The 41606-nt window shown below is 34.1% G+C and carries 49 protein-coding genes, 3 tRNA genes and 1 riboswitch; of the genes, 4 read left to right on the top strand and 48 right to left on the bottom strand.

All coding sequences use genetic code 11. The features are described from left to right. The 7 genes from prfB to CAAU_RS01980 form a co-directional block, all read right to left on the bottom strand. Positions 1 to 1097 (bottom strand): peptide chain release factor 2 gene (gene prfB / locus CAAU_RS02010; RefSeq protein WP_242822552.1). Its coding sequence is split into 2 segments (ribosomal slippage), with 1096 coding nucleotides annotated over them: positions 1 to 1018 and positions 1020 to 1097; the frame shifts between segments, so codons are not numbered across the junction. This gene is flagged as partial in the annotation. A 12-nt stretch (positions 1098 to 1109) separates the two neighbouring features. Continuing rightward, entirely contained in the window at positions 1110 to 3608 is a 2499-nt protein-coding gene (gene secA, locus CAAU_RS02005) for a preprotein translocase subunit SecA (RefSeq protein ID WP_008907765.1), read from the bottom strand. 90 nt (positions 3609 to 3698) lie between these two features. Further along, the gene (gene hpf / locus CAAU_RS02000) at positions 3699 to 4232 is read right to left on the bottom strand and encodes a ribosome hibernation-promoting factor, HPF/YfiA family (RefSeq protein ID WP_008907764.1); all 534 of its coding nucleotides are present in this window, start codon (positions 4230 to 4232) and stop codon (positions 3699 to 3701) included. Positions 4233 to 4688: 456 nt separating this feature from the next. Beyond that, the gene (locus CAAU_RS01995; protein WP_008907763.1) at positions 4689 to 5309 is read right to left on the bottom strand and encodes a ComF family protein; all 621 of its coding nucleotides are present in this window, start codon (positions 5307 to 5309) and stop codon (positions 4689 to 4691) included. A gap of 17 nt (positions 5310 to 5326) precedes the next feature. Continuing rightward, complete coding sequence (locus CAAU_RS01990; RefSeq protein ID WP_008907762.1) at positions 5327 to 6919, bottom strand: DEAD/DEAH box helicase family protein; 1593 nt, start codon at positions 6917 to 6919, stop codon at positions 5327 to 5329. Between the two features lie 10 nt (positions 6920 to 6929). After that, positions 6930 to 9146 carry an SF1B family DNA helicase RecD2 gene (gene recD2, locus CAAU_RS01985; RefSeq protein WP_008907761.1) on the bottom strand — a complete coding sequence of 739 codons (2217 nt, stop codon included), beginning with the start codon at positions 9144 to 9146 and terminating at the stop codon, positions 6930 to 6932. 9 nt (positions 9147 to 9155) lie between these two features. Further along, entirely contained in the window at positions 9156 to 9674 is a 519-nt protein-coding gene (locus CAAU_RS01980; RefSeq protein ID WP_008907760.1) for a hypothetical protein, read from the bottom strand. Between the two features lie 128 nt (positions 9675 to 9802). On the opposite strand from CAAU_RS01980, the gene CAAU_RS01975 reads away from it, so the two are divergent. Then, entirely contained in the window at positions 9803 to 11032 is a 1230-nt protein-coding gene (locus CAAU_RS01975; protein ID WP_040305667.1) for an MFS transporter, read from the top strand. A gap of 207 nt (positions 11033 to 11239) precedes the next feature. Further along, a complete protein-coding gene (locus tag CAAU_RS01970) occupies positions 11240 to 11791 on the top strand; it encodes a hypothetical protein (protein WP_008907757.1) in 552 nt (183 codons plus the stop codon). Positions 11792 to 11824: 33 nt separating this feature from the next. Here the strand turns inward: CAAU_RS01970 and CAAU_RS01965 are convergent, their stop codons facing one another. The 8 genes from CAAU_RS01965 to CAAU_RS01930 all read right to left on the bottom strand — a co-directional run bounded on the left by CAAU_RS01965 (position 11825) and on the right by CAAU_RS01930 (position 15030). After that, the gene (locus CAAU_RS01965; protein ID WP_008907756.1) at positions 11825 to 12202 is read right to left on the bottom strand and encodes a hypothetical protein; all 378 of its coding nucleotides are present in this window, start codon (positions 12200 to 12202) and stop codon (positions 11825 to 11827) included. A gap of 128 nt (positions 12203 to 12330) precedes the next feature. Beyond that, positions 12331 to 12477, bottom strand: coding sequence for a YvrJ family protein (locus CAAU_RS14125; protein WP_008907755.1), 147 nt, complete (start codon positions 12475 to 12477; stop codon positions 12331 to 12333). A 10-nt stretch (positions 12478 to 12487) separates the two neighbouring features. Continuing rightward, positions 12488 to 12703, bottom strand: a complete 216-nt coding sequence (locus CAAU_RS01960; RefSeq protein WP_008907754.1) for a DUF2922 domain-containing protein — start codon at positions 12701 to 12703, stop codon at positions 12488 to 12490. Positions 12704 to 12744: 41 nt separating this feature from the next. Further along, positions 12745 to 12969, bottom strand: a complete 225-nt coding sequence (locus CAAU_RS01955) for a DUF1659 domain-containing protein (protein ID WP_008907753.1) — start codon at positions 12967 to 12969, stop codon at positions 12745 to 12747. Positions 12970 to 13083: 114 nt separating this feature from the next. Continuing rightward, positions 13084 to 14274: a methionine adenosyltransferase gene (metK, locus tag CAAU_RS01950; RefSeq protein WP_008907752.1), complete on the bottom strand. Its 1191-nt coding sequence runs from the start codon at positions 14272 to 14274 to the stop codon at positions 13084 to 13086. Positions 14275 to 14397: 123 nt separating this feature from the next. Beyond that, positions 14398 to 14500: riboswitch (SAM riboswitch) on the bottom strand. A 285-nt stretch (positions 14501 to 14785) separates the two neighbouring features. Then, a tRNA-Tyr gene (locus CAAU_RS01940) sits at positions 14786 to 14871 on the bottom strand. Positions 14872 to 14874: 3 nt separating this feature from the next. Further along, positions 14875 to 14949 (bottom strand) — tRNA-Thr (locus tag CAAU_RS01935). A gap of 5 nt (positions 14950 to 14954) precedes the next feature. Continuing rightward, a tRNA-Val gene (locus CAAU_RS01930) sits at positions 14955 to 15030 on the bottom strand. Between the two features lie 248 nt (positions 15031 to 15278). Between CAAU_RS01930 and CAAU_RS01925 the strand changes: the two genes are divergently transcribed. Beyond that, on the top strand, positions 15279 to 16019 hold the full coding sequence (locus tag CAAU_RS01925) for a tRNA lysidine(34) synthetase (RefSeq protein ID WP_008907751.1): 741 nt from the start codon (positions 15279 to 15281) through the stop codon (positions 16017 to 16019). A gap of 10 nt (positions 16020 to 16029) precedes the next feature. On the opposite strand, the gene CAAU_RS01920 is transcribed toward CAAU_RS01925, so the two are convergent. Beyond that, entirely contained in the window at positions 16030 to 16209 is a 180-nt protein-coding gene (locus tag CAAU_RS01920) for a hypothetical protein (RefSeq protein WP_008907750.1), read from the bottom strand. Between the two features lie 117 nt (positions 16210 to 16326). On the opposite strand from CAAU_RS01920, the gene yyaC reads away from it, so the two are divergent. Continuing rightward, a complete protein-coding gene (yyaC, locus tag CAAU_RS01915; protein WP_008907749.1) occupies positions 16327 to 16872 on the top strand; it encodes a spore protease YyaC in 546 nt (181 codons plus the stop codon). Between the two features lies 1 nt (position 16873). On the opposite strand, the gene mreB is transcribed toward yyaC, so the two are convergent. The 32 genes from mreB to CAAU_RS01755 all read right to left on the bottom strand — a co-directional run. Beyond that, complete coding sequence (gene mreB, locus CAAU_RS01910; RefSeq protein WP_008907748.1) at positions 16874 to 17902, bottom strand: rod shape-determining protein; 1029 nt, start codon at positions 17900 to 17902, stop codon at positions 16874 to 16876. 78 nt (positions 17903 to 17980) lie between these two features. Then, positions 17981 to 18235: a sporulation transcriptional regulator SpoIIID gene (spoIIID, locus tag CAAU_RS01905; RefSeq protein ID WP_008907747.1), complete on the bottom strand. Its 255-nt coding sequence runs from the start codon at positions 18233 to 18235 to the stop codon at positions 17981 to 17983. Positions 18236 to 18349: 114 nt separating this feature from the next. Further along, positions 18350 to 19147, bottom strand: a complete 798-nt coding sequence (locus CAAU_RS01900) for a M23 family metallopeptidase (protein ID WP_008907746.1) — start codon at positions 19145 to 19147, stop codon at positions 18350 to 18352. Between the two features lie 66 nt (positions 19148 to 19213). Further along, positions 19214 to 20266, bottom strand: coding sequence for a stage II sporulation protein D (gene spoIID / locus CAAU_RS01895; protein ID WP_008907745.1), 1053 nt, complete (start codon positions 20264 to 20266; stop codon positions 19214 to 19216). An 82-nt stretch (positions 20267 to 20348) separates the two neighbouring features. Next, on the bottom strand, positions 20349 to 21602 hold the full coding sequence (gene murA / locus CAAU_RS01890) for a UDP-N-acetylglucosamine 1-carboxyvinyltransferase (protein ID WP_008907744.1): 1254 nt from the start codon (positions 21600 to 21602) through the stop codon (positions 20349 to 20351). Positions 21603 to 21618: 16 nt separating this feature from the next. After that, positions 21619 to 22296, bottom strand: coding sequence for a YwmB family TATA-box binding protein (locus tag CAAU_RS01885; RefSeq protein WP_008907743.1), 678 nt, complete (start codon positions 22294 to 22296; stop codon positions 21619 to 21621). A 149-nt stretch (positions 22297 to 22445) separates the two neighbouring features. After that, positions 22446 to 22706 (bottom strand): FoF1 ATP synthase subunit delta/epsilon, encoded by a 261-nt coding sequence (locus CAAU_RS01880; RefSeq protein WP_008907742.1) that lies wholly within the window; start codon positions 22704 to 22706, stop codon positions 22446 to 22448. 17 nt (positions 22707 to 22723) lie between these two features. Next, a complete protein-coding gene (gene atpD / locus CAAU_RS01875) occupies positions 22724 to 24106 on the bottom strand; it encodes a F0F1 ATP synthase subunit beta (RefSeq protein ID WP_008907741.1) in 1383 nt (460 codons plus the stop codon). A gap of 14 nt (positions 24107 to 24120) precedes the next feature. Further along, positions 24121 to 24960, bottom strand: a complete 840-nt coding sequence (gene atpG, locus CAAU_RS01870) for an ATP synthase F1 subunit gamma (RefSeq protein WP_008907740.1) — start codon at positions 24958 to 24960, stop codon at positions 24121 to 24123. A gap of 5 nt (positions 24961 to 24965) precedes the next feature. After that, entirely contained in the window at positions 24966 to 26477 is a 1512-nt protein-coding gene (atpA, locus tag CAAU_RS01865) for a F0F1 ATP synthase subunit alpha (RefSeq protein ID WP_008907739.1), read from the bottom strand. Positions 26478 to 26490: 13 nt separating this feature from the next. Next, the gene (locus CAAU_RS01860) at positions 26491 to 27024 is read right to left on the bottom strand and encodes a F0F1 ATP synthase subunit delta (RefSeq protein WP_008907738.1); all 534 of its coding nucleotides are present in this window, start codon (positions 27022 to 27024) and stop codon (positions 26491 to 26493) included. A gap of 1 nt (position 27025) precedes the next feature. Next, complete coding sequence (locus tag CAAU_RS01855) at positions 27026 to 27505, bottom strand: F0F1 ATP synthase subunit B (protein WP_008907737.1); 480 nt, start codon at positions 27503 to 27505, stop codon at positions 27026 to 27028. A 50-nt stretch (positions 27506 to 27555) separates the two neighbouring features. Beyond that, complete coding sequence (gene atpE / locus CAAU_RS01850; protein ID WP_008907736.1) at positions 27556 to 27792, bottom strand: ATP synthase F0 subunit C; 237 nt, start codon at positions 27790 to 27792, stop codon at positions 27556 to 27558. A gap of 14 nt (positions 27793 to 27806) precedes the next feature. Then, positions 27807 to 28508 (bottom strand): F0F1 ATP synthase subunit A, encoded by a 702-nt coding sequence (locus CAAU_RS01845; protein ID WP_008907735.1) that lies wholly within the window; start codon positions 28506 to 28508, stop codon positions 27807 to 27809. A 45-nt stretch (positions 28509 to 28553) separates the two neighbouring features. Then, a complete protein-coding gene (locus CAAU_RS01840) occupies positions 28554 to 28922 on the bottom strand; it encodes a hypothetical protein (RefSeq protein ID WP_008907734.1) in 369 nt (122 codons plus the stop codon). A 196-nt stretch (positions 28923 to 29118) separates the two neighbouring features. Further along, on the bottom strand, positions 29119 to 30273 hold the full coding sequence (gene wecB / locus CAAU_RS01835) for a non-hydrolyzing UDP-N-acetylglucosamine 2-epimerase (RefSeq protein ID WP_008907733.1): 1155 nt from the start codon (positions 30271 to 30273) through the stop codon (positions 29119 to 29121). 9 nt (positions 30274 to 30282) lie between these two features. Further along, the gene (locus CAAU_RS01830) at positions 30283 to 31305 is read right to left on the bottom strand and encodes a glycosyltransferase family 4 protein (protein ID WP_040305660.1); all 1023 of its coding nucleotides are present in this window, start codon (positions 31303 to 31305) and stop codon (positions 30283 to 30285) included. Positions 31306 to 31376: 71 nt separating this feature from the next. Then, positions 31377 to 31823, bottom strand: a complete 447-nt coding sequence (locus CAAU_RS01825) for a deoxycytidylate deaminase (RefSeq protein WP_008907730.1) — start codon at positions 31821 to 31823, stop codon at positions 31377 to 31379. 8 nt (positions 31824 to 31831) lie between these two features. After that, positions 31832 to 32461, bottom strand: a complete 630-nt coding sequence (gene upp / locus CAAU_RS01820) for a uracil phosphoribosyltransferase (RefSeq protein ID WP_008907729.1) — start codon at positions 32459 to 32461, stop codon at positions 31832 to 31834. An 11-nt stretch (positions 32462 to 32472) separates the two neighbouring features. Further along, positions 32473 to 32922 carry a ribose 5-phosphate isomerase B gene (gene rpiB / locus CAAU_RS01815; protein ID WP_008907728.1) on the bottom strand — a complete coding sequence of 150 codons (450 nt, stop codon included), beginning with the start codon at positions 32920 to 32922 and terminating at the stop codon, positions 32473 to 32475. A gap of 53 nt (positions 32923 to 32975) precedes the next feature. Continuing rightward, on the bottom strand, positions 32976 to 33422 hold the full coding sequence (locus CAAU_RS01810) for a low molecular weight protein arginine phosphatase (protein WP_008907727.1): 447 nt from the start codon (positions 33420 to 33422) through the stop codon (positions 32976 to 32978). Between the two features lie 10 nt (positions 33423 to 33432). Then, positions 33433 to 34467 (bottom strand): L-threonylcarbamoyladenylate synthase, encoded by a 1035-nt coding sequence (locus CAAU_RS01805; RefSeq protein ID WP_008907726.1) that lies wholly within the window; start codon positions 34465 to 34467, stop codon positions 33433 to 33435. 10 nt (positions 34468 to 34477) lie between these two features. Beyond that, positions 34478 to 35209 (bottom strand): ZIP family metal transporter, encoded by a 732-nt coding sequence (locus tag CAAU_RS01800; protein ID WP_008907725.1) that lies wholly within the window; start codon positions 35207 to 35209, stop codon positions 34478 to 34480. Positions 35210 to 35268: 59 nt separating this feature from the next. Beyond that, positions 35269 to 35862, bottom strand: coding sequence for a hypothetical protein (locus tag CAAU_RS01795; protein ID WP_008907724.1), 594 nt, complete (start codon positions 35860 to 35862; stop codon positions 35269 to 35271). A gap of 9 nt (positions 35863 to 35871) precedes the next feature. Beyond that, positions 35872 to 36942, bottom strand: a complete 1071-nt coding sequence (gene prfA / locus CAAU_RS01790; protein WP_008907723.1) for a peptide chain release factor 1 — start codon at positions 36940 to 36942, stop codon at positions 35872 to 35874. A 48-nt stretch (positions 36943 to 36990) separates the two neighbouring features. After that, on the bottom strand, positions 36991 to 37848 hold the full coding sequence (prmC, locus tag CAAU_RS01785) for a peptide chain release factor N(5)-glutamine methyltransferase (protein WP_008907722.1): 858 nt from the start codon (positions 37846 to 37848) through the stop codon (positions 36991 to 36993). Positions 37849 to 37861: 13 nt separating this feature from the next. Then, a complete protein-coding gene (locus CAAU_RS01780) occupies positions 37862 to 38749 on the bottom strand; it encodes a DUF1385 domain-containing protein (RefSeq protein ID WP_008907721.1) in 888 nt (295 codons plus the stop codon). Between the two features lie 209 nt (positions 38750 to 38958). Beyond that, positions 38959 to 39888, bottom strand: a complete 930-nt coding sequence (locus CAAU_RS01775) for a transposase (RefSeq protein ID WP_008907720.1) — start codon at positions 39886 to 39888, stop codon at positions 38959 to 38961. Between the two features lie 79 nt (positions 39889 to 39967). Beyond that, positions 39968 to 40177: a DUF3006 domain-containing protein gene (locus CAAU_RS01770; protein ID WP_008907719.1), complete on the bottom strand. Its 210-nt coding sequence runs from the start codon at positions 40175 to 40177 to the stop codon at positions 39968 to 39970. Positions 40178 to 40235: 58 nt separating this feature from the next. Beyond that, on the bottom strand, positions 40236 to 40811 hold the full coding sequence (locus CAAU_RS01765; protein ID WP_008907718.1) for a thymidine kinase: 576 nt from the start codon (positions 40809 to 40811) through the stop codon (positions 40236 to 40238). Positions 40812 to 40857: 46 nt separating this feature from the next. Then, positions 40858 to 41073, bottom strand: coding sequence for a 50S ribosomal protein L31 (gene rpmE, locus CAAU_RS01760; RefSeq protein ID WP_008907717.1), 216 nt, complete (start codon positions 41071 to 41073; stop codon positions 40858 to 40860). Positions 41074 to 41267: 194 nt separating this feature from the next. Continuing rightward, positions 41268 to 41606 (bottom strand): UPF0236 family transposase-like protein (locus CAAU_RS01755; RefSeq protein WP_192811164.1); only part of this gene is annotated, 339 nt, incomplete at its 5' end.

Genomic DNA, 41606 nt, shown 5'->3' with positions numbered 1-41606 from the left:
CCATCTTTAAATATGCATTTATAAAATCGTCGATTTCTCCATCCATAACAGCTTGAATATTTCCAATTTCAACTCCAGTCCTATGATCCTTAACAAGGGTATAGGGCTGGAATACGTAACTTCTTATCTGGCTTCCCCAGCCTATTTCCTTTTGCTCTCCAGTAAGATCCTCTATCTTTTCCTTTCTTTCCCTTTCTTTAAGCTCAATTAGCTTTGCTTTTAGCATCTTCATTGCCATTTCTCTATTGGAGTGTTGACTCCTTTCGCTCTGGCAGGAAACTACTATTCCAGTTGGAAGGTGGGTTATTCTAACGGCAGACTCAGTCTTGTTAACATACTGCCCGCCTGCCCCGCCGGAGCGGAAGGTATCTATCTTTATATCCTCATCCCTTATTTCTATATCCTGATCATCGGTAATTTCAGGTAAAACTTCAACAGAAGCAAAGGATGTATGCCTCTTTCCTGCAGCATCGAAGGGTGAAATTCTTACAAGTCTATGAACACCCTTTTCAGCTTTTAAATAACCATAGGCGTATTCCCCTTTTATCTCTAATGTTACGCTCTTTACTCCTGCCTCATCACCTGGTAAAAAGTCTACGGTCTCTACTTTATAACCTTTGCCTTCCGCCCATCTTGTATACATTCTTAAAAGCATAGAAGCCCAATCACAGGCCTCTGTTCCACCTGCACCAGCATGGATAGTTAATATAGCATCATTTTTATCGTATTCTCCAGAAAGCATCGTCTCTATCCTAAAGGCTTCTATATTTTTTTCAAGGTCGTGCCTTTCTTCTGCGATTTCATCAAGATGAGAGTAGTCCTCCTCTTCATCACAAAGCTCAATTAAAACCTCAAGATCCTCCACTCTTTTTAAAAGGCTCTCATATCTTTCTACTTTATCCTTTAGGGATTTTGCCCTTTGAACTATCTTTTGAGCCTCCTCAATGTTGTTCCAAAAATTAGCATCCTGCATCTTGGTTTCTAATTCTTCAACTTCCTTTTTGAGCCTTGGGATGTCAAAGAGAAGCCCCCACTTCTTCTAGGATTCTTTTCATTGGTTCAATTGCTGAATAATGTTCTTCAAATTGAATGTGCATCCTATCGCCTCCTTATACGTTTCTTCCACAACAATTTTTATATTTTTTACCGCTTCCACATGGGCATGGATCGTTTCTTCCTATTTTTTCTGATTTTCTAACAGGCTGCTTTTTAACAGAATCATCATAGTTCGTTGAAGTAGGCTCTGCTACCCTTTCCCTTTCAACCTTTCTTTCAGGTTTTACTCTAAACAGGAATCTTAATGTATCTTCTTTGATGCTATAGATCATCTCATCAAACATATTCATACCTTCAATTTGATATTCTTGAACAGGGTCTCTATGCCTATACGCTCTGAGGCCTATTCCCTGCTTTAGATGTTCCATAGCATCTATGTGGTCAATCCACTTTGTATCAACAGTCCTTAGAAGAACAACCCTTTCGATTTCTCTAAAAATATTTTCTTCAAATTCCTTTTCCTTTTCCTCATAAGCTTTATTAATTGTATCTGTAATTTTTTCTAGGATTTCATCCTTTGAAAGAGGATCTAACTGCTGTTCGCTAATTTTTACCATAAATACGTCTTCAATATATCTTGAAAGTCCCTTAAGATCCCATTCTTCCCTATGCCTGTCATCAGTTACATGGGCATTGACTATAGATGTAACAACATCTATGATCATACCCTGTATGCTGTCCTTTAAGTTTTCTCCCTCTAAAACCTTTTTCCTTTGGGAATATATTATTTCTCTTTGTCTGTTTAAAACATCGTCAAACTGCAATAGGGATTTTCTTATTTCAAAGTTGTTTGCCTCAACCCTCTTTTGGGCCTGTTCTATTGCATTTGTAACCATCTTACTTTCAATAGGCTCATCATCAGGAAGACCAAGCTTTGATACTATATCCTTTATCCTATCAGAACCAAAGAGCCTCATCAAATCATCTTCTAAGGAAACATAAAATCTTGAACATCCTGGATCCCCTTGACGGCCAGCACGTCCTCTTAGCTGGTTGTCTATTCTCCTTGATTCGTGCCTTTCAGTTCCTATTATTTTAAGTCCTCCAAGTTCAGCAACACCCTCACCAAGTTTTATGTCGGTTCCACGACCAGCCATGTTTGTTGCAATGGTTACCATACCTCTTTCTCCAGCATGGGCAACTATTTCTGCTTCCTTTTCATGGTATTTTGCGTTGAGAACCTGATGATGAATACCCCTTTTCTTTAACATGGTTGATAGCATTTCTGATTTTTCTATGCTTATCGTTCCAACTAGAACAGGCTGCCCGGTTTTATGGGTTTCAACTATTTCTTCAACGATGGCATCAAATTTTGCCTTTTCTGTCTTATATACAACATCCGGATGGTCTACTCTAATCATAGGCCTATTTGTTGGAATTACTATAACATCAAGTCCGTATATTTCTCTAAATTCTGCCTCTTCGGTTTGGGCAGTTCCTGTCATACCGGCAATTTTTTCATATAGTCTAAAGTAGTTTTGGAAGGTAATAGTCGCAAGGGTCTTTGACTCCCTTTCTATTTTAACTCCTTCCTTTGCTTCAATTGCCTGATGAAGACCATCTGAATATCTTCTTCCATACATTAATCTTCCGGTAAACTCATCAACTATAATAACTTCACCATCTTTTACTACATAATCGATATCCCTTTTCATAAGGGCATGAGCCTTTAGGGCTTGAATTACATGGTGCTGTATCTCCATGTTCTCTGGATCTGCATAGTTTTCAAGATTAAAGAATTTTTCTGCTTTATCTATACCGCTTTGGGTTAATGTAACTGCATGTTGTTTTTCGTCAACTTCATAATCTTCATCCTTTTTTAATGTCCTAACAAACATGTCAGCAACTTCATATAGCCTTGTTGATTTTTCACCAGCGCCAGAGATAATAAGAGGAGTTCTAGCTTCATCTATAAGGATTGAGTCAACTTCGTCGATTATGGCATAATGAAGATCCCTTTGAACCATCTCTTCTTTGTATATAACCATGTTATCCCTTAAATAGTCAAAGCCAAATTCATTATTAGTTCCGTAGGTGATGTCACAATTATATGCCCTTCTTCTTTCCTCTGCATCAAGGTCATGGGTAATAACACCAACAGTAAGCCCTAAAAATTCATATATCTTACCCATCCATTCCCTGTCACGCTTTGCAAGGTAGTCGTTTACAGTTACAACATGAACACCCTTTCCAGTTAGGGCATTAAGGTAAGCAGGTAAAGTTGCAACTAATGTTTTTCCTTCACCTGTCTTCATTTCAGCAATTCTTCCTTGATGAAGAACGATGCCACCTAAAAGCTGAACTCTAAAATGCTTCATTCCAAGGGTTCTCCAAGCAGCCTCCCTAACAACTGCAAAGGCCTCTGGCAAAATGTCATCGAGGGTTTCGCCCCTTTGAAGCCTTTCCTTAAACTCGAAGGTCTTATTCCTAAGCTCTTCATCTGAAAGACCTTCCATAGTTTTTTCAAGGCTTTCTATTTTATCGACTATTGGCATTAGCCTTTTAATTTCCCTTTCACTGTGGGTCCCAAATATCTTTTCTAAAAGTCCCATCCTACCACCTTCCTTTAAAGCAATACTAATATTTTAACATATTTTAATTAATTTAACAATCAAAAGAAATAAGGCACGATTAATCGTGCCTTATATTTCTGGCTCTATTATACCGTAGTTACCGTCCTTTCTTTTATAAACCACATTGACCTCTTCTGTATTTGCGTTTCTAAATACAAAGAAATTATGACCTAAAAGCTCCATTTCAAGTATTGCCTCTTCGACATCCATAGGCTTTACTGAAAACCTTTTTTTCTTAACTATCTTGCCCTCTTCATCCTCATCGTAATCCCTATATTCAGGTATATCTAAGAATTTCAGTGTTTCTCCATTGTGAACCCTCTTTTGTAATTTAGTTTTATGTTTGATTATTTGCCTTTCTATTTTTTCAACTACATTATCTATGGATGTATACATATCACCGCTTGATTCTTCGCCCCTTAATATCATCCCGTTAAATGGTATTGTAACCTCAATTATCTGCCTATTCTTTTGAACTGATAAAGTAACATGTGCCTCCTGTTCTGGACTAAAATACTTTTCAAGCTTGCCAAGCTTTTTTTCTACAACATCCTTTAGAGCATCTGTTAAAACTATGTTCTTTCCCGTAATCATAAATTTCATAAGATCTACCCCTTTCAAGTGGTCTAAGGGAAAAATTTCTTATTTTAATTTTAATATTTTCTGAAAATTTAATCAAGCCTTTTTTACTAAAGTGTGAAAAATGTTAATATGTTGATATTTATCTGTGGATAATGTGGACAAATTTGTGCATAACTTGAATTTCAAAGGGTTTTTATCAACAATTAATGTTAATATCTTTTTATATTTTGTGCAAAAATATAAAAAGAAATACAAAAAGGATATGGCATTGATTAGCTGACCTGGTCTTTGCCCCCACACTCGCCTGCTGGGAGTTTTGCTTAAGGTGTATGCCTCTCACTAATCCTCCTCTCGGTTTTACCGGCAGGACTTACTTCTAAGCCGCACCATGCTCATCAGACTTTGTCTGACTTACGTGGGTCGTTTCGCCTGCGACTGGCATCGACTTTCAACCACAGACCTAATCATGCCATATCCTTATGACGCAAAGGTCAAAACTATTACTTTTTTAGCCTTACACTTTTTTAAGGCTTCGGATGCATAATGGGCTGTTGCCCCGGTTGTAAATACATCATCCACAATAAGAATTGTTTTCCCTTGAAGGTCCTCGTTACAATCAAAAACCCCCTTAACATTATACCATCTATTTTCATCTTTGAATAGTGTTTGAGACTTAGTATCTTTTATTTTTTCTATGCAATCCTTAAAAGGAATAAACGTGAGCTTTGAAAGTTCCTTTGCAATTAAAAGAGCTTGATTATATCCCCTTAGTTTCAACCTTTTCTTGGAAATTGGAATTGGAACAATAAGATCAAATTTTATTTTATTCTCATCTATTGTATCCTTCATAAAAAACGCTATAACTTTGCTCAGTTCAACTTTTTCTTTATATTTCAATCTTCTTACTATGTCCTTAGCTACCTTGTCATACTTAAATACAGAATATACCTCATCAAAGGCTACCTCTATAGGATAAGCATATACAACACTTTTAGATAATTTAATTTTTAAAATCTCCGTATAACAGAAGGTGCAAAGTCCAAATTTTTCTTCTTGAAGTCTTCCACAGTTTAAACAATATTTTGTTTCAGGAAACAAAATATAGAAAAGGGCATCTATTGCTTCACAAACCCCTTTTCCCAGGCGGCTTTGTTTAAACTTCTTATACACTTTTTGGCTAAAGAGATCCCCTCCGTTTCATTTTCGGCAACAAATAAAACCTCCCCAACTTTTTTGTTTTTCCCAAGGGATGCAAGGGCAGATAGATAAATTAAAATTTCTTCGTTATAACAGTCATCATGGGCATTTAAAACTATAACGTTTACATTTTCTGAAAAGTTTTTAGAAATACTAAAATCGCTGGTTAAATATATCCTTTTTGTTCCCTTCAAAAACGTTAAAAAATCGCTTTTTGACTCAATTTGATTTTTATTTATACCCTCCATTATAAGGTAATTCAATATTGTTGATATTTGCATCCTCTTAGGGATAAAAACTATTGTTTTGCTTCCATCCTTGATTGACCATCTTAAAGTATCTAAAGCAAGATCAGGAAGATAAAATCCCTCCCTTAGAACCTTTGATATCTCAACCCTTGGTTCAGGAATTAGATGGTTGCCATGAGAATAGGGCAAAAATGTAATTTCAAAGCTGAGTTCTTTATATCTTTCGGGATTTATACAAGCTACTATAAACTTCCCCTTGTCCTTGCAAGCCTTTTTTGCCGCAAAGTGCAGCAATTTCTCTTTATTAAATGCCCTATAAATATCGTTCAATAAAACCAAATCAAAGGCTTTGTAAAAAGGAACATAATTAGATTTGTAGGATATAACTATATCGTTATTTCTAAAATCTTCAAATTTATCATGAATTATTGATATTTTTTTGTTGTAAAAGGTCGATTTTAAATTTTCTAATGCTTCATATGCCTCATTAAAGCTTGTTATATATAGGACCTTACCACCAGTTTTCAAAATTTCGGAAAAGGAAGGGTAAAGCATATCTAAACTAAATGAATGGGGAGCTGAGAAAATAAGCCCATTATTTTTCTTGGATTTTATAAAATCTAATAGATCAAGGGCGATATCTTCCTTTACGTCCTTTAATTTTGGAAATTTATATCCTAAACCTTGTCTTAATGAGAAATTATAGTTATCTGCAGCATAAATCAATAGATCCGATTCTTTAAAATTAAATTGGCAGCCTTCGCAAACCCTCCTTCTGCAGAAATTACAATAAAGTTTTTCTCCTTCTTCTCTAAAGGCAGGAAGAATTGAAACTCTTCTTTCACAGTATAATACCTGTAATATATCAAGCAGATAATCATATTGATAATATCTTTTAAAATAATCGATGATATCATTTAAGGTTAAAACTCTACCTATAATTTTACCCTCCACAAATTCTATATCTTCCTTTGATGGTAGAACATATCCTGAAGATATTTTTTTATATTCTGCCTTTAGACTATTTTTTTTAATCTCCTTTTTCACTAAAAAGTCAGTATTTTTTATTATTTTATCAAGCATAGATGTTTTATTTATTTTATCAATAATGCTCTTAGCCCTATCAATTGAAATCTTACCTAATACTTCAAAGGATTCAATATTTCTTGTCCTTTTTAAAATTTCGTGGTCTATATACGGATTAAAGGAAAAATCATATATAGCCCCACCCGTCCCCTTGGCTTTATACAAATAAACCTCCATCGGATCACCTCTATTTAATTGACGAAATAACATCTATTATTCTGTTTTTTAGACCAGAAAATCTATTAAAGGTTTTGTCGTTTGAGATCATAAAGCTTAGGGCTTGTTTCATCCCGACAAGCACCACAAGTTTCTTAGCCCTTGTCACAGCTGTATATATTAAATTTCTCGTCATAAGCATCGGTGGCCCAAAGGAAACTGGAACAACTATTACAGGAAATTCGCTTCCTTGACTTTTATGAATTGTTATGGCATAGGCTAGATCCAGTTCATCAAGATTTGAAAAATCATACACCACCCTTTTATCATCGAAGGCAACAGTCACCTTTTGTTCCTCATCGTCTATTTTTTCTATAAAACCTATATCACCATTAAAAACTCCAACCCCCTGACCATCTATCGAAAAATCCCCTTCCCATTGTAGACTGTAGTTATTTTTGGTTTGCATAACCTTATCGCCTTCTCTAAAAATCATGTCCCTAACCTCTTTTTCTGCCTTTTTACTCGAAGGAGGATTTAAAATCCTTTGAAGCTCTTTATTTAAATTCAACACTCCATTTTCTCCCTTTCTCATAGGAGATAAAACCTGTATATCCTTTAAGGGGTCAAAGCCCTCCTTAAAGCTTGGCAGCCTTCTGTCTACAAGATTTAAAATCTCTTCTAAAATATCTTGAGGATTGTTCTTTTGAATAAAGAAAAAATCTTTATCCTTTTCGTTAAGAAAAGGCATCTCACCATTATTTATTTTATGTGCATTTATAGCAATAAGACTCTCATTTTTTTGTCTAAATACTCTATTTAATCTAACAACTACAACACCCTTGCTTTCTATTATATCCCTTAAAACATTTCCAGGACCTACAGAAGGGAGCTGATCTACGTCCCCAACAATAATAAGCCTTTTACCCATGTCGATGGCCTTTAACAAACTATTCATAAGGAGGATATCCACCATCGAGGCCTCATCTACTATGATCACATCCTGATCTAATGGATTATACTCATCCCTTGCAAAGCAAGGGCCATTTTCAGATTCTAAAAACTCCATCTCAAGGAGCCTGTGAATAGTTTTTGCTTCTTCTAAAGTAGCCTCCGTAATTCTCTTTGCAGCCCTCCCTGTTGGAGCACAAAGGGCAACCTCAAGACCCTTTTTATTAAAAATTTTTATAATACATTTTATTATCGTAGTTTTCCCTGTGCCAGGACCTCCAGTTATTACGCAAACACCATTCGATACTGCCTTAATTATTGCCTCCCTTTGTTCATCAGCTAATTTAATATTATTTTCCCTCTCAAAATCCTTAATCTCCTTATCTATCCATTCAAGATCTTCTTTAATTGTTTGAAGGGATAATTCTATAAGTTTTTTGGCAACCTTAAGCTCAGCAAAGTAATAAGGTGATAAATAATAAACTTCTTGATTATCTATATCATCCCTTACAACATCCTTAGACTCAATAAGACTTATAATCTCATTTTCTATAAGCTCATAGGGGATGTTAAGTAGTTTATAGGCCTCCTCCAAAAGCTCCAATTTAGGAAGATAAACATGTCCGTTTGATATGCAGTTTGCAAGGACATATTTTATTCCTGCCCTAATTCTATATTTTGAAGTTAAATCTGTCCCAATACTTCGTGCTATTTTATCTGCCGTTTTAAATCCTATTCCATTTACCTCATCACAAAGTCTATAGGGGTTTTCTTTGACGACCCTTATTGTTTCATTTCCATATCTTTTGAAAATTTTAATCCCTAAGTTTGTTGAAATACCATAGCTTTGTAGGAAAATAAGGACATTTCTTAATTCTCTCTGTTCGTTGAAAGCTTCAGAAATCCTTTGGGCTTTTTTTTCTCCTATTCCGTCAACTTCTGTTAACCTTTCCGGGTTCATTTCTATTATCTCTAAAGTGTCTTTGCCAAACTTTTCTACAATTTTTTTAGCAGTTACCGGACCTATTCCAGGAATAAGCCCTGATGCCAAATATTTTTCTATGCCTTCTATGGTATTAGGCTTAACCTCTTCGTAGCCAGTAAGCTTAATTTGTTGTCCAAAGGTCGGATGAACTACCCACTCGCCTGAAACCTTTATCCTAATTCCTTCGCTAATATAGGGCATTGTTCCTACGACTGAAATGAGCTCATTATTATGTCTTAACTTGATAACTGTATATCCATTTTCTTCATTTCTAAAAACTATATTCTCAACTAATCCTTCTATTTCTATCATTCTCATCACCTATTCCAAAAGCTTTTTAAGATAGAGTATCTCATTTAATATAAAAGCAATATCCCCCTTTGTCGCAGGGGCGTTAAAGTCAAATTTATCTAATTTAATTTTATCACAAAATTCCTTTTCTAGAGTTTTAACTAATTTTGTCCTTTTAATAACAGACCTATAGCTTTCTATAAAAAAAATTTTTTGTCCATCTTTTAAAAGGATTTCTCCTTCTTCTATTTTATCAATAAAATGAAAATTAATATAGCCATAAACTTCATCCCTTGACGTCCTGGGTTTTCTAATTTTTATTGGAAGTAAGATTTCCTTTTCATTTAACATAAGAGGAATAATGTTCTTTTGATTTAACACTTTTCTACATTTTCTTCTAACCTCTTTAAAATCCAGCATTCTTTCTTTAAATATGTTTTTGAGCATATTGGAAAGTTTTATATAAACAATTCTTTCTCCCTTTTCATCCTTTACCTTGCAAACATCCCCTACTCCCTCTAAATAGAAAGGCAAGATATATATAAGCATGATATCAACCCCTTCCATTTTATTACAAGAAAATTATAATACGAACATTTGTTCGGTGTCAAATTTTAATTTTTCTTTCAATTTTTTTAATTTTTTGTTATAATCTTTATGGGGATGGGGGTGTTATATTGTCTAAACTAAAAAATAACTTTTTCCTTAATAATTTGAACGGAGTTTTGCAGGTCATCGCAGTGAATTTAGTTACTTCCTTTGCAGGACTGTTTTTAAAAAGATTAAATGCAAATGATGAGCTTGTCTCGCTTTTTAATTCACTTCCAGCTTTTTTCAGTATCCTTGCGATATTTATAGGTGGAATTATTTTAACAAATACAAAAAACAAAAAGCGAACAACATCCTTCGCTTTTTTAATAACGAGGTTTTTTTATATTTTAATCGCACTTGTTCCCTTTTTACCTGATAAATTAAGGCCAATAGCCTTTGTAATATTATACAGTGCAATGAATTTTCCAAATTCTATTGCAGTATTTTTATGGCAGTCTTTCCTCGCAGACATATTTCCACCTGGAGATAGGGAGGCAAGTTTAGCATCAAGAAACAGCATTGCAACAATAGCAGGAACTGCAACAACTCTTATAACAGGATTTTTATTAACTTCTCTTTCAAGGAATAAATCCCAGCTTATAACCTTTTATCAAATAGCCTTTGTTATAGCCTTTTTTATTGGAATAATCGAGGTTATAACTTTATTAATGCATAAAGAGAGAAAAAATGCTGCCTATGCAGAAGTTTCAACTAACGGTAATAAAATATCTTTAGATTTTTTGATAAACCTTCCAAAACATAAGGAATATTTTGTTTTTATAATCTGCGTCATTATTTTTCATTTTACATGGCAAATGGCTTGGCCACTTTTTTTAACCTATGAGGTAGATTATCTTAAAACGAACGAGATGTGGGCAGCCATTATATCCACTATAAACGGAATTGCAATGGCATATGGATATAGGTTTTGGGGACGTTTTTCTAAAAATAACGGCAATTCTGCTGCAATAACTATTGCCTCATTAGGCATGGCCCTTGCACCCTTTTTCTATTCTATATCTACCAAAATATATCATGTTACATATTTTGTTGCGCTTACAGGCTTTAGTGTATCAGGGGTTATGCTACTTCTTTTAAACTCGTTATATGAGGTATCCCCAAGAGAAAATCGAACCTCCTTTATTGCCTTTTATAATCTTGTAACTAATATAACTTTAGTAATTTCCCCTTGGATAGGAATGAGATTATCGCATTTTACAGGAATAAAAAATGCCTTTCTGATAGTAGGATTTTTAAGAATACTTTCTGGATTAACGTTTCTTATAAGGCATAAAAAACAGCAAGTTGAAGCATAAAAATACTTAGGATCTTTAAAAAGTTTTTAGTTAGCCCCGTGAAGGATACCATGACATTCAGTTATTTCACTAAGCAATTCTAATTGCTAAAGCTTATGAAAGATTGTCTTTTAAATCCTTATGGGGTATTTCAAATCTTTAACAGAAAAAGGAATTATCTGCAATCTGATAATATATACTTCTGTTATTTTTTTAGGAGGGATTTTTATGTTTATTTTAGGTATAATTCTTATACTTTTAGGCTCGGTAATAATATACAAAAAATCATTTCTGTGTAAATATGAATTTTTTAACTTTATTTTTCTTCTTTTAACTCTTTTGACTTCTATATCATTTGAACAAATTAGAGCTAAAATAGCATTTATTATAGTGATGTTTGTTTTTGGGCTTTTGTTACACTATGACTATGGGGATAAGGTTATAGTTAAAGGAAAATATATAGTTTTTAACTTGCCTCCCAATGACATCCTAGATATTCTAAGTAAAATTTTAAAAGAACAGCAAATTAATCATAATGTTCATAAAAATTCAATCATAATAGAAGAAGAAAAAAATAAATGGACAATCAAAGTTAAACCCAAGGTATTCGATTTAACGTCTTTATATTTAACAGATATATATAATACCCCCTTATATAAACTTATAGTAGAAAAATTAAACAGTTCGTTAAAAGGATATAAAACTAAACCTTTTTCAAAGTTAGGCTTAATTTTAACGGCTTGGGGACTAATGTTCGCTGTGATTTACTTATTTTCTTAAAAAAATGAAGGAGAAAGGATTTCCCCTCCACCTTTATTGGAAATTAATATATGTTAAAAAATATGCACCATCATTAGAGCCATGTCTTACGTATTTATAGGTGCATATCACATTAAATGTATCTCTTGTTAAATTTACGAGTATTGCATCAATGTTATTATCTTTATTTATTAGATTCTCTGAAATTACACTCGTCAACAATGTTGATGTAATCCCTCCCAAAAATGCAAATAAATTATTTGTTGACATTAATAACACTGTAACCAAAGTCGTTGCAATAACATTAACCCAATCTTCTTTTGCTTCATAATAGTTTCTAATTACTTCTACTTCTTTTCTTGTTAAAGTTGCATTTACAGTAATTACATTCTTACTTGCTTTGCTTGGAGGACAATATATTGCTATAGCCATTAAATCTCACCTTCCTAAATTCAAATTTACTTTAAACTGCAAAGTCAATTTTCAATAGCTAGAAATTTTTATGTTTTTTAAAATGATTTGATATCTATTAAAGATTAAGAGTGGGGAAAACCCCACCCTTAATCCTTAATCGACGCAATTGTTCTCGATAACTCATTTATGCTCTCGGAAAGTTTCTCCAGTTTACCCTCCACCCTAACTAGGAGGTAAATGGATAAAACTATTGGAAAGCCTAAATTGGCTATCTGGTTTAAAATACCATCCATACTATCACCCTTATCTTACGGCATAATCAGTAACATCCCTTGAAATCACGCTTGCCCCCATTATTGAAACTAAATTTCCGCCTGTTGAATCAAATATGTTTTTTGCTAATATGAGCTGCATTAAATTTCTTATTTCCTCCGTCGTTATTCCATCCTTAACATAAGGGATGTTTATTGAAACATTTCTACCAGCTGTATTTTGGAAAACCATCTGTAAAGTCTTCATCAAAATCCCCCCTTCTTTAAGTATTAAAAAGGCCATTCCCATTAAGCATTAATAAGCTGTGATACGTCTTGTCTTACAACGTTTTGAATTGGTCCTTCAAGTAATGTTTCAATTGCTGCAACAACATCAAAAACGTCCTGATCTGCTGCAGTTGGTTTTACCCTTCTTAAGGTTACAGCCCTTTCGATGTCATTGCCGTTTTGGTCAACCCCAAGCTTTACCCTAAAAACAACATTTGAAGTAACCTTTACTGCTGTAACTGCCATCTCTCTCACCTCCTAACAAATAAATAGGGACGGTTCTTAATTTTTTATATAATCAAAAAATTAAGAACCGTCCCCAAAAAATAAACTTAGGTGCCAGGCACCTAAGTTTAGGTTTTACATCATTTCCGCAACTATCTTCTTGATTTCTTCTACTTTATCAAGTCTTTCCCATGGAAGGTCAAGGTCTGTTCTTCCAAAGTGTCCATAAGCTGCAACTTGTCTATAGATTGGTCTTCTAAGATCAAGATTCTTTATAATAGCAGCTGGTCTTAAGTCGAATACTCTATTTACTATTTCAACAATCTTATCATCTGGAAGCTTTCCTGTCCCAAATGTTTCGACTTCAATTGAAACTGGTCTTGCAACTCCTATTGCATAAGCTATTTCAATTTCAAGCTTATCAGCAAGTCCTGCAGCAACAAGGTTTTTTGCTACCCATCTTGCAGCATATGCAGCTGAACGGTCAACCTTTGTTGGGTCCTTTCCTGAGAAGGCACCGCCACCATGTCTTCCGTATCCACCGTATGTATCAACTATTATCTTTCTTCCTGTTAAGCCTGAGTCTCCGTGTGGTCCACCGATTACGAATCTTCCTGTTGGGTTAATTAAATATTTTGTATTTTCATCTAAAAGGTTAGCAGGAACAACCTTTCTTATAACATGTTCTATAATGTCTCTTTCTATTTGTTCCCTTGTTACTTCTGGGCTATGTTGTGTTGAAACAACTATTGTATCTACTCTTACTGGTTTATCATCATGATATTCAACTGTAACTTGAGTCTTTCCATCAGGTCTTAAATACTCCAAAGTTCCATTCTTTCTAACTTCAGCAAGCCTTCTTGCAAGCTTGTGAGCAAGTGCTATTGGAAGAGGCATGTATTCTGGTGTTTCATTGCAAGCAAAACCGAACATCATACCTTGGTCTCCTGCTCCAATAGCTTCTATTGCGTCCATTTCTCCCTTTTTAGCTTCAAGAGCCTTGTCAACGCCCATTGCTATATCTGGTGATTGTTCGTCTATTGAAGTTAAAACTGCACATGTATCTGCATCAAAACCATACTTAGCTCTTGTATATCCTATTTCTTCTACTGTCTTTCTTACTATCTTTGGAATATCAACATAGCATTTTGTTGTTATCTCTCCCATAACAAGAACCATACCAGTAGTTACTGCTGTTTCGCAAGCAACTCTAGCTTCAGGATCCTGTGCAAGTATAGCATCTAGTATCGCATCTGAAATCTGGTCACACACTTTATCTGGATGACCCTCTGTAACTGATTCTGAAGTAAAAAGTCTTTTTACCATTCTAAAACCTCCTTTTTTAAAAATCCTACTTTTATATTATTTTTCATTTTTGACTATTTTTATAAGCTCTAAACATTATGTATTAAAAAAAGCCCCTTCTGACAAGAAGAGGCTTAATACTCGTCCTCATCTCCCAGAATGTTTCCATTCTGCAGGAATTGGCACCTTGCTTTATGCAGGTTGCCGGGTTTCATCGGGCCCGTCCCTCCACCTCTCTTGATAAGGATATCCTTATCATATTTAATTTTAGCAAGAACTATCTCCACTCTTTGAAGGGTGGCTTCGTAGTTAAGATAACTTTTGTTACCAGATTCTCCACGCTCAAAGGACTGTTCCATCCCCAACAATACCACTATGTGGTTGGTTTAGCTTGGATTTCGCTATATAATTATTTTATATTTTATATTTTTTTAAGTCAAGAGACATTCATCACCCACACAGAAGTGGCGACTTCTGCCACTGATTAGTTAAAATTTAATACAAATAAAAAGACGCTTTAAAGCGTCTTTTTTGGTGGAGCGGGGTGGATTCGAACCACCGAAGGCGTCTGCCAACAGATTTACAGTCTGCCCCCTTTGGCCGCTCGGGAACCGCTCCATGTGGAGCCGGCTATAGGACTCGAACCTACAACCTACTGATTACAAGTCAGTTGCTCTACCATTGAGCTAAGCCGGCATATCTGGTGGGCACCACAGGGCTCGAACCTGTGACCCTCTGCTTGTAAGGCAGATGCTCTCCCAGCTGAGCTAGGCGCCCACGCTTTATTTTGTTTTCCCGTCGCTCACCAGCGACATTATTAAGTATACATAAGATTACTCTTTTTTTCAACGCTCATTATTTATTATTACACTAAATTATATCTTTTATACTCACATTATCTCTTTATATCTCTTGTTTTCTCCTATATATCATAAAAAATTTTAATCAGGATTAAAATGCTTCTTCACAGGAAAGCATAAATACTGATATATTTTATATATATAGGTCTCAAGGCGGTGGTAATTATGCAAAGAATACTTGGTAGATTAAGAAAATGTATTCAGGAGTTTAATATGCTCCAAAATGGTGATAGGGTTGTTGTTGGGCTCTCAGGTGGAAAGGATAGCACTCTTCTATTATACGCCCTTTCCCTTTATCAAAGGTTTAGTCCACAGAAATTTGAACTAGGTGCAATAACTATAGATATGGGACTTGAAGGGATGAACCTTACCCCTCTTATAGAATTTACTGAACTACTTAACGTCCCATATAAAATAGTGCAAACTGATATTGCTAAAATAGTATTTGATATAAGAAAGGAAACAAATCCTTGTTCTCTTTGTGCAAAATTAAGGCGAGGTGCTTTATACAACTCCGCAAAGGAAATGGGATATAACAAAATAGCCCTTGCCCATCATGCAGATGATGCAATAGAGACCCTTTTAATGTCCTTATTCTTCGAAGGCAGAATAAGCACCTTCTCGCCAATAACATATTTTGAAGATAAAGACATTTATCTAATAAGGCCCTTTGTTTATCTATATGAAAAGGATATAAGAAGTGCTGTAAAGAAAAATAATGTCCCTGTAGTAAAAAATTTATGTCCTGCCAATGGTAAGACCCAAAGGCAAAGCATAAAGGACCTTATATGGCAACTCCAAAAAACTATTCCTGATATTAAAGATAACATGTTGGGTGCTATTGAAAATATTGAAGAACTTAATATATGGGATAAGGAAAAATTGAGAAGTTTATGTAATAAATAGGGCAGATGCCCTATTTAAAATTAATATTCACATCATAATAATTATCGAAAATGTATCCTGCTTCGTCTTCAATTGTGTTTTCATCATAATAAAACACACCTTCTACTTTTTCCGCCTTTAATGTAAATATAGAAACTAAAGTCATAAAAGTAATTATAATAACGATGATTATATTAAAATACTTTTTCAAGTTATCACCCCTCATAGCTTTTTCTTTATTATTTTTTCTTAAAATAGCAAAAAATATACAACCTCCAGTAATAAATGTTTCTTTAAGTCTGTATATATGAATTGAGGGGGTGGTTAGTTGAGATCTTCAAACTATGATACCATAGTGGCGGTAGTAAATTATAAGGAAGAAGGTGCCAAAGAGGCATTAGCAGAATATCTATCAAATTTTTTGAGGGATAATACACTGATAGTATGCATAGGAACTGATAAATGCATAGGAGATAGTTTAGGACCACTGGTTGGCACATTTTTAAAAGAAGCTAATTTCCCACTGCCTGTAATAGGCACACTTCAAAACCCTGCCCATGCTGTAAATTTAGAAGAAATACTTTGTGATATTAGCTGCCAATACCCAAATTACTTCATAATAGCAATAGATGCATGTTTAGGATTTGAAGATAACCTAGGTGATATTCAAATAAAATTAGGTCCTGTTCATCCAGGAAAAGGAGTAGGAAAAAATCTTCCGACCGTTGGGGATATATCAATAGTCGGAGTTGTTGATTCTATAGATATTAAAGATGGTTATTGGTTAAAAAATATCCGATTAAACTTTATATGGGATATGGCTAAAATTATCTCAGAAGGTTTAATTTTGGCTGCAAAACAAAAAGGCATGTAACTCATGCCTTTTTAGCTGCTTTTCTTGGTCCCTCGTCTACTAAATAATCTAAATAATCTAACGAGATACCTGTTCCCTTTGCAACGCAAGATATAGCATCCTCAGCAACTTTTACAGGAACCTTTGTTCTTTCTTGAATATATTTATCAAGTCCCCAAAGAAGGGATCCTCCCCCTGTCATAATTATTCCATTGTCGCTGATATCAGCCGCAAGCTCTGGAGGAGTTTTTTCAAGAACCTGATGAACAGCATCAGTGATAGCTTCAACAGGCTCCGATAGAGCAAGCCTTATCTCTTCAGAGGTTACTAAGATATTTTTAGGAAGGCCGCTTATTAAATCTCTTCCCTTTATTTCCATTGAAATATCCTCGTCCCTTTTGTAGGCACAACCTATGTTTATTTTTAATTCCTCCGCAGTTCTTTCTCCAATCATTAACTTATACTTTTTCTTCAAGTATGAAATAATCGCATCATCAAATTTATCCCCAGCAACTTTTATGGATGATCTTACAACGATTCCACTCAAGGAAATTACTGCAATATCCGTTGTTCCACCACCTATATCAACTATCATACAACCATTAGGCTTTGAAATATCAACACCTGCACCTAGTGCTGCCGCAATTGGCTCCTCGATTAAATAGACTTCCCTTGCTCCGGCATTATAAGCAGCATCCTTTACGGCTCTTTTTTCAACTTCTGTAGCTTCACATGGAATGCATACAACTACCCTTGGCCTTAAAAGTTTTTTACTACCATAGGCTTTTTTTATAAAATGCTTTAGCATCTTTTCTGTTGTATCATAGTCTGATATAACTCCATCCCTTAAAGGCCTAACTGCAACTATATTTCCTGGGGTTCTTCCTATCATCTGTCTTGCATCTTCTCCAACAGCCAATACTCTATTTGTGTTTTTGTCAAGAGCAACTACTGATGGTTCTCTTAGAACAATCCCCTTTCCCTTTACATAAACCAAAACACTAGCAGTTCCCAAGTCTATTCCCATATCATTACTACCAAACCAGAACATATTTTCACTCCCTACCTATATACTGCAATTATAATATTCGATAAAAATTTGCAAAATCCTTCTTGGTAGGGAAAAATTTTATGCATTTGCTGATTTATATTTCAATTTTGTTGCCTTTCCTCCCCTTATATGTCTTTCTGCCTTATTTATTTCTAAAATCTCCTTTGCTTCTTTTGCTATCTGAGGATTGATTTTGGGAAGTCTTTCTGTAATATCCTTATGAACGGTGCTCTTGCTAACCCCAAAGGCTTTTGCAGTTTTTCTTATGGTTGCTCTAGTTTCGATAATATATCTTGCAACTTCCAAAACCCTTTCTTCTATATAGTCCCTCATCTATTAACCTCCCTTTTACACCTTAATTAAATATATGTCCTTGAAAAATCAATTATTTCTAAAAAAAAGAGCGCTTGCAAAACCTATGGCAATTCTGCAAGGCCCTTTGGAAAATTACTTTATATAGTCAAGAGGGTTAACTGTAACTATGTCTTTTCCTTGCTTTTTAATAACTGCAAAGTGAATATGACTTCCTTCTATGCTGCTTGCTTCTCTAATGGATGTATCCCCAACAAATCCTATAACATCGCCCTTTTTAACTTTATCTCCCTTTTTAACCTTTAACTCTTGAGCAAGATTGCCATAGACGGATTGAATACCATTGCCATGGTCTATGATTACAGTAATTCCATATCCAGTTTTTAAATTTAATCCTTCAATAATCTTATCATCAGTAATAATATCAATAACCTTTCCATCTGCAGCAGCCTTAACTTCTGTTCCGATATCAGCAGCTATATCGATACCCTCATGGGTCTCCCATTGCTGCAGAGTTACAGAATATTGAAGATTTTCTTTGTCAAAATTCTTTGTAATCTCGCCCTCAACAGGCATAATCATTTTAAATGCTGGGGCTGGATTTGAAGCCTTTGAAGAAGCCTTTTCATTATTGGGCTGCCCTTTATCTGTTTGAGTTTTATTATCTTTATTCTGAACAGTTGATTTTGGAACCTGAGCAACTTGCATTTCTTTTATGTTTGATAATTTCTCTTCAACTAGCGTAGGCTCATTATTTGGTTCAGTAATCTTTTCTTCTGTTTTAATTGGAGCCTTTGCAAGGTCTTTACTAATTTTTGCATTATTCCTTGAAACATAAACTGCTGCAACTGCTACTACACACAAACAGATAAAGAGCACAACATAAAACATTTCTCTTTGAAGCATTCTTTTAAAATTATCTTTAAATCCCATAATTACACCTCCTGTAAAATAGTTTTGTCCAAATAATCCCATTTTATACATGCAAAAATAAAAAAGTTAGGGTTGTTGCCCTAACTTTAATACATCTTCAATTTTTTGAATTTCAACTCCTCTATAATAATGTTTAATTATATCTTCATAACTATATCCTCTTTTACCCATTTGGTTTGCTCCCCACTGACTCATTCCAACACCATGCCCATACCCTTTAACAGTGAAGGTTACATTTTTAGTGTCTATTTTTATCGTAAAGGCAGCACTTTTGAGCCCCATCGCCCATCTTACATCGATTCCTGTAAATTCTTTATCTCCTATCTTTATCCTGTTTACTCTCCCCCCTTCAGTCCATTCAAGTATCTTTATCTGATTTGCCAATCTACCTTCACTTAAATTGATATTGGGACTTAATTCCTTCATCCTCCTTATAAACTCTTTTTTACTCATAACTACTGTTGTTATATAGTTTGGAGCAACCTCCTCATAGGGGCTTTCAACGCTTACCAAATAGGGCTCTTGATAACCAAATACATATCTACTATCCTCTGTTTTGCCCCCGCTTGTCGAATGGTATTTAATATGCTTTGCTATTTCTCCATTATATGTTATAACAAGCCCTTTGGTAGATTCTACTGCCTCCATTATTTTATTCCAGTTTTCTAAAGCACTATTAGCATCCCATAGCTTTAATCTCTCCTCCTTTGAAATCCATGCTTGGCAGTGGACATCGCTGCACACATCAACCCCTTGATGTTTATTACAACCACTTCCTCCTAAAGATATCATATTTGCTATAACAAAGGTTCTTGCTGCAATTGCCTGTGCCTTTAATGCCTCAATATTAAAAGATACGGGCATCTCAGCTGACACTACACCTGCAACATAATCCTCAAGATCAAGCTCTATTACTTTATTGTTTTTTACATCAAACATCTTAACCTTTATATTTGAATCTATCTTTGCTATCTCCTTAACATTGTTATCCGTTACAATAGGGAACTTATTCAATATTACAGGTAGTTTAATTCCTTCTCCTACTCCGCCCAATATAGTAACAGGAACAAATATGACTATAAAAGCTACTAAAAATACAAAATATCCTATGTATTTCAATTTTCTCCCCCCAAAGCAAACCTATTACATTTTATTTTTATATAGCTTTATTTATTCAAAAAAATAAACTGCCATAAGGCAGCTATATTCTATCTATATCAGCACCTAATTTTTTAAGTTTTCCAACCATATCAACATATCCTCTATCTATATGATAAATCTCTGAAACTTCAGTTATCCCTTCTGCAATAAGTCCTGCTATAACAAGTGCCGCCCCTGCTCTAAGATCAGTTGCCTTTACCTCTGCTCCTGTAAGTTTTTCAACTCCTTCCACAACAGCACTTCTTCCGTCAATTTTAATATTGGCACCCATCCTTTTAAGTTCATTAACATGCATAAATCTATTTTCAAATACAGTCTCAGTTATTATAGATACACCATCTGCTATACTTAAAAGTGCCATAAATTGCGCCTGCATATCCGTTGGGAATCCTGGATACGGCATAGTTTTTATATCAACAGCTTCTATCCTTCCATTTGCTTTGACTTTTATTTTATTTTGTTCTTCCTTTACATAAATACCAGCCTCTTGAAGCTTTGCTGTAATGGATCTTACATGTTCTGGTATTACATTTTCAATGGTTACTTCACCACCTGTTATGGCAGCAGCTACCATATAAGTCCCTGCCTCTATTCTATCAGGTATAACCTGATGAATTGTCCCTTTTAGCTCTTTTACACCCTCTATCTTTATAGTGTCTGTCCCTGCTCCTATAATTTTTGCACCCATCTTGTTTAAAAAACTTGCAAGGTCAACAATTTCAGGTTCTTCAGCTGCGTTTTCTATAACAGTTTCACCGTCTGCTAGGACAGCTGCCATCATTATATTTTCTGTTGCACCTACAGACGGAAAATCGAGATAAACTTTAGCCCCCTTTAGTCTTTTACATGAAGCCTCAACATATCCATGGCCAAGATTTATGTCTGCACCTAACTGACTAAAACCCTTTAGATGAAGATCTATCGGCCTTGAGCCTATGTTACATCCACCTGGCAAAGATATTCTAACCTTACCGAATCTTGCAAGAATAGGGCCCATGACTAAAAAGGATGCCCTCATTTTTCTAACAAGTTCATAGGATGGCTCATAGGATTTTATATCCTCAGCCTTTATCAATAATTTACCTTTATTATTATCTATAAATAAATTAACCCCTAAGGAATCTAAAACGCTTAAAATCACATTGACATCCTCCAAAAAGGGAATATCCTCAAGAATACAGTCAAATCCTGTAAGTAGCGATGCTGCAATGATCGGTAGAACAGAATTTTTAGCAGCACTTATTCTAACCTTTCCACTTAATTTTCTACCACCATTTATAACTATTTTGCCCATAATACTCCTCCATTCATCAATACTCAACTGTTATTATTGGGGTTCCTACAAGTATGTAAGTGCAGCCATCGCTACCATCTCTAATTGCAATATTAATATTGAATATTTTACCATTTAAACTTAAATTATCATCAAAATACATAGAATAACCTATTAAACTAATATATCTATCTTCTTCAATTATATTTGTTTGCTTTACTCTTAACGTTTTTATTATTTCAAAAAGAAGCTCCTTTTTTTCTTCACAAGATAATTTTTTATTCATTTTTCCTTCCATTAAACTATAAAAGGAAGGTCTATTTTGCATATGCTTTTTAAGACTCAACGACCTTCTTATATTATCTATAATATTCATATCCCTTAAAGCTTGTGAATAAAAAATACTTAATAAATATTCATTGCCATTTTCTTTGCCACTTACCCTCAATTGGGCTCCATCAAATTCTATAACCGTATCATTGCCCTTTGAAACTTTTATAGGTTTTAACTTGATTTGGGACAAGACCTTATTTTGAATATCTTCTAGATTTATTTTTGACTTTAAACTAATGTTATATTCTAAACTTGCACCTATATATTCTATTCCGTTTTCATCAAAAAATTTCATGATCCTAGGCATTCCTTCGTTATTATTAGGAAAATTAAAAAAGCAAAAACAAAATAAAGCTGTTAATCCCAATAAAAACCTTTTCATATTCCTCACCCCTCTCTTCTCAATTATTACCATTTAATTTTTTTTTATTCAATGGGGACGGTTCTTAATTGTTTAACATTTTAAGCAATTAACTTCTCATCTTTTCTCCTTATTTTTTAGCTTCTTAAAATAAAAAAGCTGATGAAGAATTAGTTCTCCACCAGCTTTGCAAACGATGTGAATATTTTACATTTATTTTTTTCAAAATCCAAAATTCCTTCAAAAACTTGAAACTCAATTTTTTTCTTATTTGTTTTTATTTCTATTACTCCTGGAACAAATCCTACAATTGTAGTAGCATGTCTTGAAAGTATTTGTATTTTTCCTGATAAAGAGTTTAACAAAACAGATTCAACGTCTCCTTCAAAAATTTTTTGTTCAGGGGTATATATTTCTAACTTAAAAGCCACCTTCTCACATCCTTTTATTATAAGGTTTTAGCCTTTTCAATAGCCTCATCAATAGTTCCAACCATATAAAATGCAAGCTCAGGAAGATCATCATGCATTCCATCTAGAATCTCTTTGAATCCTCTTACAGTTTCCTTTATTGGAACGTATTTTCCCTTCATTCCTGTAAATTGTTCTGCAACATGGAATGGCTGCGATAAGAACTTTTGAATTTTTCTTGCTCTTGAAACAACAACTTTATCTTCTTCAGATAATTCATCTATTCCTAATATCGCTATTATATCTTGTAATTCCTTATATCTTTGAAGTATGCTTTTTACCCTTTGAGCTACTTCATAATGTTCTTGTCCTACTATTCTTGGGTCTAATATTCTTGATGAAGACTCAAGTGGGTCAACTGCCGGGTAAATTCCAAGCTCTGCAATCGATCTTGACAAAACAGTCATAGCATCAAGATGAGTAAATGTTGTTGCAGGTGCTGGGTCCGTTAAGTCGTCCGCAGGAACATAAACCGCCTGAACAGATGTAATAGAGCCATTTTTTGTCGACGTTATTCTTTCCTGTAGAGCACCCATTTCATTTGCAAGAGTTGGTTGATATCCAACTGCAGATGGGATTCTTCCAAGCAGTGCTGAAACTTCAGATCCCGCCTGTGAAAACCTGAATATATTATCTATAAACAAAAGAACATCATTACCATTATCTCTAAAGTATTCCGCCATAGTAAGCCCAGTTAACGCAACCCTCATTCTTGCGCCAGGTGGCTCATTCATCTGTCCAAAAACAAGAACGGTTTTATCTAAAACTCCAGATTCCTGCATATCATAATAAAGGTCATTTCCTTCTCTTGTTCTTTCTCCAACGCCTGTAAATACAGAAAGGCCACCGTGTTCTTTTGCAATATTGTTAATCAGCTCTTGAATTAAAACAGTTTTACCAACCCCTGCACCACCAAACAATCCAATTTTCCCACCCTTTTGATATGGGCAAATAAGATCTATTACCTTTATTCCTGTTTCAAAAATTTCAGGCTCAACTGCCTGTTCTTCAAACTTTGGTGCAGGCCTGTGAATTGGATAAAATTCTTTTGCGTTAACTTCACCTTTATTATCGATTGGCTGCCCTAAAACATTAAATAGCCTTCCTAAAGTTTCTTCACCAACAGGAACTTTTATTGGCGCTCCTGTATCTATCGCCTCCATTCCCCTTACAAGCCCATCGGTTGAATCCATTGCAACAGTTCTTACTATCTCATCTCCAAGATGCTGCATTACTTCTGAAACTAAAATTTTATCTCCTGTTGGAATGTGAATTGCATTATATATATCCGGAAGTTTTCCCGCTTGAAATCTAATATCTATAACAGGTCCTATTATTTGAACTATTTTGCCCTTATTCATAATTTCACCTTCCATCAATTTGAATTTAATGCCTCGGCTCCACTAACTATTTCTGTAACTTCTTGAGTAATTGTTCCTTGCCTTATCCTGTTATATTTTAATTGTAACTTGTCCAAAAGTTCACCGGAATTTTTTGTTGCACTATCCATTGCGGTCATCCTCATTGCAAATTCCGATGCAAGGGCATTTGCTAAAGAATTATAAATAAAAGATTGTAAATAAATTTTTGCAGAAAAATCAAACACTTGTAATTTATTCGGTTCTAATAAGATTTCTTTATTTTTTTCTTGAATTTTTTCAAAAGGAAGTATTTTTAGCATTTCAACTTCTTGTCTTACAGAATTAATAAATTTTGTATAAACAATATAAATATTTTTTACCTTACCTTTAGTAAAATAATCATCAATCAAGTTGAATATCATTTGAGCATCATCAAAACTTGGGAATCTTTGAATTGGAATATTCATTAACACGTTATATTCTCTTCTTTTAAAAAATTGATAACCTCTATCTCCAATTAATATTAGATAATCCTCTTTTGCAACTTTTTCATTTGCAAAATTTATTATATTAGAATTATAACTTCCGCAAAGCCCTGTATTGGAAGTAATTATTATAAATAAATCTTTGTTTTCATTGTTTTCAGAAAAATATTTTGAATCATAAACTTCATCACAATATAATTTTCTAAAAGTGTTTGAAACTTCATTGAAATATTCATCGGCAAACTCCACAATTCCCCTTAGCCTCTTAAATCTTGCAGTAGCAACAAGCCCCATTGCCTTTGTAATCTTTTGTGTGTTTTTTATGGATTTAATTCTTCTTTTTATTTCAATAAGTTCCCCTTTAGACATACAAATCACTCCTCAAATTTAAAAGAAGCTAAAAACTCTATTATTGCCTTGTTAAGTTTATTTTTAATCTCATCATCAAGTTCTCTTCTTTCTGTTATCGATTTCCTTAAACCTGCCTCATGGATCTTTATATATTCTAAAAACTCTTTTTCAAATTTTTTAATAGCTTCTACAGGAATATCATTTAAATAGTTATTAACAGCTGCATAAAGTATAATAATCTGGTCCTCAACATCCATAGGAGAATATTGGTCTTGTTTTAGAACCTCAATGAGCCTTTTGCCCTTTTCTATCCTTTGTCTTGTTTCTTTATCAAGGTCGGAACTAAATTGTGCAAATGCTGCAAGTTCTCTATATTGTGCAAGCTCAAGTCTTAGCATTCCTGCTACCTGTTTCATAGCCTTAATCTGGGCAGAACCTCCAACTCTTGAAACTGAAATTCCAGGATTAATAGCAGGCCTTACCCCTGATGCAAACAAATCGGATTCCAAAAATATTTGCCCATCGGTTATAGAGATAACGTTAGTGGGAATGTAAGCAGTAACATCACCTGCTAACGTCTCAACAATCGGAAGGGCTGTCATAGATCCTCCACCAAGCTCATCAGACAGTTTCGCTGCTCTTTCAAGAAGTCTAGAATGTATATAGAATATATCCCCTGGATATGCTTCTCTTCCCGGAGGTCTTCTTAATAGTAAGGACATAGTCCTATAAGCAACTGCATGTTTTGACAAATCATCGTATACTATTAAAACATGCCTTCCATTTTCCATGAATTCTTCTCCCATAGCACAACCGGCATAGGGGGCTAAATATTGAAGTGGTGCAGGTTCCGATGCTGTAGCTGACACTACAATTGTATAGTCCATAGCCCCAAAACTTTCTAAAGTATTTACAATTTGCGCTACCGTTGACTGCTTCTGTCCAATTGCTACATAGATACATATCATATCCTTACCTTTTTGATTAATAATTGTATCTATCGCTATGGCTGTTTTGCCTGTTTGTCTGTCACCTATTATAAGTTCTCTTTGACCTTTTCCAATTGGAACCATTGAATCTATGGCTTTAATTCCAGTTTGCATAGGTCCCTTTACAGATTTTCTTTCAATAACCCCAGGTGCTAACCTCTCAACAGGCCTTGTTTTATTAGTTAATATGGGACCTTTTCCATCTATGGGTTGTCCTAGAGGGTTTACAACTCTTCCTATTAAGGCCTCTCCAACGGGAACTTCAACTACCCTCTTAGTCCTAACAACAATATCCCCTTCTTTAATTCCTTGATCTGATCCAAATAAAACTGCCCCCACATTATTTTCCTCAAGGTTTAAAGCCATACCATAAATATCGTTTGGAAATTCCAAAAGTTCTCCTGCCATAACATTAGCAAGGCCATAAATCCTTGCTATACCATCTCCAACTTGAACAACTGTTCCTGTATCTGCAAGCTGAATTTCATCTTTATATTTTGAAAGCTGCGCTTTTATTATTGAACTTATTTCATCTACCTTTATCATAATTAACCACCTCTCAATTAAGGAGCATTTTTTTCATGGTATCAAGCTTTGTTTTAACGGTTCCATCTAAAACATCATCCTTAACCCTAACCCATACTCCTCCTATAATATCTTGATCTATAACCTCATCAAGTTCTATTTCACAATTATACTTTTTTGATAGTTTATTTTTTAATAAATTCCTCTCTTCATCGGTAAGCTCAACGGCTGTTTTAACAAGTGCAATCTTTATTCCCTTGTGTTCTAGTGCAAGCTTTCTATAATCTTTATAAACATGCCTAAAATCTTCAATTCTATCATGTTTAATAAGCAAATTTAATAGTTTAATAATTTCCTCGCTAACTCTTCCTCTAAAAACATTACTAATAACGCTAGTTTTATTTATCTGAGAAATCTCTGGGTGTTTTAAGAATTCTAAAAGATCATCCGAAGCTTCAAAAACTTCCAATATACCCTTTAAATCTTCAAGATATTCTTCAAGTTTATTTTCTTTAAGGGCAACTTCATATAATGCATGAGCATATTTTAATGAAGCAGCATCTCTCATATTAACTACCTACCTTATCTATAAAATCCATAATAAGTCTATGATGCGTTGTGTAATCAAGCTCCTTTTCTATTGCCTTTGAAGCTGCTAAAAAGGATAAATCAACAATTTGCCTTTTGATCTCGTCCTTGGCCTTTTCTATTTCAAGTTTTGCATCTTTTTTAGCTCTTTCTATTATTATTTCTGATTCTTTTTTTGCTTCAATTAAGATATCTTCATACAATTCATTTGCCCTTTTTTTGTAATTCTCAATTATTTTTTTCCCTTCTATTTCAAGACTTTTCAGCTTTTCTTCATATTCTTTTAAAAGCTTTGTAGACTTATCATAATTTTCATTTGCCTCTTTTATCTTATTCTCTATTGATAATCTTCTTGCTTCCATGATGTTATTAAATCTATCAAAAAAGTATTTCTTTAAAATAATATATAATATGAAGGTATTTAAAATAGTAAAAAATACTGTCCAAAATTCAATAGCCACGATATCACTCCTTTTTTAAAGGCTTGCCCTAGGCAAGCCTTTAATTTGAATTATTTTGCAAATACAAATATAAGTATGATTGCAACTAGAAGGCCATAGATAGCTGTAGCTTCTGAAAAAGCGCTACCAATTATCAAGGTTGAAATGATATCGTTTTTAGCTTCTGGTTGCCTTGATACAGCTTCAACAGCCTTCCCAGTTGCAATTCCTGTTCCTATCCCTGCTCCAATTCCAGTCAAAGCTGCAATTCCTGCAGCAATTGCGATTATTGCCATTGACATTGACATAAATATTCCTCCTTTTAATGTTCTGCTGTTATTTTAATAAATATCATTGTAAGCATAATAAATATTATCATTTGAATTACACCATCGAATAATGAAAAATAAATATGAAAGGGTATTGGAATAACTGCTTGGAATATTGGTAATGGAAAATGAATCAATTTTGTTAAATAAGCCAATGCCTTATATAAAAGTTCTACAATAATTACTGCAGCCAAAGTATTACCAAAAAGTCTAAGGCTTAAGGATACTGGGACAACTAGTCTTTCTATAATGTTGAGCGGTAGCATAAATGCAAACGGCTCAGCAAAAGCTTTAAAATAATGTATAACTCCGTTTTTCTTTATTGCATTTGCTTGTATTATCAAAAAAGATATAATAGCAAGTCCCAAAGTTACTGAATAATCTGCAGTTGGAGGTCTAAAACCAAATAGGTCAAATACGTTCATGAACAAAAGGAAAATTGCCAAAGTTCCAATAAAAGGAACAAACTTTATATATTTTTCTCCCATATTTTCTTTTACCAAATTATTTATAGTCTCTACAACTAACTCCAAAAAAGATTGTAATTTATTGGGGATAGTTCTCAATTTTTTTGAAGAAATAAAAAGTAAAATAGTTATAATTGCAATTATTACCCACTGTATTATAATAGCTTGATATATCGGTATCTTTATGCCAAATAATAAAATTTCAAATATTGGTCTTGCCTTTTCCATCTTTATCACCCTTTTTAAAATTTTTAGGGACAGTTCTAAATTTTTTCAAGAAATTTTTTTAATTATATCTATAATGCTATTGCCTAGAATTGATATATAAATAACAGCAATCCCAAAAAATACCATAAAAATATTAGCATTATATTTCTCAACATAAAGAATTAGAATAATGGAAAATGCTAAATATCTTACCACAAATAAAAATGTAAATACTTTAATAAACTTTTTCCCTTTATTTATAATGTATTGGAACAAAAATACCTGATTAAAAAAGTTAAAAAGCCCAAGTATAAAGCCAAATATAAAATCTAATGTAATTTTCCTATTAAAAAGAATTATTAAAAAGCTAATCAAAATAGCTATATAGATAAAAATCCAAAACTTCCTCTTAAGCAACGCATAAATCCTTACCATACATCACCACTTTCAAAAAATTTAAAACCGATATCTAAAAGATATCGGTATATTAAACATGTATTTATTTTAGCACTTTAAATATTTAAGACAAGCTTTATATTATTAAATAATATCATATTAAACATCGTATTGCTTAAAATAACAAAAAGGCTTATAGTTTACTTTTATTTTATTTAAAAAGCTTTAATTTACACTAAAAACTTTTATAATCCTCCGGTCGTTTTTTGTAAATTCCAAAATAATAAAGTATAGCATCTGCAATTCTTTCAGATGCTCTACCATCTCCATATGGGTTTATTGCGTTGGCCATCTTTTTATATTCATCCTTATCTATTAACAACCTTTTTATGTTTTCGTAAACATTATCCGTTTCTGTGCCCACTATTTTTGCTGTTCCCGCCTTAACTGCCTCCGGTCTTTCCGTTACATCTCTTAAAACAAGAACCGGCTTCCCAAGGTGGGGTGCCTCCTCCTGAAGTCCTCCTGAATCTGTAACTACCATATAACTTCTATCCATTAAATTATGGGTTTCCTTAGTATCAAGAGGTGGTAATAGATGCACCCTCTCTACATCGGCTAAAACCCTGTAGGCAACCTCCTTTACAGCAGGATTTAAATGAACAAGATATATGATTTCAACATCTTTAAATTCTAATGCAATCTTTTTAAGTGCCTCGCATATATTTTCAAGGGGCTGTCCCCAATTTTCTCTTCTATGGGCAGTTACCATTATCACCTTTTTATTTTTAAAATCTATAGAATTTAATTCCTCTGTTTCAAAAACATACTTTCTTTCAACGGTTGTTTCCATAGCATCAATTACGGTATTACCGGTTACAAATATAAACTCTTCATTTACTCCTTCCCTTAAAAGGTTTTCCTTTGCTGTTTTTGTAGGTGCAAAATGAAGGTCTGATAATGCCCCTGTAAGTTTTCTATTCATCTCCTCTGGAAATGGGAAGTATTTATTAAATGATCTTAATCCTGCCTCAACATGACCTATTTTAATTTGATTATAAAAGGCGGCTAAACTTCCCGCAAAGGTAGTTGTCGTATCGCCATGAACTAAAACTATATCAGGCTGTGCTTCTTTAAATATATTCTCAAGTCCCTCTAAAACCCTCGTTGTAATACCAGTTAAAGACTGCCTTTCCTTCATTATATTAAGATCATAATGGGGATTTATATTAAAAAGATCTAAAACTTGATCCAGCATCTCTCTATGCTGTGCTGTTACACAAACTATCGATTCAAACTCTTCCCTTTTTTCAAGCTCCTTAACAAGGGGGGCCATCTTTATTGCTTCAGGCCTTGTTCCAAATATAGTCATAACTTTTATCCTTTTCATTAAACCACCTCATTTCTTACTTAATAAACCAAACTCAATTGCAAAGGATAATGTTACCGCAAATATTATTATCAAAAGGGCAAAGGAATTTTTAGCAGTTAAAAGCATTGCAAGGATTGAAACAACACCAAAAACAAAACTAATAAAATACATAATAAAAACAACTTGCCTTTGATTAAGTCCAAGATCTAAAAGTCTATGATGCAAATGTCCTCTATCGGCTTCACTTATGGGTCTATTGTTTAGTTTTCTCCTTATCATTGCAAACAATGTATCATATATTGGAATTCCAAGGGCAATTATGGGAACTGCAATTGCAAAGGCTGCAGCAGATTTTATTGCCCCTTGTATTGAAATTGCAGAAAGTAAAAATCCCAAAAGCTGGGCACCACAATCGCCTAAAAAAATGCTTGCTGGATTAAAATTAAAGGGTAAAAATCCAAGGCATGCACCAGATAATATCAAAGTTAAAACTATAGCCGTCGAACGTCCGCTAATTAAAGATACAACAAATAAAGATAGGGAAGATATAAAACAAACTCCCGCTGCAAGTCCATCAAGCCCATCTATCAAGTTTACAGCATTAGTAATTCCAACAACCCAAAGCAGCGTAATAAAAGTTCCTATATTGCCAATAAATAAAGACTCTCCTGCTTTAGTAAAGGGAATTGTTATGTATTTTACTCTAACATCAAAAGCTATTAAAATCAAAGCCGCAATAAATTGAAACAAAAGCTTTTGTTTTGGTTTTAAATTATATAAATCATCTAAAAAGCCACCTATAAAAATAACTACTGCACCTACTACTATTCCTATAATATTCTTATCGAAAATCAAAAACATATAACTTGATACGATAAATGATACTAAGATTGAAAGACCACCTATCCTTGGAATAGGCTTTTTGTGAATCCTTCTCTCATCCTTTGGAATATCTATTGCATTTATCTTGAAGGCTAATCTCTTAACGATTGGGGTTAAAATAAATGAAAAAACAAATGATACTAAAAAAATCATCGGATACTCCAGCATGTTTTCACTTCCTTTATATTTTTGCACAAATTATATTTTACCAAATAAATAAAAATAAGGCTATCCCAAAATTAGGATAGCCTAAAATTAACAATTTCAACTCCTGATTCTTTTAGCATGGAAAGTGACAGCTCATCTGGATAGTCTCCGCTATAGACTATTCTTTTGATACCAGATGCTATTATAAGCTTTGCGCATATTATACAGGGCTGGTTTGTAATGTATATAGTTGATCCTTCAATTGAAATACCATATTTTGCTGCCTGAACTATTGCGTTTTGCTCAGCGTGAAGGGCACGGCAGAGCTCATGCCTTTGCCCCGATGGGATATTTAGTTCCCTTCTTAAACACCCGACTTCATCGCAATGCCGCATCTTTGGTGGAACGCCGTTATACCCTGTCGTAAGTATCCTATTATCCTTTACAATAACTGCCCCAACTTGTCTTCTAAGGCAGGTTGAACGTTTTTTTATGGTCTCGGCAATCTCCATAAAATATTCATCCCAGGACGGCCTCATAATAACACCTACTTTGTTCCAAAAATTCTATCGCCTGCATCGCCAAGACCTGGAACAATATACCCATGTTCATTTAACCTTTCATCTACTGCTGCAACAAATATCTCTACATCAGGATGAGCCTTTAAAACAGCCTCTATTCCCTCTGGAGCAGCTATAAGGCACATAAGTTTTATATTTCTTGCTCCCTTTTCCTTTAAAAGGTGAATTCCATCGGAGGCAGAACCTCCTGTTGCAAGCATTGGATCAACTAAAATTATATCCCTTTCTGATATGTCTGAAGGAAGCTTGCAATAATATTCAACAGGTTTTAATGTTTCAGGATCCCTATAAAGGCCAATATGCCCAACCTTAGCCGCTGGAATCAGTTTTAACATACCATCAACCATTCCAAGTCCTGCCCTAAGGATTGGAACTATAGCCACCTTTTTCCCTGTAAGCATCTTTGCCTTAGTTTTGCAAATTGGAGTTTCTATTTCAACCTCTTCAAGCTGAAACCCCCTTGTTATTTCATAAGTCATGAGCATAGCAATTTCCTCTAAAAGCTCCCTAAAATCCTTCGAGCCTGTATTTTTATCCCTCATTATGGAGAGCTTATGCTGAATTAGCGGATGGTCTATTACTGTAATCTTATTCATAAATATCCCCCTTATTTCATGTATTTATTTTCAATTTCTGCTATTTTATCTATTCTCCTTTGATGTCTTCCTCCTTGGAATTCTGCGCTTAAAAAGGTTTCAATTATATCAATGGCGATTCCAGGTCCTGTTATTCTCTCCCCGATTGTTATTATATTAGCATTGTTGTGTTCAACACAGGCCTTTGCTGAAAAAGTATCTGTAACATGGGCTGCCCTAATTCCCTTTACCTTATTTGCGGCAATTGACATTCCTATTCCTGTTCCGCAAACTAATATGCCTTTATCATATTCTCCCCTTGCTACAGATTCTGCAACTGTAAGGGCAAAATCCGTATAATCACAGGATTCCGTTGAAAAGGTTCCAAAATCCTTGACCTCTATTTTCCTGCCCTCTAAATGTTTTTTTATAATCTCCTTTAAGTTAAAACCACCATGGTCTGATGCTATTGCAATTTTCATATTACCCCTCCTTTTGTATATACAAAAAAGGAAAGCTAAGGCACTGAAAGTGCCTAACTTTCCTTTAACTTCTTTAAAAGAATTTCAATGGCTTGTTTAATTTGGTTTGCTGATGCACGATAAACGTCTATATCCCCTCCAAATGGGTCTTCAATGTCTAAATCCTCGCCTATGTATTCCATAAGGGTAAAAACCTTGTCAGAAAATTGAGGATATTTTGAAAGAATAGCCTCCTTATGCCCCTTAGTCATTGTAAGGATAAGATCAGAATTTTCTATTAGATCCTTTGTTAGGGGTCTTGATAAATGGGATGATATGTCTATTCCCATCTCACTAAGGGCTAAAATAGCATTCTCTGAGGCTGCCATGCCAAAGGGTGCAAAAACCCCAGCTGATGATACTTCAAGCTTTAAGTTTTCCTTTTGTATTAAATTTTTTGCAATGCCCTCAGCCATCGCACTTCTACAGGTGTTGCCTGTGCAAACAAAAAGAATTTTCATGGCAAACCTCCTAAATTTCAATAAGATTGTTTCCAGATGCTTTCTTTAGTCGATTCATTATGGCAGAAAAAAGCCCATCTTCTTTAAAGCCAATTGAAAGTATTAAATCCACATTAGTTTTATCGAATTCCCTTAGCTTATCGAATAAATTTGCAGCAATAGTCCCTGGATCCTTTATGCTTCCTAAGGAAACTTTAATATCAGCATCTATTTTATCCATAATCTCATCCACAATCAAAACTCCAACGGTTTTGCCTTGCCTTTTCATATTATACACGTTTTCCTTAATATATTCAACAACCTTTTGGGTATCTCCCTTTATTACTTTTAAAGGGGCTTTTGGCGCATAATGTCTATACTTCATACCCGGAGATTTGGGCTTGAAATCTTCGCTTTTTATAGCAGGATCGACAAAAACCTTCCCAACAACCTCTTCGAGATCCTCCTTTGTAATAAAACCTGGCCTTAAGATTATGATATCTTCATCCGTTGCATCGACGACAGTAGATTCAAGGCCCACCCTGCACCTTTCACCACCTATTATCATGTCCACCCTTCCATAAAGATCCTCAATACAATGCTCTATTGAGGTTGGACTTGGCCTTCCAGAAATATTTGCACTTGGTGCAGCAATTGGAACACCAGAAAACTCTATCAGCTTTCTTGCAAGCTTATTTTCAGGCATTCTGATTGCAACGCTGTCAAGCCCAGCTGTAACAACATCGGGGATTAAACTTGATTTTGGCATTATAATCGTTAAAGGCCCTGGCCAAAAGTTTTCCATCAAAATCTTTGCTTTATCTGGAATATATTTTACATATTTTGAAATATCAAAGCTGGCGACATGAACGATTAAAGGATTATCCTGCGGTCTTCCCTTTGCTTGAAAAATTTTTTTGCAGGCAACCTCATCAAGGGCATTTGCTCCAAGCCCATAAACTGTTTCCGTTGGAAAAACTACAAGGCCTCCCTGCTTTATAACCTCAGCAGCTTCTTTTATCTTTTCCTCGTCCCTTTCGTTTATTCTATAAACCTTTGTATCCATAATTATCCTCCTAACCGAAAAAAGAAACCAATAAAAGACCTAAAAGTAAGCCTAAAAGAGTAGATAAGGTTGATAAAATCCCCTTTGAAAGTTCTTTGCTCTCTGGAATTAACTCTCCTACAACAATATACAGCATAGTTCCAGAGGCAAATCCAAGGCATAACGATACAAAAACATTCGAGATATTCCCAAGAACAGCTCCAAAATAAGTTCCTATGGCCGTAGGAAGGGCTGTTAGAGCAGTTAATATTAATATTTGCCACCTTTTTAAGCTGCTCTGAAGAAGGGGTGCTGCAACAGCAGCTCCCTCTGGAATATCATGAAAGGCAATAACAATGGCTATTTTAAAACCAAAATTTATTCCCTTTATAAACCCTGTGCCTATGGCAAGCCCTTCTGGAAAATTGTGGGCCGATAGGGCAAGGGCTAAAAGAAGGGCAGTTTTAAGGTGCTTCCCGTATTTTTTTATTATGTTTAAGTATGACAAAAAATAATCCAAAATTATAGCAAAGGCTATCCCAATTATAGTTCCGACTACCGCTAACAACAGCCCTCCGGTTTCTATCGATTCCGGTATAAGGTCAAAGGTGACAACCGACAACATAAGTCCGGCTGCAATGCCTATTATGCTTGACATTAATATATTATTTGTCTTTTTAAGAATAACTATTAAAAATGCTCCAAAGGTGGTTCCAAAGGCGCAAACTAATGTTCCAATGAGGGTTATGGTTAATATATTCATAAAATTTCATCTCCTTAAAATATTCCTTTTAAAAATTTATTTTAAGGAGATGAAATATATTACGATAAGTTGTATTCCTCCATAAAAAGTTTTATATATTCCATTGCTTTCCTTGAAAACTCTGCTTCAAAACAGTTTTTGTAAAGCTTATAAAGATAAAAATATTTTTTAGCGCCGCCCTTTTTCATGATATAATAATAAAACTCATCTTCATTATACTTTTCATTTAAAATCTTATAAATTCTTTTAAAATCACCATTTTCATTAAGCTTTAAAAGTCTTTTTACCCTTTTGCCCTTCATGAATATAACTATATCAAAATCATCTTTATTGCTAATAACATCGACATAGACAACCTTTGAGGGTTGTAATGACAAATTCCCCTTAAATGGCTGATGGATTTTGATTTTTTCAAAGGATATATCAACACTAAACTTTGATTCAAAATATAGTTTAAAAATGTTTATTAAAATTAAAAGTTCAATAATAAGGGCATAGGCAATAGTAAAGTAACTTTGCCAGCCTTTTACTACACTTAAGCTTATGGCTGCAAAGGTAAGATAAGCAACTAATATAAAAATAAAAAAGGAAATAAAATAATTTCTATTGAGCCTTGCCCTTTCTTTTTTTATGGCCTTTTTAATCGAAAACATAATATGGAATTACTCCCCAACCTCCTTTAGCTTTTCAGCCTGATCAGCAGTAATTAGGGCATCTATAACCTCATCTATTTCCCCATCTAAAAAGGATTCAAGCTGATAAATTGTAAGGCCTATTCTATGATCAGTAACTCTTCCTTGTGGGAAATTATAGGTTCTGATTCTTTCACTTCTATCTCCGGTTCCTACCTGACTTTTTCTTTCTGCAGCTATTTGACTTCTTTGTTTTTCAAGCTCTATCTCATAAAGCTTTGCCTTAAGAATTTTCATTGCCTTTTCTCTGTTTTTTAGCTGCGATTTTTCATCTTGGCAGGATACAACAATACCTGTTGGAATGTGAGTTATTCTAACTGCAGAATCGGTTGTATTAACATGCTGTCCGCCATGGCCTGAAGATCTAAAAACGTCAATTCTAAGGTCATTAGGGTTTATTTCCACCTCAACATCATCAACTTCTGGTAATACAGCAACCGTTGCTGTTGATGTGTGGATTCTTCCTCCAGCTTCAGTAACAGGAACTCTTTGAACCCTGTGAACTCCGCTTTCGTATTTCAATTTTGAATAGGCACCTTGACCCTTTACCATAAAAATAACTTCCTTATATCCGCCAAGATCATTGGGACTTGATGAAACAAGTTCTGTTTTGAAGTTATGCCTTTCTGCGTATCTTGTATACATTCTATATAGATCTGCTGCAAATAAAGCTGCCTCATCCCCACCTGCACCAGCTCTAATTTCGATAAATACGTTCTTTTCATCGTTAGGGTCCTTAGGTAGGAGTAATAATTTTAGCTCCTTTTCTACCCTTTCCTTTTCTTCAGAAAGCTCCTTTAACTCCTCTTCAACAAGGTCCTTCATTTCCCTATCTATGTCATCCTCTAGAAGTTCCTTATCTTCCTTTATTCTTTTTAATATTGTCTTATATTCTCTATATTTTAAAACGATTTCTTCTAATGAATTGTGCTCTTTGCATAATTTTTGAAATAAATTATTATCAGCTATAATCTCAGGATCGCTAATCTTTTTTGATAGTTCCTCATATTTTTCTTCGATAAAATCTAATTTTTCTAGCATGTTTCCACCCTCCAAAATTTTAATCATGAAATATTATAGCAATTAAATCTACAAATTATCAACATATTTTGCTATAATCACCCTATCAAGACCTGCAAGGTCTTTAAATATTTCTACATCTTTATAGCCTTCCCCCTCTAATATTTTTTTAACATCTTTCCCTTGATTGTAACCTATTTCGAAGGCTATATATCCGTCTTTCTTTAAATATTCTTTTGCCTCCTTTGATATTTCCCTAAAAAAGTATAGCCCATCCTCCCCACCTGATAGGGCAAGCTTCGGCTCAAAATTTTTAACCTCATCCATAAGATCTTTAATTTCTTCCTCCTTTATATAGGGAGGGTTTGAAACTATAAGATCCACTCTGCCCTTCAAATCATCATCTAAATTTTTAAGAAGGTCTGATTTTTTAATATAAACCCTATCTTGAACATTATTTTTTTCTGCATTTAATCTTGTGATTTCAAGAGGAGTGCTGTCTATGTCAAGGGCATAAACTGTGGAATCTTTTTTATTATAGGCAATTGCAATTGAAATTGCACCGCTCCCACAGCCTATATCTATTATCTTTGGACTTTTTATATTTTTTAAAATTTCAAGGCACTTTTCAACAAGAACTTCAGTATCCGGCCTTGGAATCAATACGCCTTCCTTAACTATAAATTTAAGACCATAAAATTCCCACTCGCTAAGAATATATTGTAGCGGTCTTCCCAATGCCCTTTCTTTGATCATATTTAAAAAGGATTTTTCTAAAGTTTCATCTATTTTATCATTCAAATGACAGTGAATATAGGTTCTGTCTTTTTTAAGGATATAGGATAGAATTATTTCTGCATCTTGGATTGGTTTATTGTTATTCTTAAGGATATCCTTTGCTATATTTAATACTTCAAAATAAGTCAAAGTATCACCAACCTTAATCTAACACGTTTTTAAGGGCCTCAAGGGCAACTTCAATTTGAGATTCATCCGGCTCTTTTGTTGTTAATTTTTGCAGCATAAGCCCTGGATAAGAAAGCATTTTAGAAAGCTTAGATTCAGATTTTCCAAACCATCTTATAAGCTCATAGGAAAGTCCTGCAACAAGGGGGATTAAAATAAGCCTTGATAATATTCTTATTAAAAGGTTGGGCCAGCCTAAAAAGCTAAAGATAAAAATACTAATTAGCATTACTATGAGTAAAAAGTTCGTCCCACACCTTGGATGAAGAGTTGAAAACTTTTTTGCATTTTCAACGGTAAGCTCAAGCCCTGCCTCGTAGCAGTGGATGCTCTTATGTTCTGCACCATGATACTGAAAAACCCTTTGAATGTCGTTTAACTTGCTAATTAAAACTATATAAAATAAAAATATCGTAAGCCTTATTATTCCCTCTAATATATTTTTTATAAAACCGCTTGTTCTTATAAAGGTTGCTGCAAAAGTTGGCAAAATAAAAAAAGGCAGCATCGCAAAGATTAGAGAAACGATAATTGTAAATCCCATCTCAAGGGCTTCATATTTCTCTTTTAGTTTATCTTTTAGATATCTTTCAACCCTCGTCTCCTCAGCTTCAAAAAACTGTGCTGAATAAGATAAAGCCTTGACTCCCGTAATAAGGGAATCAAAAAAAGCAGCAACTCCTCTTATAATCGGCATGCCTAATATTTTATGCTTTTTGCTAAGGGGAACATTTTCTTCAACGCTTACATTAATGTTTCCCTTTGCATCCCTTACTGCAATTGCAATCTTCCTCTCACCCCTCATCATAACCCCTTCTATAACCGCCTGTCCTCCTATGGGGACAGTTCTTAATTGTTTCATCTCTCCATCACCTCTTTTGGGGACGGTTCTTAATTGTTTTACATATTAAAAAATTTTAAAACTCCCCAAGTCCATCATTGATTAAAACGTCCCCAGTTCACCATTTAATTTTCGTATATTTAATGAATCGTCCCCAATGCTTGTCCACTTAATGTGCACTAAAACATATTATAATATATCTTCTTTTTATAAAAAAGAAAATTTTTTTGTTAAAACTTCTTGTCCCTATTTTCACAGTTATCCAAAAATTTTTCCAATATAAATTTATATTTTGAATCATTATTGACAAGCTCATATCCTATGTTGAATAAGACAGCTACCCGCGCAGAGGTTATATTGCCAACTATCTTGCATATTTGGCTATAGCTGTATCCACAAAAACACCTTAACAGATAAACTACTATTGCTCTAAACTCCTTTGATTCTTTTCTATACTTCAAATATAAAAGCTTTCTTTCTACTCCTAAATTTTCTTCTAAAAAACTCAAAATGTCTTGAGGTGAATATTCCCTTCTTAATATAGTTCTATCGCTTCTATATTCTCCAGGTTGATCTTCAAATTCAATAGTTTTTCTTATTTTATTATCTTTACATGAGAATACAAACTTATAATAGCTCTCTCTAGCCTTTTTAACATTTGGACCAAAAAGTCCCAATATAAAACCCTCATCGAGTGTCTCGAACTTATCATGATCAATCCCAAGATATACTGATAAGCTGGAATACTCATACCTTTCTGGGCATTCCCTATATTCTTTTATTGCCATAGGATTGTTATGAATATATGCCGATAATGTCAAAAGATATCTTTCGTCTTTAACAATTATGCTCTTGAATCTATCATGAAACAAATGCCCTTTTCTTTGGTATCTTCTATTAAAATATTGAGCATAGCACTGATTAATACTATGCATAATTTTTGAAATATCAAAACCATTGGAATCAATTATGAGATGAACATGATTTGTCATTAGGCAATAAGCATATACTTTAAATTCATATTTCTCCTGATATTTTTTGATATATCCCATAAATACCTTCTTGTCAGCATCACATCTGAAAAGATCAGTATCGCTTATACTTTTGCACATAATATGGTAAATCGAATCGTTCGACTTTAATCTTGCACATCTAGGCATACTATCTACAACCCCCTATGCTTTTTGTAGATAGTATGCCCATGATTTTGGTTATTTATGCAATAAATTTCAGTATATGTTAATCTTCCCAAAATTCCAAGTATTTCTTGGATTTCTTTTTTCGTTTTAAGGTTTCTTCATTATCAATATATATAGTTGATTCAAAAACGATAACATCTCCTTCTTTTGCCTCATTAGGTATCAACTGACGGTTGATACTCTCAACCTTTCCATCATCAAAAACGATTATTACAAATTCACCTTCAAATCTATCTATAACTCCCTTCATTATAACCCCTTCTAATTATTTAAAATTTACTAAGATATAAAACTATTAAGAACCGTCCCTATTTTAAAACAATATGGCACTTGCGGCAACGAGCTTCATAGGCTTCTTTAGCTCCCACTAGGACGATAGGATCAGAATATTTAGCAGGCTTACCATTGATTAACCTTTGGGTTCTTGTTGCTGGATTTCCACAAACAACGCATATAGCTTGTATTTTATCAACGAATTCAGCTATAGCAAGAAGCCTTGGAACTGGTCCAAAGGGTTCTCCCCTAAAATCAAGGTCAAGACCAGCACAAATAACTCTTTTGCCTTTATCCGCTAACTTTTTACAAACCTCAACTATTTCATCATCAAAGAACTGAACCTCATCTATTGCAATAACATCAGTATCTTCACTTACTAGATTAAGTATTTCCGTTGAATTTTCAACCGAATGTGCCCCCTCTTTATCTCCGTTGTGGGATACTACTTCTGTTATACTGTATCTATTATCTATAGAGGGTTTAAAAACTTGAACCTTTTGCCTTGCTATTTTGGCTCTTTTTATCCTTCTTATGAGCTCTTCGCTTTTACCGCTATACATTGGTCCAACAATCATTTCTATCCAACCATGATCCTTTGGGCCATACATGATAAAACCTCCTTAAAAGAAAAAGACCGGCGTCCCGGTCAAAAAATTATTCTTCTTCTTTGATATTGTATTTTTTCATGAACTTTTCTAATCTACCACCAGCTTCAACTATCATCTTTTGCTTTCCAGTGAAGAATGGATGGCATTTTGAACAAATTTCAACCTTAATTTCCTTCTTAACTGAACCTGTTACAAAAGTATTACCACATGCACACTTAACAACTGCTTCATGAGTATAATTTGGATGAATTCCTTCTCTCATCTTGTTCACCTCTTTCTATTTTAAATAAGTATTTTAATTTATTCTTTCCCTTTTAACCCTAAAAATTATACCATACTTATATACAATTATCAACCTTTAATTATAAGTTGATAGTGTCAAGATATTGTAGGTTAATTTTTATAGACAACCCCTTAAATTAGCTAGTTTCAAGGCGTTTGTTAAATTTAAAAAACTTAAATTATATTTTCATATTTTATTGATTTTAATATCCTGTAAATTGGCGTTACTTTCCCTATGTTCAATATCGTTATATTATTCATAACTTCACGTGAAGATTTATTTATCTTTCTTATCGCTTCTTTTATTTTCTTCTTACTTACCTTGAAGGCTTTTTCATCTTCCTTAAACACACTTATTTCCCTTAAATTTCCTCCATTCTTGCTAAATACCCTTAGCTTTGCCATTATCTTTAATCCTTCCTTGCTCCATCCTAATGGCCTGCTGCTTAATCTCGCCGATAATACATGGCTTACATGCCCTTCTGCGCTGCATCCTATTACATCATCGTCATC

Source organism: Caloramator australicus RC3 (assembly GCF_000297115.1).
GTDB classification, from domain to species: Bacteria; Bacillota; Clostridia; order Clostridiales; family Caloramatoraceae; genus Caloramator; species Caloramator australicus.
Note: the sequence above shows the minus strand (reverse complement) of the source record. Positions and strands in the feature narration are given on the sequence as shown.

Excerpts from the sequence above, each read along its gene's own strand:
- metK (WP_008907752.1), bottom strand. The coding sequence starts at position 14,274 with ATGGTAAAAAGACTTTTTACTTCAGAATCAGTTACAGAGGGTCATCCA.
- CAAU_RS01810 (WP_008907727.1), bottom strand. The coding sequence starts at position 33,422 with ATGAAAATTCTTTTTGTTTGCACAGGCAACACCTGTAGAAGTGCGATG.
- CAAU_RS01990 (WP_008907762.1), bottom strand. The coding sequence starts at position 6,919 with ATGGAGGTTTATTTGTATAAAGCCAAGGGGACGGGTGGGGCTATATAT.
- CAAU_RS14125 (WP_008907755.1), bottom strand. The coding sequence starts at position 12,477 with ATGGATGGTATTTTAAACCAGATAGCCAATTTAGGCTTTCCAATAGTT.
- CAAU_RS01840 (WP_008907734.1), bottom strand. The coding sequence starts at position 28,922 with ATGGTAAGGATTTATGCGTTGCTTAAGAGGAAGTTTTGGATTTTTATC.
- CAAU_RS01765 (WP_008907718.1), bottom strand. The coding sequence starts at position 40,811 with ATGTATGGCCCAAAGGATCATGGTTGGATAGAAATGATTGTTGGACCA.
- CAAU_RS01860 (WP_008907738.1), bottom strand. The coding sequence starts at position 27,024 with ATGAGAGATGCTGCTTCATTAAAATATGCTCATGCATTATATGAAGTT.
- recD2 (WP_008907761.1), bottom strand. The coding sequence starts at position 9,146 with ATGATAGAAATAGAAGGATTAGTTGAGAATATAGTTTTTAGAAATGAA.
- rpiB (WP_008907728.1), bottom strand. The coding sequence starts at position 32,922 with ATGAAAATTGCAATAGCATCAGACCATGGTGGTTTTAACTTAAAGGAG.
- CAAU_RS01955 (WP_008907753.1), bottom strand. The coding sequence starts at position 12,969 with ATGGCAGTTACAGCAGTAAAGGTTACTTCAAATGTTGTTTTTAGGGTA.
- CAAU_RS01770 (WP_008907719.1), bottom strand. The coding sequence starts at position 40,177 with ATGAAGGGAGTTATAGATAGATTTGAAGGTGAATTTGTAATAATCGTT.
- CAAU_RS01845 (WP_008907735.1), bottom strand. The coding sequence starts at position 28,508 with ATGGAAAAGGCAAGACCAATATTTGAAATTTTATTATTTGGCATAAAG.
- CAAU_RS01980 (WP_008907760.1), bottom strand. The coding sequence starts at position 9,674 with ATGCTTATATATATCTTGCCTTTCTATTTAGAGGGAGTAGGGGATGTT.
- spoIIID (WP_008907747.1), bottom strand. The coding sequence starts at position 18,235 with ATGAGGGACTATATAGAAGAAAGGGTTTTGGAAGTTGCAAGATATATT.
- CAAU_RS01800 (WP_008907725.1), bottom strand. The coding sequence starts at position 35,209 with ATGAATATATTAACCATAACCCTCATTGGAACATTAGTTTGCGCCTTT.
- CAAU_RS01900 (WP_008907746.1), bottom strand. The coding sequence starts at position 19,147 with ATGGGATTTAAAGATAATTTTAAAAGAATGCTTCAAAGAGAAATGTTT.
- CAAU_RS01830 (WP_040305660.1), bottom strand. The coding sequence starts at position 31,305 with ATGCTGGAGTATCCGATGATTTTTTTAGTATCATTTGTTTTTTCATTT.
- CAAU_RS01970 (WP_008907757.1), top strand. The coding sequence starts at position 11,240 with ATGTTTATTTTAGGTATAATTCTTATACTTTTAGGCTCGGTAATAATA.
- CAAU_RS01805 (WP_008907726.1), bottom strand. The coding sequence starts at position 34,467 with ATGGATACAAAGGTTTATAGAATAAACGAAAGGGACGAGGAAAAGATA.
- atpG (WP_008907740.1), bottom strand. The coding sequence starts at position 24,960 with ATGTCTAAAGGGGAACTTATTGAAATAAAAAGAAGAATTAAATCCATA.
- prfA (WP_008907723.1), bottom strand. The coding sequence starts at position 36,942 with ATGCTAGAAAAATTAGATTTTATCGAAGAAAAATATGAGGAACTATCA.
- secA (WP_008907765.1), bottom strand. The coding sequence starts at position 3,608 with ATGGGACTTTTAGAAAAGATATTTGGGACCCACAGTGAAAGGGAAATT.
- CAAU_RS01780 (WP_008907721.1), bottom strand. The coding sequence starts at position 38,749 with ATGAAACAATTAAGAACTGTCCCCATAGGAGGACAGGCGGTTATAGAA.
- atpD (WP_008907741.1), bottom strand. The coding sequence starts at position 24,106 with ATGAATAAGGGCAAAATAGTTCAAATAATAGGACCTGTTATAGATATT.
- CAAU_RS01925 (WP_008907751.1), top strand. The coding sequence starts at position 15,279 with ATGCAAAGAATACTTGGTAGATTAAGAAAATGTATTCAGGAGTTTAAT.
- mreB (WP_008907748.1), bottom strand. The coding sequence starts at position 17,902 with ATGTTCTGGTTTGGTAGTAATGATATGGGAATAGACTTGGGAACTGCT.
- atpA (WP_008907739.1), bottom strand. The coding sequence starts at position 26,477 with ATGATAAAGGTAGATGAAATAAGTTCAATAATAAAAGCGCAGCTTTCA.
- murA (WP_008907744.1), bottom strand. The coding sequence starts at position 21,602 with ATGGGCAAAATAGTTATAAATGGTGGTAGAAAATTAAGTGGAAAGGTT.
- rpmE (WP_008907717.1), bottom strand. The coding sequence starts at position 41,073 with ATGAGAGAAGGAATTCATCCAAATTATACTCATGAAGCAGTTGTTAAG.
- upp (WP_008907729.1), bottom strand. The coding sequence starts at position 32,461 with ATGAATAAGATTACAGTAATAGACCATCCGCTAATTCAGCATAAGCTC.
- atpE (WP_008907736.1), bottom strand. The coding sequence starts at position 27,792 with ATGTCAATGTCAATGGCAATAATCGCAATTGCTGCAGGAATTGCAGCT.
- hpf (WP_008907764.1), bottom strand. The coding sequence starts at position 4,232 with ATGAAATTTATGATTACGGGAAAGAACATAGTTTTAACAGATGCTCTA.
- CAAU_RS01825 (WP_008907730.1), bottom strand. The coding sequence starts at position 31,823 with ATGAGGCCGTCCTGGGATGAATATTTTATGGAGATTGCCGAGACCATA.
- CAAU_RS01885 (WP_008907743.1), bottom strand. The coding sequence starts at position 22,296 with ATGAAAAGGTTTTTATTGGGATTAACAGCTTTATTTTGTTTTTGCTTT.
- CAAU_RS01965 (WP_008907756.1), bottom strand. The coding sequence starts at position 12,202 with ATGGCTATAGCAATATATTGTCCTCCAAGCAAAGCAAGTAAGAATGTA.
- CAAU_RS01795 (WP_008907724.1), bottom strand. The coding sequence starts at position 35,862 with ATGTTTTCGATTAAAAAGGCCATAAAAAAAGAAAGGGCAAGGCTCAAT.
- wecB (WP_008907733.1), bottom strand. The coding sequence starts at position 30,273 with ATGAAAAGGATAAAAGTTATGACTATATTTGGAACAAGGCCTGAAGCA.
- CAAU_RS01960 (WP_008907754.1), bottom strand. The coding sequence starts at position 12,703 with ATGAAGACTTTACAGATGGTTTTCCAAAATACAGCTGGTAGAAATGTT.
- CAAU_RS01775 (WP_008907720.1), bottom strand. The coding sequence starts at position 39,888 with ATGCCTAGATGTGCAAGATTAAAGTCGAACGATTCGATTTACCATATT.